Origin of the sequence: Sphingopyxis sp., from assembly GCF_041916015.1 — a bacterium.
GTDB lineage: Bacteria > Pseudomonadota > Alphaproteobacteria > Sphingomonadales > Sphingomonadaceae > Sphingopyxis.
The window spans coordinates 1-48,230 of sequence record NZ_JAYSAH010000084.1 but is presented as its reverse complement, the minus strand read 5'-3'; the positions used below and the strand labels follow the sequence as shown (position 1 = coordinate 48,230).

The window sequence follows — 48,230 nt, the reverse complement described above, 5'->3', positions numbered from 1 at the left end:
GGTGGTGTTGCGGTCGATCATGCGCGTGAACACGCCGCCCAGCGTCTCGATGCCGAGCGACAGCGGGGTCACGTCGAGCAGCAGCACGTCCTTGACGTCGCCCTGCAGCACGCCCGCCTGGATCGCGGCGCCGATCGCGACAACTTCGTCGGGGTTGACGCCGGTGTGCGGTTCCTTGCCGAAGAAGTCCTTCACGACCTCGCGGACGCGCGGCATGCGCGTCATGCCGCCGACGAGGACGACCTCGTCGATCTCGCTGGCGCTGACGCCCGCGTCCTTGATCGCCTTCTTGCACGGTTCGAGGGTGCGCTTGATCAGATCCTCGACCAGCTTTTCGAGGTCGGCGCGGGTGATCGTCTTGACGAGGTGCTTCGGCCCGTTCGCATCGGCGGTGATGAAGGGCAGGTTGACCTCGGTCGACTGCGCGGTCGACAGCTCGATCTTCGCCTTTTCGGCGGCTTCCTTGAGGCGCTGCAGCGCGAGCTTGTCGTTGCGGAGGTCGATGCCCTCGTCCTTCTTGAACGCGTCGGCGAGATATTCGACGATCTTCGCGTCGAAATCCTCGCCGCCGAGGAAGGTGTCGCCGTTGGTCGACTTCACCTCGAACACGCCGTCGCCGACCTCGAGGATCGAGATGTCGAAGGTGCCGCCGCCAAGGTCATAGACCGCGATCGTCTTGTTCTCGGTCTTGTCGAGGCCATAGGCGAGCGCGGCCGCGGTCGGCTCGTTGATGATGCGCAGCACTTCGAGGCCCGCGATCTTGCCGGCGTCCTTGGTCGCCTGGCGCTGGGCATCGTTGAAGTAGGCAGGAACGGTGATGACCGCCTGCTCGACCTTCTCGCCGAGATAGGCCTCGGCGGTTTCCTTCATCTTCTGGAGGATGAAGCCGCTGATCTGCGACGGCGAATAATCCTCGCCGCCCGCCTTGACCCACGCGTCGCCGTTGCTGCCCTTGACGATGGTATAGGGGACGAGCTCCATGTCCTTCTTGGTCATGGGGTCGTCGAAGCGGCGGCCGATCAGGCGCTTCACCGCGAAGATGGTGTTTTCGGGGTTGGTGACCGCCTGGCGCTTGGCCGGCTGCCCGATCAGGCGCTCGCCGTCCTTTGCGAAGGCGACGATCGACGGCGTCGTCCGCGTGCCTTCGACATTTTCGATAACCTTGGGCTTGCCGCCTTCCATCACCGCGACGCAGCTGTTCGTGGTGCCGAGGTCGATCCCGATCACTTTTGCCATGGGTATTACGTCCTTGTTGCTTGTCCGGCGCCCTAATCAGGCACGCCTTATGTTGATTTGATGCGGGCGATATAGGTGCGCTTTGGCTTGGCACAAGGGTTTCGACCGCTTATCTGGAATGCGAAAATTGCCGCATTTCGGGAGTCCTCAGCACATGAAGCCCATCGCACGCCGTACCCTCGCCCGAACCGCTCTCGCTGCCGCCCTTGCCGCCGCCGCGCCGACGCTGACCGCGTGCGGGGAGAATCTGGGCGCGGGGCCGCAGCTCAACGTCGTCAGCGGCTATATCCAGATGGGCGCGAGCCCCGACAGCCCTGCCGCGGGTTATTTCACCGTCACCGGCGGCCCGCGCGACGTGCAGCTGATGGCCGTGACCGCCGACCTCGCGCAGCGCGTCGAAATGCACGAGAGCGTGAAGGAAAATGGCGTCGTCACGATGAAGCCGCTGGCGAGCGCGCCGGTGCCCGCCAAAGGCAAGCTCGAATTCAAGCCCGGCGGCAAACATCTGATGATCTGGAACATCAACCCCGCCGCGGTGCGCGCGGGCAAGCTGCCGATGGCGTTCGTCTTCACCAACAACAATAACGAGCGCATCCTGTTCGATCTGGTGATCAAGCCGGCGCCTGTGGCGCCTGCGGGCGAAGCCACGATGGATCACAGCAAGATGGATCATGGCGCGATGGATATGGGCGGAGGTTCCCCGGCGGCGGACGCTGCGAAGAAATAAGCGCGTGATCGCCGCCTGCATCGTCATTGCGAGCGAAGCGAAGCAATCTCCAGCCATCGGCCGTTACGAGCGGCCTCTCGCTGGAGATTGCTTCGTCGCTACGCTCCTCGCAATGACGGGGCCTTGATGCCGCGCCCTTCGCGTCCTCTCACCGCAGGCGAGATCATGCTCGCGCGTAGCGTGTTCGGCGATGCGATCGACTATGCGCGCGTGCGGGTGCGCCACTATAAATGGATATTCTTCCAGCCGCGCCGGATCGTCATGGCGCCGATGGGCGACCTGCACTTCCACCCGAAGGGCGGCGTCTATTGCGACGATTTCTCCTGCCCGGCGGGCGAGCGCGAGGAGGAACTCAAGGCCAAGGGGCTGTTCCTCCACGAAATGACGCATGTCTGGCAGGCGCAGCGGCGCGGGCGCTGGTATCTGGTGCTGATGCGCCATCCCTTCGCGACCTATGACTACAGCCTGAAGCCCGGCTGGCCGCTGCATCGCTACGGGCTCGAACAGCAGGCCGAGATCGTGCGGCATTACTGGCTGCTGACGCAGGGCGTGACGATCGGTGGCGCACCGGGCGTCGAAGCCTATCGGGCCATCCTGCCCTTTGCGGGAAGCGGGGCGGGGTAACGGGTTCCGGCCGGAACGCGGCCCTCTGCATCTCATAAGGTCGTCATTCCCGCTTTCGCGGGAATGACGAAGAGGAGGATTCTCGGCTTCCCACTCCAAAGCCGCCTCATCCTGACCAAATAGCGACCAGGACCAATCGACATTCAGCCCTGGCGGCCTGCAAATGGCGGCCTTTCGTGCTTCCGGGCTCACGTGCCGCAAGCGCGCTGCGCTCCGGGTCCCGAAAACCCACCATTTTCGGCTCGCCATCTTCTGAATGTCGATTGGTCCTAGCCAAGCCTGCGCTGTTCGTCCTATGTTCCGATCATGGATACCCCCTTGTTGATCGTCGGCGTTATCGCTCTCCTTCTCGGAGGCCTGATCGGTTGGCTGCTCGCCGGGCGGCAGGCGGGAGCGCTCAAGGCCGAGCGTGACGGCTTGGCGGAGCGGTTCAAGGTGGCGGTCACCGACCTTGCGGCCGAGGCCGAGGCGCGCAAGGCCGCCGATCTGCAGCTTTCGGCGCTGCTTGCCGAGCAGAAGGCGCGCGACGCCGCGCACGACGCGCAGATCGCGCAGCTTCAGGGTGCGCAGGCGGCGCTGACCGCGCAATTCCGCGAGGTGGGGCAGGCGATGCTCGGCGAGGCGCAAAAGGCCTTCCTCGAGCGCGCCGACGCGCGCTTCCGCCAGAGCGAGGAAAGCGCGGGGCAGAATCTGACGGCGCTGCTGTACCCCGTCCACGAGCGGCTGCAGAAATATGAGGAGGCGGTCGGCAAGGTCGAGGCCGAGCGCCGCGACGCCTTCGGCCTGCTCCACGGCCAGATCGCCGCGATGCGTGAGGGGACCGAGCGGGTGTCGAGCGAGGCGGCGAAGCTCGTCAACGCGCTCCGCAACGCGCCCAAGGCGCGCGGGCGCTGGGGCGAGCAACAGCTTCGCAACGTCCTCGAAAGCTGCGGCCTTTCCGAACATGCCGATTTCCAGACCGAGGTCAGCGTCGCCGATGGCGAAGGCGGGCGGCTCCGCCCCGATGTCGTCGTCAAGGTGCCCGGCGGGCAGAGCCTGATCATCGACGCGAAGGTGTCGCTCAACGCCTATCAGGATGCGTTCGGCGCGGTCGACGAGGGCGAGAAGGCGGGGCACCTTGCCGCGCACGCCGCGGCGATGAAGGCGCATGTCAATCTGCTCGGCGCCAAATCCTATTGGAACCAGTTCGACGACACCCCCGATTTCGTCGTGATGTCCGTCCCCGGCGAGCATGTCCTCGCCGCGGCGCTCGATCAGGATCACGAGCTTTGGGATTATGCGTTCGAGCGCAAGGTGCTGCTCGCGACCCCCACCAACCTGATCGCGATCGCGCGCACCGTCGCGGCGGTGTGGCGGCAGGAAAAGCTCGCGGGACAGGCGCGCGAGATCGCGGCGCTGGGCAAGGAGCTTTATGCGCGCATGTCGGTGATGGGCGCGCATATTGCGCGCGTCGGCAAGAATCTCGACCAGGCGACGGGGGCGTACAACGCCTTCGTCGGCAGCTTCGAATCGCAGGTGCTGACGCAGGCGAAGCGCTTCGAGGCGCTCGACGTCGAAACCGGGGACAAGGAGATTCCGGTGCTGCCCGCCGCCGAGCAGACCGCGCGCCCGCTGGCGAAGCTGGCCGCGGCGCCCGCCGCGGTGAACGACGGGGAATAGCTGGCCTGTCCCTGAACTACGTTCGCCCTGAGCCTGTCGAAGCCTGTCCCGAGCGACGCCGCAGGCGGTGTCGAGGGGGTCGTTCTTTCTTGAAGAAAGAAGGACGGTGCTTCGACAAGCTCAGCACGAACGGATCAACGGGATGCGTGGCCCTGCGTTAGATGACCCGCTTTAGCACCGCGGACTTACCGTCCTTGCCGGTCAGCAGCATCGTGCCGTCCGACGGAAATTCGATCCTGACCGGCCCCTGCATCAGGTCGAGGAAGGCGCGTTCCTGCTCCATCGCCGGGCCGGGGCACGCCATCATCGTCGCGGCGAGCGGCCCGGCGGTGAGCAGACCGTCCTCGACCTTGTAGCCGCCGCCGAAGCGGTTGCACCCTGCGCTGCCGCTGAGCCGCGTGCCGTCGAACGCCAGCGAGGTCGGCCTGTCCGCCGCCACCGGGGTTCCTCCGATCGACACGAAGCTCCAGTTCGACCCCGCGAGCGTGTCGGGCGGCAGGATATTGCCGCCGCAGCCTTCGACGCGCTTGCCGTCGGCGATCACGCGCACCGTGTCGGCGTAGCGCCGGTCGCTCATCCCGTCGCTGCACGGCGCGTGCTTGATCACGACCGCGAGGCGCCCTGCGGCATAGGTTTCGCCGTTCATCGACGGCGTCGCGCCGGGGTTCGGCACGGCGATCTTCGTCTCGCCATAGTCACCGGCATAGTTCAGCCGCTCGGGCGTGATCTCGAGCGTCCAGCCGGGCTCGGTGCCGACCGCCATATAGGCTGCGGACGGTACGGGCTTTTCGCCGGGGGCCTGCGGGGCGCCCGACGCGGCGCAGCCGGCAAGGACCAGCGGCAGGGCGATGAGGGGGAGGAACTTCGACATCATGATCTCCTGAACGCTCGCTTCAACACTCAGCCGTTTGCCCTGAGCTTGTCGAAGGGCCACCCTCTCATAAAAGGACGGTGCTTCGACAAGCTCAGCACGAACGGCTTGGGGTATCGAATCGAGCCAAATTTGCTCGCATCGAGCGGAAAACGAAAAGCCCCTTAGGGAGAGCCTGCTGGGCCCAAGCTGAACGGCATGGCCAAGTGCCGTTCAGCTTCGCCGCTGGTTCAGCACCTCATAGGCCATCACCGCTGCGGCGACCGCGGCGTTGAGGCTGTCGGCCTTGCCCATCATCGGCATCTTCACGCGCACATCGGCGGCGGCGGCATAGCTCTCGGGCATTCCCTGCGACTCGTTGCCGATCAGGAGGAAGGTCGGTGCGGCGTAGCGCACCGCCTGATAATCCTTGCTGTCCTCGCCAAGCCAGGTCGCGACCAGTTCGCCGCGCCCGCTCCGCAGCCAGGGGAGAAACGCGTCCCATCGCGCCTGCACGAGAGTCTGGGTGAAGATCGCTCCCATGCTCGCGCGCACCGCCTCGACCGCATAGGGATCGGTGCTCTCGTCGAGCAGGATCAGCCCGCCCGCGCCGACCGCGTCGCCGGTCCGCAGCATCGTGCCGAGGTTGCCCGGATCGCGCAGCCGCTCGGCGACGAGCCAGATCGGTGCGGCATCGCGGTCGAGGTCGGCGAGGGCGGCCTTCGGCTCGGCGTAGATGCCGACGATCGTTTGCGGATTGTCCTTGCCCGACAGTTTGGAGAGGATCGCGGGGGTCGTGTCGATCACCTCGCCGCCGTTCGCGAGCGTCGCCTCGACGAGCGCTTTCGCGAGCGGATGCGCGGCGGCGTCCTCGTTGGCGAGGAACAGCCATTGCGGCAATATACCGGCCTCGCGCGCCTCGGTCGCGATGCGCAGCCCCTCGGCGAGGAACAGCCCTTCGGCGCGGCGATGCCGCTTTTCGCGCAGCAGGCGCATCCGCTTGATCAGCGGATTGGAGAGGCTTTCGATGCGGGCGCGGCGATGGGTCATATGTCCGCTTTCCCGTGCCCCTCTTGAAGGGAATCGTCATTGCGAGCGGCGAAGCCGCGCGGCAATCCAGAGCCTGCGTAAACCGCCCTGGATTGCTTCGCTGCGCTCGCAATGACGAAGTGTAACGAGTGCGGATTGAAAAGGAGAGGGCAGATGCCCCCCTGCCTTCGCAGGGGCACGGAGCGCGAGAAAAAGCCGCGCACCATCAATCCTCGCCGAAGCTGTCCTTGACCAGCCCGACCAGCTTGAGCAGTGCGGCGTCGGCGCCTTCGCCCTTGGTGTGGATCGTGATGCTGTCGCCCTTTGCGGCGCCGAGCATCATCAGCCCCATGATCGACGTGCCGTTGACGCGCGATCCGCCCTTCTCGACCTCGACGCTGACCGTTTCGGGCAGGCGGCTGACGAAGGTCACGAACTTGGCGCTCGCGCGCGCGTGCAGCCCGCGCTGGTTGGTGATCTCGACCGTCTCGCTATTCTCGCTCATGGTCCCACTCCCAGCATCTCCGATGCGACGGAGATATATTTCTGGCCCGCTTCCTTGGCCGCGATCACCGCGGCGCGCAGGTCCATCGCCTTGCGGGCGCTTTCCAGCCGGATCAGCATCGGCAAATTGACCCCCGCGATCACTTCGGTCCGCCCGCTTTCAAGCAGGCTGATCGCGAGGTTCGACGGGGTGCCGCCGAACAGGTCGGTCAGCATGATCACGCCGCGGCCTTCGTCGACCTTGCGGATCGCGTCGGCGATTTCCTTGCGTCGCATTTCCATATTGTCGTTGGGGCCGATGCAGACCGTCGCGACGGCGCGCTGAGGGCCGACGACATGCTCCATCGCGCGCACCATCTCTTCGGCGAGGCGGCCGTGGGTGACGAGAACCATTCCCAGCAGCGGCAGAGCTTTATCGACGGGCATGAACTCGCGAACCCTTATGATTGTCGGTCGCCGGCGGACGATGCCGGCGGGGGCTTGCCCTCAAGCCCATCTTGCGGGGCGGAGTCAAGGTTGCGGTGGGTGAGGGTCGGCGCGTGCCCCGCGGCGCGCAGCGTCTTCGCGACCCGGTCGGCGACATGGACCGAGCGGTGGCGGCCGCCGGTGCAGCCGAAGGCGATGGTGACATAGCTCTTGCCCTCGGCGCGGTAGCGCGGGAGCAGGGTGAGGATCAGCCGTTCGATCTGCGAGACGCTGTCCTCATAGGCGGGATCAGCCATGACATAGGCCGCGACCTCGCGGTCGAGCCCGGTGCCGGGCTTGAGCTTCGGGTCCCAGTGCGGATTGCGGAGGTAGCGCATGTCGAACACCAGATCGGCGTTGCGGGGCAGGCCGCGCGCGAAGCCGAAGCTCAATATGTTGAGCACCGGCTCGCCTTCCTCCGCATCGCCGAAGCGCTGGCGGATTTCCTGCTGCAGGTCGTTGCTCGAATAGTTGGTCGTGTCGATGACATGCTCGGCCCAGCGGCGGAGCGGCTCCATCAGTTCGCGCTCGCGCGCGATGCCGTCGGCGGCGGGGCGGTCCTCGGCGAGCGGGTGGCGGCGGCGCGTTTCGGAGAAGCGGCGTTCGAGTTCGGCGCCCGCGCAGTCGAGGAACAAGGTCTGGATGTCGCGCCCGCCATCCTCGCGCAGATCCTTGATCCGCTTGACGAGCCTGGCGGGCTTGAAGCCGCGGCTGCGGCTGTCGATCCCGACCGCGATCGGCCGGTTCGCCTCGCTGCGCTTCGCGGGCGCGTCGATCAGCGCCTCGAGCAGCGCGAGCGGCAGATTATCGACGACCTCCCAGCCCAGATCCTCGAGCACCTTGAGCACGGTCGACTTGCCCGCACCCGACAGGCCGGTGACGAGAAGCAGGCGCGGTTCGGCGGCCGTGCTGCTCATCGTTCGGGCGCCAGCCGTTCGAGCGCGAGCAGGATCTTGATCGGCGCCGAGGCCTCGAAAGCCGAGAGCAGCAGCGCGGGCAGCGGGTGGCCGGCGACCGTCTCGACCTGATTCACCGAAGGCATCCGGTCGTAACGGTCGGTCAGCCGCACCGCGAGCGCCAGCGGGACGGGGGCGGTCCACGGCTTGTCGACGATGCCGATCCCGCGCACCTCCAGCTTGCCCGCCAGAATTTCGGGCGGACGGCACCACAGCCGCTCGCGGTCGTACCAGATGTCGCAGCGGTCGTCGGCGACGAGCCGCGCGCCGCGGTCGATCAGGCGGAGCGCGAGGTCGGACTTGCCCTGCCCCGGATTGCCGAGAATGAGCACGCCGCCATTGCCCGCCGCGACGCAGCTCGCATGGATATTCTGGATCTCGGGCTTGGTCCGGCTCGGAAACATCGCGCAGGCTTACCGGCGATGCTGCGGTGTCGCAAGGCGACAAACCGATTTCGGGAGGGGCATTTGTCCCAGGGCGGGCGGTCAGCCGGCTTCGCCCGATCCTTCGCGTGCGGGCAGGGTGATCAGCAGGCTCGCGCCGGGCTTGCCGTCGTCGCGGTCGCGCGCCGAAATCGTCCCGCCATGCCCCTCGATGATCGTCCGCGCGATGGCGAGGCCGAGGCCGCTGTGGCGCCCGAAGGCCTCGCCGTCGGGCCGCTCGCTGTGGAAGCGGCGGAAGATCGCCTCGCGCTGCGCGGGGTCGATGCCGGGGCCGTCGTCGTCGACGCGGATATGCACCTCGTCGCCCAGCCGCGTCGCGGCGGTGCAGACGAGCCCGCCTTCGGGCGAAAAGCTGATCGCATTGTCGATCAGATTGTCGATGGCGCGTTCGAGCCGGTGCCCGTCGCCCATCACGGTCGTCGTCCCCTTGCGCGGCCGCGCGACGGCGATGCGCGGGAGCGGCTTGCCCGGATTCTTGCCGGCCGCCGCGCGCGCGGCGCGGCCCGCGAGCATCGATTCGATCATCAGCCCGATATCGACGGGCTCGAACAGGGTACGCGACAACTGCGCGTCGATCCGGCTCGCGTCGCTGATGTCGGTGACGAGCCGGTCGAGCCGCCGGACGTCCTCGTCGGCGATCGCGAGAAGCTGCGCGCGCTGCTCGTCGGTCTTGACGCGCCCCAGCCCCTCGATCGCCGAGCGGACCGAGGCGATCGGGTTCTTGAGCTCATGGGTCACGTCGGCGGCGAAATGTTCGCCGGCGTCGATGCGCTCGCGCAGGGCCTGCGTCATGTCGCTGAGGGCGCGGGCGAGGGTGCCGATCTCGTCGCGGCGGCTCGGCAGGCGCGGCACGACGACCTCGCGCGCGCGGCCGAGGCGGACGCGCACCGCGGCGCGCGCGAGCTTGCGCAAGGGGCGGACGATCGTGCGCGCGAGGAACAGCGACAGCAGCACCGATGCGACCAGCACCATCGCGACGACCACCGCGAGGCGGAAACGCTCGGCGCGCACCGTCTTGGTGATGTCGCGCGCATTGAGCGTCATCAGCATCGCCTCGGGCGTGTCGAGATCGACGATCCGCGTCGCGCTGAGCAAAGGCGTGCGTTCGGGGGCATAGCGGAACCGGCTCGCCGCCTTGCCCGTCTCCAGCGTCGCTGCAACCTCCGGCCACGCATCGCCGCGATCGACCTTCGGTTCTTCGAATGCGGGATAGGACGGGGCGCCGACGATCCAGTCGATGCCGCGGTCCATCGCACGCGCAGCGTCGCGCTGCCAGGCCTGCAAATCCGGGTCGCGCAGCGTGTAGGTCGGCGGGGCGTGTGCGAAGCTGTCGTCGATCTTGCGCCCGCTCGCGTCGTAGAAGCGCAGCCGCGATTCGGTCGCGCGGGTGAATTCGGCGATCAGATGCTGGCGCTGGTCGGGCCGTGCCGCCTCGAGCGCCTCGTCGAGGATCGCGAGCTGGTCGCCCATCACGTCCATCCGCGTGTCGATCAGCCGGCTGCGATAGGTGTCGAGGTAAAAGAAGCCGCCGCCGAACAGCACGATCGCGAGGATATTGACGGCGAGGATGCGCGTCGTCAGCGACCAGCGCGCCGACCAGACGAGCGGCGCTTCCTCCTGCTCGCCGATGCTCGCGTCGGCACCGGCTCTGGCGCCGCCCCTAGCCATCGTCGGAAAAGCGGTAGCCCGCCCCATAGAGGGTGGCGATCGCGTCGAATTCGGGATCGGCCTCGCGGAACTTGCGGCGCAGGCGCTTGATATGGCTGTCGATCGTGCGGTCGTCGATATAGACATCGTCCTGATAGGCGGCGTCCATCAGCTGGTTGCGGCTGCGCACGATGCCGGGGCGCGAAGCGAGCGTTTCGAGGATCAGGAATTCGGTGACCGTCAGCGTCACATCCTTGCCGTCCCAGCTCACCTTGTGGCGTGCGGGGTCCATCTGCAGCCGCCCGCGCGTGATCGGTTCGGCGACGGGCTCGTCCTCTTCGCTCGGCGGGGCGCGGTTGAGTTCGACGCGGCGGAGGATCGCGCGGATGCGCGCGATCACCAGCCGCTGCGAGAAGGGCTTGGCGATATAATCGTCGGCGCCCATCGCAAGGCCGAGTGCTTCGTCGATCTCGTCGTCCTTGCTGGTCAGGAAGATGACCGGAAGCTGGCTCTTTTCGCGCAGCCTGCGGAGCAGTTCGAGCCCGTCCATCCGCGGCATCTTGACGTCGAAGACCGCGAGGTCGGGCGGATTGTCGATCAGCGGCTTCAGCGCTGCCTCGCCGTCCGAATAGACGCGCGTGACGAACCCCTCGGCCTGCAGCGCGATCGACAGGGATTGCAGGATGTTGCGGTCGTCGTCGACCAGCGCGATGGTTGCCGTCATGCTCTTTCCATTGGGCGGACCCGGCGGTCCAACTAGCCGATCTGCCGCCCAGCGACAACCGCGCACGGCCCGCCCGCGATTCACCCTTTAATCTTTTGACCTCTCCCCGCATCCCCGCTAACGCGGCCGGGATTTCGGAATCGGCGCTCACGTCGGCACCCATGCGAATGCGGGCCTGTCCATTAGCACGCTAAGCATTGCATAGGTATGCAACGATGTCGCCAGGCAATGGAGAGGCGAAGCCAATGACCAAGGTTGTGATCGGGACCGACACCGTCGAGACGAAGGCGGACGTCGCCGAAAACTGGGGCACCGCCCAGCTTGTCGAGGATGCGATCCGCCACGGCGAAGGCCTGCTCGCCAAGGACGGCCCGATCGTTGTCGCGACCGGCAAGCACACCGGGCGCAGCGCCAAGGACAAGTTCATCGTCCAGGACGGCGAGACGCAGGACACCATCTGGTGGGGCAAGACCAACGTGCCGATGACGCCCGCGAATTTCGCGGCGCTCAAGGCCGACTTTCTCGCCCATCTTGCGGGCCGCGAGCGCGTCTATCGCCAGCAGCTGTTCGGCGGCTCGCAGCCCGAACATCGTGTCGCGGTGCAGGTCGTCACCGAATATGCGTGGCACAGCCAGTTCATTCGCACCTTGCTCTGCCGTCCGACCGACGCCGAGCTCGCGGCGTTCGCGGCCGAATATTCGATCATCGACCTGCCGAGCTTCCGCGCCGACCCGGCGAAGCACGGGACGCGTACCGAAACCGTCGTCGCGGTCAATTTTACCGAGAAGCTGATCCTGATCGGCGGCACCGCCTATGCCGGCGAGATGAAGAAGTCGGTGTTCGGCATCCTCAACTATCTGCTCCCCGTGAAGGGCGTGATGCCGATGCATTGCTCGGCGAACATCGGGCCGAAGGGCGACACGGCGGTCTTCTTCGGCCTGTCGGGCACCGGCAAGACCACCTTGTCGGCCGACGCCTCGCGCACGCTGATCGGCGACGACGAGCATGGCTGGTCGGACACCGCGGTCTTCAACTTCGAGGGTGGCTGCTACGCCAAGATGATCCGCCTCTCCGCCGAGGCGGAGCCCGAGATTTTCGCGACGACCAAGCGCTTCGGCACGGTGCTCGAAAATGTCGTGATCGATCCCGCGACGCGCGAGCTCGATTTCGACGATGCGAGCCTCGCCGAGAACAGCCGCGGCAGCTACCCGATCGACTTCATCCCGAACGCATCGGAAGCGAATATGGGGCCGGTGCCGCAGACGGTGATCATGCTCACCGCCGACGCTTATGGCGTGCTGCCCCCGATCGCGAAGCTGACCCCCGACCAGGCGATGTACCACTTCCTCTCGGGCTATACCGCGCGCGTCGCGGGGACCGAGATCGGCGTGACCGAGCCCGAGGCGACCTTCTCGACCTGCTTCGGCGCGCCCTTCATGCCGCGCCATCCGTCGGTTTATGGCAATCTGCTGAAAGAGCGCATCGCGAAGGGTGGGGTGCAGTGCTGGCTGGTCAACACCGGCTGGACCGGCGGCATGGCGACGATGGACGGGATCAGCCGGATGCCGATCAAGGCGACCCGCGCGCTGCTCAATGCCGCGCTCGACGGCAGCCTGAACGATGCCGAATTCCGCAAGGACCCGAACTTCGGCTTCGAATATCCGGTCGCGGTGCCGGGGGTCGACAGCGCGATCCTCGATCCGCGCGCGGCGTGGGCCGACAAGACGGCCTATGACCGCACCGCGCAAACGCTCGTCCAGCAATTCATCGACAATTTCGCGCAATTTGCGGATCACGTCGACGAAGGCGTCCGCCAGGCCGCACCGCAGGCGGCCGTCGCAGCCTGATTGACCCGGTCCTTCCGGGTGATCCATCACCCGGAAGGACCGGATTCATGACCACCGACTATAGCCCGCGCCTGTTCGAGCGCGACGAAGATGTAAGCGCGATCGGCACCGGCCTGCTCGCCTGCACCTTGCCGCGCGAGGCGTGGACGCACGAGGCGCATCTCGGCGCGTGCCTCTGGCTGCTCAGCGAGCGCCCCGACATCGACGTCGATGCCGAGATCGCAGGCATCATTCGCCGCTTCAACGAAAGCGTCGGCGGGGTGAACGACGACCGCCAAGGCTATCACGACAGCATCACCCGCGCCTATGTCGCGGGGGTGCGGCTGTTCCTGTCGGAGACGATGGAGACGGGTCTCGCGGCTCGCGCCAACGCGCTGTTGCTGTCGGACAAGGGCCGCCGCGACTGGCCGCTGCGCTTCTATAGCCGCGAGTTGCTCTTTTCGGTCGCGGCGCGGCAGGGGTTTGTGAAGCCGGATCTGGCGGCCTTGCCATAGGTCGTCATTGCGAGCGGAGCGAAGCAATCCAGAGCGGTTTACGCCATTCTGGATTGCCGCGTCGCTACGCTCCTCGCAATGACGAAGGGACTTACCCCTTCGCCCCCGCGATATATTCGTCGACATTCTTCGCCAGCACATCGAGCGGGACGTTGCCGCCCCTGACCACCGTGTCGTCGAAATCGCGCAGGTCGTATTTTCCGCCCAGCGCTGCCTGCGCCAGCCCGCGCTGGCGGACGATCTCGCTGTGCCCGACCTTGTAGCCGCAGGCCTGCCCGACCCAGCTGCAATAGCGATCGACCTCGCTCGCGACCTCGAGCGGGTTCGATCCGTTCTGCTTGACGAAGAAATCGACCCCCTGTTCGCGCGTCCAGCGCTTCGCATGGATGCCGGTATCGACGACGAGCCGGCAGGCGCGAAAGGCGAGCGACTGGAGATAGCCGAGCCGTCCGACCGCGAAATCGTCATAAAGGCCGAGCTCGTCGGCCAACTGCTCGGCATAGAGCGCCCAGCCTTCCGAATAGGCGTTGAACGCCAGCATCGTGCGGATCAGCGGCATCCTGTTCGCATATTCGCCCTGCCAGGCATGGCCGGGAATCGCCTCGTGCATCGCGAGGTCGGGGAGTGAATATTTGCTGTGAAGCTCGGTCGTGCGGAGGTTGATCCAGAAACGGCCGGGGGTGCTGCCGTCGATCGACCCGGCGCCGCCATAGGCGGCGGGCGCGCCGGGCTCCTCGGCGAGCGGGAGGCGTTTCACCTCGACATTGCCCTTCACCAGCGTGCGGAAGGCGCGTGGTAATTGCGCCCGGATCTTGCCGAGCCAGGTCTGGATATAGGCGACGATTTCGGCGCGTCCGGCATCGTTATCGGGGAATTTGAAGCGCGGGTCCTTCGCCAGCTCGTTCATCCGGTCGCCGACCGAGCCATTGGTGTAGCCGAGCTTTTTCAGGATCGGGTCCATCCGTCCGTGGAGGTCCGCAAGCTGCTCGCGGCCCATCGCATGGACCTCGTCGGGGGTCATGCGCGTCGTCGTCGAGGCGCGCAGCGCCCAGGCGTAGAATTCGTCGCCGTGCGGGCGCGCCCACATGCCGGCGTCCATCGTCGCCTTCGGGCGCTGCGCCTTGAGCTCTGCAAGCTGGCGTTCGAGCGCTGCCGCGACCGGCCCCTGCACGATCTTCGCCGACCGCGCTGACCAGTCGCCTGCGATTTTCGCCTCGCCGGTGCGGCGGACGAGGCTTTCGACCATCGATCCGCCCGCCTTTGCGTCGGCGATCGTCGCTTCCATCTGTTTGACCGCCTTGTCGATCAGGAAGGCGGGGGCGATCAGGCCCTGGCCGCCCGCGGCCTTCAGCCGGTCGGTCTCGCCGTCGAGCACGCCGGGGAAGGCATTGAGCCGCGAGAGATAGGCTTCGGCGTCGGCGGCATTCTTCACCGGATGATCGCTGTCGAGGAACTTCGGCACGTCGAGATAGGCGCCGACATTCTGGATCACGACATAGGGGGTGTTGCGCCAGCCGCCGACCGCGACGTCGCCATAGGGCTGTGCGAAGCCGTCGAGCGCGACGCTATAGGCGCTGTCGACGACCGCGAGGCTGGTGCGCGTGGCATGGTCGAGGCCGTCGGTCCGGACCGCGCGGACGCGCGCGAGATCGGCCTTCAGCGTGTCGGCCACCGCTTTCATGCCCGCGGCCGAGCGGTCGCCGAGCTTGCCGCGCATCGCGGCACGGTCGCCGGTGTCGATCCCGAGCGAAGTCGCGCCTTCGGGCGACAGCGCAAGGAGATTGCCGGCGATCGAGTCGAGCAGCGCGTCTGCCTCGCTCTTCGGCGCGGCCTGCAGCGCGGACGCCGGACTGATGAGCGCGGCGCCTGCGACGCCGGCGCCGAGCGTGGCGAGCGTCTGGCGGCGGCTGACGGGCCTGAAAAGCAGATTGGACACGGACGGGCTCCCTCGCGACTTTGTTTCTGTTGAAACCTGTCTAGGCGGAGAAGCGCGGCGGTCAACGAAAAGGGGCCGGGAGAGCCTGTGCCCGCCCGACCCCCGTCGAAAATATCCGCTGTCTATCAGTCGGTCAGGTCGGCGGGCACCTTGCCGCCGTTTGCTGCAAGCTCGCGCATCACCGCCTTGTGCAGCCAGATGTTCATGTCGGCGCTGCCGTCGAGCGCGCCGGTATAGCCGAGCTCCTGTGCGAGCGACTTGCGATTGTCGAGGCTCGAATCGATGCCGAGCAGCTTCATCAGGTCGACGATCGAGGTGCGCCAGTTGAGCGGCTGACCGGCGTTCGCCGCCTCGGCGGTCAGGATCGCATCGACATCGACCTCGGCGGCCGGTGCGGCAGCCGCGGCGGTCGCCATCGCGCTGGTCGCGGCGTCGAGTGCCGAACCGATCGGGCTGGGTGCCGCCGGGGCGGGTTCCGCCGCCTGCGCCTTGCCGAAGATGGCGTCCTTTATCTTGCCGAAAATGCTCATATTCTAACTCCCACTATAGGCGCGGCCCCGCCCGGACGCCGGTTGGATACGAGGCGAGTCGCAGGGCCGCAGGATGAACCTAGGCATCTGAGAATGACAGCGAAATGAATGCCTCCTCCTCGGCCCGCGGACTGCTATAACGGGCGGGCATCGGGCCGGTTCCATCCGCGCCCGCAGTGGGAGAATGACGCATGAATCTGTCCGATATCCTGACGCAGGCCGGCGGCATCGAATCGATGGCGAACCAGCTCGGCGTGTCGCCCGCGGTCGCCGCGCAGGGCGCCGAAGCGCTGCTGCCCGCGATCCTCGGCGGCTTCAAGACGCAGGCGCAGAACGCCGGCGGGATCGAGGGACTCGGCGGCCTGCTCGGCCAGCTCGGGGGCGGCGGCCTGCTCGACGCGGTGCTCGGGTCGCAGGCGACGCCGGTGCAGGCGGGCAACGACGTCCTCGGCCAGATCTTCGGGTCGAAGGACGTCAGCCGCACCGTCGCCGATCATGCCGCGGGGCAGACCGGGCTCGATTCGGGACTGCTCAAGCAGATGCTGCCGATCCTCGCGATGATGGTTGCGGGCTATCTGGCCAAGCAGGGCGGGCAGGGCCAGCAAGGCGGCGGTGGCGGCCTTGGCGACCTGATCGGCGGCGCGCTCGGCGGCGGCGGATCGGGCAGTCTCGGCGGAATGCTCGGCAGCGTTCTCGGCGGGGGCGCGAGCGCCGGTGGACTTGGCGGTCTCGGCAAGATGCTCGACATGGACGGCGACGGCAATCCGCTCGACGACATCATCGGCATGGCGGGGAAACTCAGGGGGTAGGCAACCTCCAAACATCTATCGCGTGTCCCCGCGAAGGCGGGGACCCATCTCCCGCCGGTTCGCCATAGCGCCGACCGAAGATGGACCAGTATCGGGTTGACCTTGCCCCGCATGGTCAAGGATCGTCCAGGGGGACGATCCGACCCGATGCTCCTTCGCGGGGGAACACGTTTTTTCAAATCGTGGCTGCTGCGACCTACGCTGCCATCAGGCGAATATCCTCGCGAAAGTCCGCGTCGCTGTCGATGCGGCCGCGCATGGGGGTGACGGCATTGTTGCCGTCACCATCGCCTTCCTCGAACAGCGCGCACGCCGCCTTGCCGCCGCGCGCGACGCTGTAGCGCTGCGTCACCTTGCCCGTCGGGCGGAACCCCAGCTTGCGGAGCACCGCGCCCGATGCGGGATTGTCGATGAAATGGCCGGCGCCGAGCTTCGGCAGGTTCATCGCGCGCGCGATGCGGACGAGCTGGCGCCCGGCCTCGGTCGCGAAGCCGAGACCCCAATAGGGGCGCGCGATCCAGTAACCCAGTTCGAGCGATCCCTCGGGGGCCGGCGCGATGCCACACCCGCCGACGAGACGTGGCGCGCCGCCGGTGCGCGCGAAGATCAGAAAGCGCGGCTGGTCCGGGTCGATCGGCAGGCTCAGGAATTTCTGCGCTTCCTCCTCGCCATAGGGCCAGGGCGCGCGCGACAGGTTCCGCACGACCGCTTCCTCGCCGATCGCACGCGCGAGAGCGGGGGCATCTTCCAGCCAGCCGGGCCGCAGCAACAGTCTTTCGGTACGCGCAAACATTTTCGTCACTCCCATTTGCCTGTCGCCGTGGCGCCAGATGGTGACGCTTTGACGACAGTCGATATGCGAGGGAGATGGATGGCCCTGTTTTCGCGCCAGAAATTCAAAGGGACCGATGGGGGTCCGGATTCCGGGCAAGAAAAAAGGGAGACCGGGGGCGACCCGTCTCCCTCTTTTCGAACTTTGTTTCCGCCTGGGCGGAAAGGACAGTTCCGGGTCGTCCCTTGGTGGACGACCCTGGAAGATCGTCCTTATTCGGCGGCTTCCGCCATGGCGTCGACCGACACATATTTGCGGCCAAGCTTGCCATCGTGGAATCGGACGCGGCCGTCGCTGGTGGCGAACAGGGTGTGATCCTTGCCCATGCCGACGTTGACGCCCGGGTACACCTTGGTCCCGCGCTGACGCACGATAATGTTGCCGCCGATCACTTCCTGACCGCCGAACTTCTTGACGCCAAGGCGCTTGGCTTGCGAGTCGCGACCGTTGCGCGACGAACCGCCTGCTTTCTTATGTGCCATGACCTAAACTCCTTGCTTCGCTTGAGGGGCCGAGCCGCGTTGCCGCGCTCAGGCTTCCTTCTTGGGGGCCGCCTTCTTGGCAGCGGGCTTCTTTTCGGCGGCTTCGGCCTTGGGGGCAGCGGCCTTGGGGGCAGCGGCCTTCTTCGGCGCAGCAGTCTTCTTTTCGGCGGCGGGCGCAGCAGCTTCAGCGGCCGGAGCGGTCTCGGTCCCCGCGACTTTGCTCGGGGCAGGCTGCGCGGCTTCCTTCTTCGGTGCGGCCTTCTTGGCATCGCCGACGGCGAGGATGCGCAGCAGCGTCAGCGACTGGCGGTGGCCGTTGCGGCGACGGTAGTTGTGCCGGCGGCGCTTCTTGAAGACGATGACCTTTTCGCCGCGAGTCTGGGCGATGATCTCGGCCGAAACGGTCAGACCCTTCGCATCCTTCACCTCGCCGCCGTCACCGGCCAGCAGGACGTCGCCCAGCGACACGGTGTCGCCGGCTTCACCTTCGATCTTCTCGACGGCGATCTTGTCTCCGGCGGCAACGCGATACTGCTTTCCGCCCGTGCGCACGATTGCGAACATGGTCTTCCATCCAATCAGAAACTAGAACACCCGCGCTGCCGGTCACCCGCCAAGGCAGGCGAATTTTCCAGCAAGCGGGAAAGACCGCGCCACTAGCGTTCAATCGCCAAGCTGTCAACCGCATATTTCCGTGCTTTTCGCGGAAAATCAGTGCGGAGGGGTCCTTGGTATCCGGCCCGCCGATTCGGCACTTGCTGCGATGCTCCCGCGCCCATATCAGGGAGTGTGATGACGCGCGCGCCTCTTTTCCTGTCCGTAGTCGCCACCCTGTCGCTTTCGGCCTGTGCCGGCGCGATCGGGAATGGCGAGCCCGCACCCTCGCTCGCGCATCGTCCGGTCGAGGGACGGTTCAACGTCGCCCCGCCCACCGTTGCGGTCACGCCGCCGGGGCCGCTGCCCGCCGATCTCGCCGGCCGGCTCGCGCGCTGGGAATCGGATGCGACGGCGGCGCAGCAGGCGTTCGCCGCCGAACGCGGCAATGCCGCCTCGCTCGTGTCCGCCGCCGCCGGTGCGCCGGTGGCGAGCGAGCGCTGGGTGGTGGCACAGCAGGCGATCTCGCGCCTCATCGCCGCGCGTGCGCCGCTGACCGGCGCGCTGGCCGACATCGACCGGCTCTATCTCGACCGCAGCATCGACGAGGCGGTCGATGGGCTCCCCGACATCTATGCGCTCCGCGATCGGCTGGCCGATACCGCGTCGGCGCAGGATGCGATCGTCGAGGCATTGAGCCGGCAACTGCCGGGGGAATAGACGCCACCTTCCCTTCGTCACCCCGGACTTGATCGGGGGTCCATTCGACGGTCGTGGTTATGGATGCCGGATCAGGTCCGGCATGACGATATTGGGGAAGCTGGCGTTACTGATTCAGTCCATGCTTCTTCAGCGCGTGGCGAATCTGATCGTAGCTCAGCCCCAAAGCCTCGGCCGCGACCTTCTGATTATAGCGGCAGCGCGCCATCGTGTCGGCGAGAATCTGTTTTTCATAGCCGTCGACCGCCGCGCGCAGGTCGCTGACCGGGCCCGAAGGCGGCGCGGACGGAGCCGCCGCTTCGTTTGCGGGAGCAGGGGCTGCGGGCGCGGGCGCTGCGGCGGGCTTGCTCGCCACCGGCTGCCAGGGACTCGCAAAGGGATCGAAGGTCAGCGCATCGACCGGCCGCGACGGGTCGGCCCAGCGGTAGATCGCGCGTTCGATCACGTTCCTCAGCTCGCGGACGTTGCCGGGCCAGTCGTGCCCTTCCATCGCGGCGAGCGCGCGCGGGCCGAAGCCCGGCCACTCGTCCCAGCCGAGCACCGCCGCCATGCGCTGGCCGAAGTAAGTGGCGAGCACCTCGATATCGCCCTCGCGCGCGCGCAGGGGCGGCAGGGTGATGACCTCGAACGACAGCCGGTCGAGCAGGTCGGCGCGAAACTTATTCGCCGCGACCAGTGCGGGCAGATGCTCGTTGGTCGCGGCGACGATGCGGACATCGACGCGCACGGGGCGCGACGCGCCGACGCGGGTGATCTCGCCATATTCGACCGCGCGCAGCAGCCGTTCCTGCGCGCCGCTCGACATCGTCGCAAGCTCGTCGAGAAACAATGTGCCGCCGTCGGCTTCCTCGAAACGCCCCGCGCGGCTGCGCGTCGCGCCGGTGAAGGCGCCCGCCTCGTGCCCGAAGAGCTCGGCCTCGATCAGCGTCTCGGGCATCGCGGCGCAGTTCAGGATGACATAGGGCTTGTCCCAGCGCGCCGACAGGCGGTGGAGGCGCTCGGCGATCAGCTCCTTGCCGGTGCCGCGCTCGCCGATGACGAGCACCGGCCGGTCGAGCGTCGCCGCCTGGCTCGCGCGTTCGACCGCGTCCTGGAAGGCTGCCGACTGGCCGATGAACTGCGTTTCGCGTTCCATTCCCAATCATTGGCAAAATTTCCCGCTGATTGGCAAGTCAAATCCGCGTCGAGGTCGATTTGCGAGTGAAGTTGGGCGCTTTTCCGCCGGTTTCGTCAATTGGCACGGCTTCTGCAAAGTATTGGATGAACCGGCGCAAAAAGCTCCGGTGCAGCGAAAAACAGGAAGGTTGACCCATGAAGACGATGTTTGCCCAGGCTACCACCTTCGCGCTTACCGCGGTCGGCGCGCTTGCCATCTTCGTCGGCGTGATCGACCAGCCCAAGCTCGTTTACGACGCCGCTGCAGCCACCCCGGCGGTCAGCCATCTGGCCTGACCGAACACTGGTGCCGGGGCTCTCTCCCCCCTTGCCCCGCCCCGGCACCAGCCATTTTACAGGACCAAATTTCGACAGGAGTTTCCCAATGGGTATTTTCTCACGCACCCGCGACATCATCGCCGCCAACGTCACCGACCTGCTCGACCGTGCCGAGGACCCCGAAAAGATGATCCGCCAGATCATCTTCGAGATGAACGAGACGCTCGTCGAGGTGCGCGCCTCGGCCGCCCGCACGATCGCGGACCAGAAGGAGATGCGCCGCCACATCGCCAAGCTCGAAAGCCTGCAGGACAGCTGGAAGGAAAAGGCCGAACTCGCGCTGTCGAAGGACCGCGAGGACCTCGCCACCGCCGCGCTCGTCGAGAAGCAGAAGGCCGGCGACATGGCCGACAAGCTGAAGGCCGAGATCGCCGTCCTCGACGATGCGCTCCAGGGCTATGAAGCCGACATCGCCAAGCTGCAGAAGAAATTGAGCGAAGCGCGCGCGCGCCAGTCGAGCGTCGTCAACCGCCTCGAGAGCGCCGAGAATCGCTACAAGCTGCGCGAGATGACCAACGGCGACCGCGTCGAGGATGCCTTCTCGCGCTTCGAGATCCTCGAACGCCGCGTCGACGAGGCCGAAGGCCGCGCCGATGCGCTGGGCCTCGGCTACAAGAAGTCGCTCGACGAGGAGATCGCCGAGCTGCAGGCCGCCGACAAGGTCGCCGACGAGCTCGCCGCGCTGAAGGCCGCGCAGGGCAAGAAGTAAGGAGCCGGACCGATGGAAGAGATCATCATCGTCCCGATCGTCATCGGAACCCTCTTCCTCGGTCTGCCCTGGCTGATCCTCCACTACATCACCAAGTGGAAACAGGCCAAGACGCTGACCGGAGAGGACGAGCAACTGCTCGACGAACTGTATGACACGGCGCGCCGGCTCGAAAACCGCCTGCACACCGTCGAACGCATCATCAGCGCCGACCATCCCGATTTCCGCCCTGCGGTTCGGAGCGATGAAGAGCTGGCGCAGCTTGAAAACATAAACCGGAGGAACTGAGATGTCTGCCAGCCGCACGAAATTCTATCTCGACAAGCAGAACGCCAAATGGAGCGGCGTGTGCGCGGGGATCGCGGATTATAGCGGGATCGACGCGCTCTGGGTCCGGGTCGGCGCGGTGCTGCTGACCCTGATGGGCGGCTTTCCCTGGACGCTGATCGCCTATTGGCTGGTCGCCTGGATGGGCACGCCCAAGCCCTTCGCGCTTTACGGTTCGCAGGAGGAAGCGAAGTTCTGGCAGGGCGTGCGCTCGAACCCCAGCGCCTCGACCCGTGACATCCGCTCGCGCTTCCGCGACATCGATCGCCGGCTTGCCGACATCGAGCTTTACTACACCAGCCACAACTGCCGGCTCGCCGACGAGATCGACGCTCTCCGGTAATCGGGCCGACCGGAAGCAACAGGGAGAAAGAACATGAATTTCGGTGGCCCCCTCTTCGTCCTCGCCATCATCGCCCTGTCGATCGGCGGCTGGATGTTCACCACCTGGATCAGGGCCAAGCACGGCTATCCCGTTGAGAATGAATGGGGCGGTACGGTTCATCGAACCGATGTCGACGCTGATCGAAAAATCGCGCTGCTCTCGGACGAGAATGCCAGGCTCGTCGGCCAGATCGGCCGGCTCGAGGAACGCATCTCGGTGCTCGAACGCATTGCGACCGAAAATCACGGCCAGGCCGCGCAGCTCGCCGACCAGATCGACCGTCTGCGCTGATAGGAATAGTCATGGACAATATGGATCTGATTAAAGTCATAGCGCCGATCGCCACGATCCTGGGGATTCTCGCGATTGGCGGCTGGGTCTTCACCACCTGGCTGCGCGTCAAGAACGGCTATCCGCTCGAGAATAGCTGGGGCAAGGCGGTCTATCCCAGGACCAGCGACGAGGCGATGGAGCGCGTCAAGCTGGCCGCCCAAGAAAATGCCCAGCTGCGTGCCGAACTCGGTTCGGTGAAGGATCGCCTCGCGGTGGTCGAACGCATCGTCACCGACGAAGGCCACCGGCTGAGCCACGAGATCGAGGCGCTGCGGCGCCCGTCGAACTGAGGAAAATGACATGGAAGACATGGTCTATGCCCTGATCCCGCTTGCCCCGTTCATCGTCGGCGGCCTGTTTATCTGGACCAAGCATCAGCAGAAGATGATCGAGAAGCAGTCCGAGATGACCGCCGAAAAAGCGGCGCAATATGCGGCGCAGACCGAACGTCTCGAAGCCCGCGTCCGCGTCCTCGAACGCATCGTCACCGACAAGGGCATCGATGTCGCGGACGAGATCGAAAAGCTGCGCGACGCGCCGCTCAACTGAACCCTTTTACCGACCAACGACAAGATAATCGGAAGGAGCCTCCCATGAACCCGTTTGAAATGGTCATCGGCATCGTCCTGATCGTGACCATCGGCAGTATCGTCCGCGCCAAATACGGCGTGCGCCGCGACCGCCGCGGCAATGAATATTTCGTCGGCAATGCCGGAAACGATGCCGAGACCAAGGCACTGCAGGCCGAGATTCGTGCCCTTAAGGACCGCATCCAGGTCCTCGAACGCATCGCCACCGACGGCAACCGTGCCGCGAGCCTCGACGAGGAAATCGAGCGCCTGCGCGACCGGTCGCTTCCTTAAGCCTATGAGACGAAGAAGGAGCCGGACATGGGCACCATCACTTCCGACCTCGCCACGAACCTGATCACCGCCGCGATCGCGTTGAGCGCACTGACCATCGTCAGCCTCGTCGCATTGCGCGGCTGGCGCGACTGGATCCAGCTGAAGCGCGAGGAACTCGCTGCGGGCCACGCCCCCGCGGCGCAGGATGCCGCGGTGCCGCACGCCGGCTCGCGGATCGAGATCGCCGACCTCAAGGAGCGCCTCCGCAAGCTCGAGGCGATCGCGGCGGGGGTCGATCTCTAAAACGTCCAACCATATCCGCGTCATTGCGAACGGAGTGAAGCAATCCAGAGTGATGTGTACGGCTCTGGATTGCTTCGCTCCGCTCGCAATGACGATATGGGGATGATGAAGCGGTCATCCTCTTTCCCTTCCGTGCAGTTTCTGCCACGGCCGTGCCATGCGCAGCCTTGACGACATCTTCGAAGAATATGATTTTCTCGACGGCGACGATCGCTATCGTCTGCTGATCGAGCTCGGCCGCGAACTGGAGCCGATGCCCGATGCGCTCAAGACCGACGCGACGCTTGTGCGCGGCTGCTCGGCGAGCGTCTGGGTCTATCCGGTGCCGCGGGACGACGGCCGGCTCCACTTCCTCGCCGACAGCAATGCTGCGATCACCAAGGGGATCGTCGCGCTCGTCCTCGCTGCGGTGCAGGATCGGCCCGCCGTCGAGGTGGCGGACATGGACGTCGCCGCCGCGCTCGCGCCCTTCGACCTGACGCGCCAGCTCTCATCGAACCGGACGCAGGGCGTCCCCAACATGATCGCGCTGGTCCGGGACACGGCGCGGCGGATTGCGGCGGACTGACGTCCGCGCCGTACCGGCACAATCGATGTTCGATCGGCCATGAAAAAGGGCGCGGGAGTTTCCTCCCGCGCCCGATTTCGTGATCGTGCGTGCAGCTTAGAAGCCGACGACGAGCGAGCCGATGAAGGTCCGCGGCGAACCGATCTGGACGAACGGCGGCGACGTCGTGCTGAACGTCGTGCCGTTGTAGCTCCGGATCTGGCCGAGGGCACCGTCGAAGCCGCCGACATAGACCTTGTCGAACACGTTCAGGACGTTGAACTGCAGATAGGTCTTGTCGTTCAGACCCGCCCATTCGAGGCTGACCCGCGCGTCGAGGTCGACGAGCGTATAGGCCGGAGCCTTGGCGCCATAGACCTGCGTCGCATTGGCGCCCGTCGCCGAGCTCACCGTGAAGATCGGGAGGTTGGTGTCGTAGACATAGCGCGGGCCGGTGCGCTTGGCCTGGACGCCCAGCTCGACCGGACCGATGCGGCCGTTCACGCGTCCGCCGAAGGTGTAGACCGGCGAACCCGATTCTCGCTTTCCGGCAGTCGGCGCGAAGATCGGGGTGTTGGCGGCCGTCTGGGCAGCGGTGCAGCCCAGCGCGATGCTCGTGTTCGCCGCCGTCGCGGTGGAGCAGATGCCGACCTGGACGTCGTCCTTGATCTTCGACTTCAGATACGAACCGAAGAGGTAGAGCGACACTTCGGAGATCGGGCTGTAGGCGATGCTGCCGTCGATGCCGTATTTGGTCACCTTGCCGAGGTTCCGATAGACGTTGCGGTCGGTTTCGGGATCGTAGGACGAGGCAAGACGGTTGGTGTAGTTCGTATACCAGCCCGAAAGCTGCGCCTGGATCTTGCCCGAACGATAGCGGACGCCGAGGTCGAAATTGTCGGTCGTTTCGGGCTTCGGGTTGGCCTGTTCGCTGGTCGGGTCGAAGAAGAAGGAGTTGTACAGATTGTCCGTACCCGGAACCTGAATGCCCTTCGAATAGTTGGCGAACACGCTGGCCTGCGGCGTGATGTCATAGACAAGGCCGAGGTTCGGCAGGATGCGGTCATATTTCAGAACGCGGCGCTGCGGACCCTGAACGGTCGGATTGGCGGTTGCATAGGCGGCTGCCGCGGTGGTGTTCGTGCCGAAGCAGTTGAGAACGCCCGACGCATCCTTGGTGAAGCAATAATTGTTGAGGTCGCGCTTGAAGAAGGGAGCGCGGACGCCCGCCGACACGGTAAGTGCGCCAAATTCGCCGCGATATTCACCCGAAACCTGATTCAGGATCGCGAGCGATTTGCGATCGCGCTTCTGCAGGATATTTCCGACACCATCGGTGATCGGATCGTTGATCGGGAAAACGTCGAACGGACGGCCGTCCAACTGCAGGAAGCCGGCGGGGCCGGTCTGGCGGTGGCGCGCGCGATCGAGGCTGTATGCGACACGAACGGTGTGGAAGTCGTTGATGTCGTAACGCAGCGACGCGATCACGCCGTAGCGGTTGGTCTGCGTCTGGCTGGGAGCGAGAACGCGAACGAGGTCGAGCGTGTCACCGTCGCCGTTGAGGTCGCGACCGGCATAAAACTGCGTCGCCGACGAAGAGGAGGCGCCGATATAACCGGTGCGCGGCTGGCCGCCGATCGTCGTGAAGCCTTCCGATGCGATCAGTGTGCCGCCGCCATTCGCCTTGGTGTACTGATAGCTCGGATCGACCGTCAGGACGAGGCCGTCCGACAGGGTGAAGCGCGAATTGACGCGGATATTGCCGGTGTTCGACGGGTTGTAACGTTCGTCGAACGAGCTGCCGCACGAATTGGTGCTATCGGCGACGCCAGCGCGCGCGGCGGGAATCTGGCAGCGCGCGATCACATAATCGCGGTCGTCACGGGTCAGCGGGAAGCCGCTGGGCGCGGCGCGGTCGTTACGCAGCGCGACCGAGCCGAAGAAATTGTTGCGGTTCTGGTTATAGTGGCCCGAAACCGAGACGAAGTCGCCATTGTCGCCGATCGGCTGATACAGCTTTGCATTATACTGCTGCTTGCTGATCTTGCCCTTGTGCGCAAGGACCCCGCCAATGTCCTCCGACCCGAAAACGGTGCGGTTCGTGGCCGAGCTGGCCGACACGAACAGGCGGGTGCCCCACGGGGTGAAATTGCCGGTATCGACCATGCCGAAGACGCGGAAGAAGTTGAAATCGCCGGCGGAGCCGACCAGCTTCACGCCGAAATCTTCGCTGGGATTGCGGGTGCGATAGTTGACGGTCGAACCCGATGCGGCGGCCGTGGGGCTGTCGACGTCGGTCGAGCCGAGATTGACATTGACCTGCTCGATCAGTTCGGGGTCAAGCTGCTGGTTCGAATAGAGCGCATAGTTGCCCGAATCGTTCAGCGGAATACCGTCGAAGGTCTGGCTGATGCGGGTGTTGTCGAAGCCGCGGATCGACATTTTGCCGCCGGCCGAGCCGAACGGGTCGTTGTTCTGGAAGCTGACGCCCGGAACCAGATTGATGATGTCGTTGACGGTTTGACCCGGTGCCTGGCGACCGATGATTTCCTGGCCCAGGACCGATTTGGCCTTCGACGTGTCGGGCGACTGAATCCCGGCGACGTCGGTCGCGCGCGATCCCGTGACGACGATGTCGTTCTCGAAATCGACCGAGCCCGTCGACTGGGCGAAGGCGGGGGTGGAAAGCAGCGCGACCGGAATCAGCGCAGCGCTGGCGGCAAGCGTATGACGGAATTTCATGTCAGGATGTCCCCTTGGGTGGTACAATCGGCTGGCGCACGACAAAGGGCGCGCTTGACCTGCGAGCGCCCCTGAAGCCCGCATGTGGCACGATTGTGACAGCAATTGTGACAGTGCAAGCCGCGCTTGGGCGCGGAAGCGGAAGGGGGCCGAAAAAGCGCGAATTTGCGTTGATAGGCTGAAATTATCCACAGAAGCGGTTGCGTTTTTCTCGGCAACTGTTGCTGCAATGCAACAAAAAGGGGCGCCGCGCATTCCGCGCGGCGCCCCTTTTCAATCGGATAGGCGGCGGCGACTCAGCCGCCGGCTGAAATCAGGCGGCGTCGCCGGCTTCCTTCGCCTTGTCGGCATAGACGCGCACCGGGTCCTTGCGGCCTTCGACGACATCCTTGTCGACGACGATCTCGACCACGTCGGTGAGGTCGGGCAGGTCGAACATCGTGTCGAGCAGGATCGCCTCGACGATCGAGCGCAGCCCGCGCGCGCCGGTCTTGCGTTCAATCGCCTTTTTGGCGACCGCGACCAGCGCGTCGTCGGTGAAGGTCAGCGCGACCTCCTCCAGATCGAACAGCTTCTTATACTGCTTGACCAGCGCGTTCTTGGGTTCGCCGAGAATCTTCACCAGCGCGTCGATGTCGAGATCCTCGAGTGTCGCGATCACCGGCAGGCGGCCGACGAATTCGGGGATCAGGCCGAACTTCAAGAGATCCTCGGGCTCGATATTCTTGAGCACTTCGCCCGCGCGGCGCTCGTCGGGGCCGGCGACATGCGCGCCGAAGCCGATCGACTTGCCCTGCAGGCGGTCGCCGATGATCTTTTCGAGGCCGGCGAAGGCGCCGCCCGCGATGAAGAGGATGTTCGTCGTATCGACCTGCAGGAATTCCTGCTGCGGATGCTTGCGCCCGCCCTGCGGCGGAACGCTCGCGGTCGTGCCTTCCATCAGCTTGAGCAGCGCCTGCTGCACGCCTTCGCCCGACACGTCGCGGGTGATCGACGGATTCTCGGCCTTGCGGCTGATCTTGTCGATCTCGTCGATATAGACGATGCCGCGCTGCGCCTTTTCGACGTTGTAGTCCGACGCCTGCAGCAGCTTGAGGATGATATTCTCGACATCCTCGCCGACATAGCCCGCCTCGGTCAGCGTCGTCGCGTCGGCCATAGTGAAGGGCACGTCGAGGAAGCGCGCGAGCGTCTGCGCGAGCAAAGTCTTGCCGCTGCCGGTCGGGCCGACGAGCAGGATGTTCGATTTGGCGAGCTCGACGTCTTCGCCGCGACCGCTGTTCGCGAGGCGCTTGTAGTGATTGTGAACCGCGACCGAGAGGACGCGCTTCGCCTTGTTCTGTCCGATCACATAGGCGTCGAGATGCTGGCAGATTTCCAGCGGCGTCGGCACCGCGCCGTCCTTGCGCGCGGCGATCCCGCCCTTGATCTCTTCGCGGATGATGTCGTTGCAAAGCTCGACGCATTCGTCGCAAATGAACACGGTCGGACCCGCGATCAGCTTGCGGACTTCGTGCTGCGACTTGCCGCAGAAGGAGCAGTAAAGAGTGCTCTTGCTGTCCGAGCCGCTCAATTTGGTCATAAATCTTCCTCTGGCGAGCGTGAAAGGCGCGCCGCCGTCCTTATCCTAGCCCCCGGCCACCCAATTACAATATGGCAATTGGGTGACATGGCTTCAATGGTCCGCCTAGCGCCAACGCGTCAGGCGGGCGTGAACAAAAGCGGTTACCGGGCGTCTTCGTCTGCGAACGGTGCCGGCCCGCTCCCCCTCCCGGCCTCCCATAAGATATGATGTCGGGAGGCTGGGAGGAGGAGCGGGCCGGCACCGTTCGAATCGAGCTATCAGGGCGTCGGGCCTTCGCTGATTTCCTTTGGCGTCTCGTCGCCGGGCAGGCCGGGGCGGCGGTCGTAGACATGATCGACGATGCCGAACGCCTTCGCTTCGTCGGCCTCGAGGAAGGTGTCGCGGTCCATCGCCTTTTCGATCTCCTTCAGCGACTTGCCGGTATATTTGACATAGAGGTCGTTCATCCGCTTGCGGATACGCAGGATTTCCTTGGCCTGGATCTCGATGTCCGACGCCATGCCGCGCGCACCGCCCGAGGGCTGGTGCACCATGACGCGTGCGTTGGTGAGCGCGACGCGCATCCCGGGCTCGCCCGCCGCGAGCAGGAAGCTGCCCATCGACGCCGCCTGGCCGATGCAGACGGTGCCGACGCGCGGGCGGATATATTGCATCGTGTCGTGGATCGCCATGCCCGCCGTGACGACGCCGCCCGGCGAGTTGATGTACATATAGATGTCCTTCTTCGGATTTTCCGATTCGAGGAACAGGAGCTGGGCGACGATCAGCGAGGCCATATTATCCTCGACCTCGCCGGTGACGAAGACGATCCGTTCGCGCAGCAGGCGCGAGAAAATGTCGAAGCTGCGTTCGCCGCGGCTCGTCTGCTCGACGACGACGGGAACAAGGGCGGCCAGCGGATCGATCATGCGAATTATGTCCTTACTTATTCCGGGTCGCCGCGCCGAGGACCGGCCGGCTGCCCCACCGCGTTCTACATCGGCGGCAAGGCGAAGGGTTTCAAGGGGGCAAAATTGTTCCGGGGCAGGAAGCGGATCGCCATGCCTGTTTTGGGGTGAAGCTCCCCCGTCATGTCGAAGGGGAATTGTCCGCGGTCGGCGCTTAAGGCGACAAAAGATACCGATGTGCAGGCCGAAACTGTCTCCTTTGTCGCTTTAGGAGCGGTTCGCAAAAGCCGGTGATGTCAAAGAGCGGCGTCGAGGCTGGCATGGCGCGATAAAGTAGGACAGCGATTTTTTCCGGGGCGGTCGGTGGCAGCTTCGGGGTGGTAAGCGGACGCTGCCCTTACTTTACTTCGTCATCCCCGCGAAAGCGGGGACCCAGAGCGTCCGTCAGCCTACCCATCCCTGGGTTCCCGCTTTCGCGGGAATGACGAAGGGAGAGAGTGCTGCAACTCCCGGTCGTAAGCCGTCGCTCCTTGCCGCTCTCACCGCGCCTCGACCGCCTGGCTGAACCGCGCCAGCCGTGCGGTTGCCGCTGCGGCGTGAGGGCCAATCCAGCGGTCGTGGATGTCCTGGATCGGCAGGGCGTTGAGATGGTTCCAGCGCTCGCGCCCGCGGCGCTCGGCGATCACCAGCCCGGCCTCCTCCAGCACCTTCAGATGCTGCATCACCGTGCAGCGGTCGATGTCGGCGAAATGGCCGCAGAGCGTTCCGGTGGTCAGCGGCTGGTCCTTCAGATCGTCGAGAATCTGACGCCGGACCGGCGAGGCGAGCGCCTTGAAGGTCGCGTCGAACGGGTCGTGAATTGACATGTTATAGAATTATAACATAAAAGAGCGCGACTCAAGCGGAGAGTGGACATGGATCTCAAATTCAGGGTCGCGGCGCGGATCGCGAAGCCGGTGCACGAGGTGTTCGAGGCGGTCGCGGACCCCGCGCAGCTGTCGCACTATTTCACGACGGGCGGCGCGCAGGGCCGGCTCGAGACCGGCGCGACGGTGACGTGGGATTTCCACGATTTTCCCGGCGCTTTCCCTGTCTATGTCATCGAGGTGGTGCCCGACGAGAAGATCGTGCTGGAATGGCAGGCGAACGAAGGCGAGGCGCCGAATGTGGAGGGCGGCGGGCTCAAGGACGTCGATTATCGCACCCGCGTGACGATGAGCTTCAAGGGGCTGGAAGACGGAAGGACGCTTGTCGAGATCGCCGAGGAGGGGTGGCGCGAGAATCAGGGCGCGCTCGGCGCGTCCTACGGCAATTGCCAGGGCTGGTCGCAGATGCTCTGCGCGCTCAAGATGTGGCTCGAGCACGGCATCAATTTGCGCGAGGGGATGTATGTCTGATCGCGGTTGCGGGTGAGCTGCCTTCCTTCGTCACCCCGGTGCTCGATCCGGGGGGCATGTCCGCAGCGGTGGAAGAATGGAACCCGGATCAAGTCCGGGATGACGAAATATCGGCAGGACGCCGATCGCGCTCGTGTAAAGCGGGGGCGGGTGAAGACCCGCCCCGCGCCATCTTAAATTCCGTCGACAGCCTTGCTGACGAGGATGTTCACCGCGACGCGGCGGTTCTGCGCCATGCCTTCGGGAGTGGTGTTGTCCGCCGCCGGGTCGGCCTCGGCCATGCCGGTCGGGGTCAGCATGCGGTAGGGCTTCCAGCCGCACGCCTGCTGCAGATAATTGACCACGCCGCTGGCGCGCTTCTCGCTCAGCGCCTGGTTCAGTTCCTGGCTGCCGCGCGAATCGGTGTAGCCGACGACGAGCAGCAGGGCGTTGTCCATCCCTTCGGCCTGCGTCGCCGCATTGCAGAGATCGGCCTTCGCTTGCGCCGACAGCACGGCCTTGCCGGTGTCGAAGTTCACGTTCGTCGTGCTCTTGATATTATACTGGTCGATGTCGCCGACGCGGCCGCGCAGCGCCTCGGTCGCCGCGGTCTGCTCGGCAAAGCGCTGGTCGGTGCCGGTACGGATCATGTTCGCGGTGCGGAGATCCTTAGTCTTGAGCGCGACTTCGCTCGCGACGAGGCCGCCGCCCCATTGCAGGGTCTCGACGCTGACCGGCAGGCCGTTGAGCAGCGAATTCGCCGCCAGCTTGTTGCTGCTGAGGCCCAGGAACCCGCCGCTGCCCTTGATCTTGGTGGTATCGACGATCGCGATCGAGGTGTTGGTGCCGTCGGCGGTCGTGACCTGCATGCTGCCGTCGCTGCGCGCCGAGATGATGCCTTCGACCTTCGGTCCCTTGGTCATTTCAGAGGGGTCGGGAATGCGCTCGCCATTGACGATGACGCCGCTCTCGGGCGCATCCTGCTGCTCCTGCGCAGCGAGGCTGACCGTCGCCGTCCCGGCAAGCATGGCCGCCAGCAACAAAATTCTCGGACCCTTGGAAACCGCACCCATACGCTACTCCTTCGCTTGGAGCCGCGCGATGACATGGCCCCTTCTGGCACAGGAATACTCGCGGCAACGTCCCGAGTTGCGCAGGTTATCGGCCGCTTTGCACGGTTCACCCGATTGCGCGGAGGATAGGAAAATGCGCGATTCAGGGGGTTTTTGGCAATTAAATTCGTAAAATTCAGGCGTTACGAGCCATGAGGCCGCCATCGACGGGAATGACCGCGCCGGTGATATAGCTCGCCGCGGGCAGTACGAGACTGAGCGTCATGTGCGCGACTTCCCCGGGTTCTCCATAGCGGCGGAGCGCGGTGCGGCGGCGCGCGAAGACCGCCTTGTCCTCCTCGGACACCTTGTCGGTCATGCCGGTGCGGATCGGGCCGGGGCAGATGCAATTGACGGTGATGCCGTCCTTGCCGAGGTCGACCGCGAGACCCCGGGTCAGCCCGGTGACGCCGGTCTTGGCCGCGACATAGGGGGTGTCGCCGGGCGTCGCGCCGAGCCCTTCGGTCGAGGCGATGTTGACGATGCGCGCGGCGTTGCTTTGCCGGAGCCAGGGCAGGGCGGCGCGGACCATGCGCTGGTGCGCGGTCAGCATCACCGCGAGCGCGCGGTGCCAGATCGCCTCATATTCGTCCCCGGCGTCGAGCGGGGCGAAGCTGGAGACGCCGGCATTGTTGATCAGGATGTCGATGCCGCCGAAGGCTGCGGCGATCTCGGCGACGGTGCGCTTGATCGCCTCGCCGTCGGCGACGTCGAGCGCGAAGGCCTTGGCGTCAGGGCCGGCCTCGGCGGCGACGGCTTCGCAGGCGGCAAGATCGAGATCGGTGACCGCGACCTTCGCGCCTTCGCGGGCGAGCAGCAGGGCGGTCGCGCGGCCCATGCCGCTCGCCGCGCCAGTGACGATCGCGACGCGGCCGGCGACCGAGCGCGAGAGGATGGGGGGTGCGTTCGTCATGGCTTGTCCTATATCGTCGCCCCCGCGAAGGCGGGGGCCGCTGGAGGCTTACGCCGTGCCGCCGGTCCAGGCCGACGGCGGTCCCCGCCTTCGCGGGGGCGACGAACTTAGCGGAACGGCGGCTCGTTGAACGCGCGGAGTTTGCGGCTGTGGAGCTTGGCGCCCTCGTCGCGCATCGTCTCGCAGGCGCGGATGCCGATCTGGAGGTGCGCGGCGATCGCTTCTTCGTAGAAGCGGTTCGCCTGTCCGGGCAGTTTGAGCTCGCCGTGGAGCGGCTTGTCGCTGACGCAGAGCAGGGTGCCGTAGGGGACGCGGAAACGATAGCCCTGCGCCGCGATCGTCGCCGACTCCATGTCGATCCCGATGGCGCGCGACTGCGAGAAGCGCAGCGCGCTGTCGGTGTAGCGCAGCTCCCAGTTGCGGTCGTCGGTGGTGACGACGGTGCCGGTGCGCATCCGCTTCTTGAGGTCGGCGCCGCTGGTGCCCGACACGGCCTCGGCGGCGGTCGCGAGCGCGACCTGCACTTCGGCGATCGGCGGGATCGGGATTTCGACCGGCAGCACCGCGTCGAGGATATGATCGTCGCGAAGATAGGCGTGGGCGAGGACATAGTCGCCGATGCGCTGGCTGGGGCGCAGCCCGCCGCAGTGGCCGATCATCAGCCATGCTTCGGGGCGCAGCACCGCGAGATGGTCGCAGATCGTCTTGGCGTTCGACGGGCCGACGCCGATGTTGACCAGCGTGATGCCGCCGCCGTCGGGCGCGATCAGATGATAGGCGGGCATCTGGTGCCGCCGCCACGCGCTGTCGGCGACGAGCGCGCTGGCGTTGACGCCGGGCTGATCGACATAGAGACCCGCGGCACCCGCGAGCGCGGTATAGCGGCCTTGCCCGACCTGCGACCCCGCCCAGGCGACGAATTCATCGACATAGCGGTGATAGTTGGTGAACAGGATATAGCGCTGAAAATGCTCGGGCGCGGTGCCGGTATAGTGGCGGAGGCGCGCGAGGCTGAAGTCGGTGCGCAGCGCGTCGAACAGCGCGAGCGGCTGCGCTTCGGCGGGATCGAGCCCGAACAGACCGTCGGCAAGCTCGTCGCCGATGTCGGCAAGCTCGGTGGTCGGGAAGTGGCGCGCAAGTTCGAGCGGGGTGACGCCGCCCATGTCCGATCCGTCGCTGGCGTCGAGCACATAGGGGAACGGAATCTGCTGCCCGGTGCGCGTGACCTCGAGCGTGATGTCATAGTGGCGCGCGAGCAAGGTGAGCTGGTCGCGCAGATAATCGGCGAAGAGATCGGGGCGCGTGACCGTGGTGACGAACTCGCCCGCGCGCTCGAAGCGCCCGAAGGAGAGATTATGCCCCTTTTGCCCCTCGCGCTGCTCGCCGGTGGTGGTCAGGCGGATCGCCGGATAGTCGAACAGGCCTGTCGCCGCGGCATCGGCGGGCGGCAGCGTGCGGTCGTGGACATAGGCGGCGATCGCCGCTTTGAGGTTGGAAACCGACGCGCGGAACTTGTCCTGAAGTTCGGCGATGATGCCCTCTACGAGAGCGGTGGGGTCGGTGCTGTTCTGATCGTTCGATGAGCGTGATGTCATCGCGCCGCTGTTGCACGAAATTGTGACAAAAGGGAAGGGGCGGGAACAGAAAGCCCCTCCCCTTCAGGGGAGGGGTTGGGGGTGGGGGCAACGGCCTTGCGCGGTCGTCGATGCCCACCCCGCTGCGCGTAGCGGGCAAGCCCGCAACTCTCGCTGCCCCTCCCCTGAAAAGGAGGGGTTGCAGGCTGGCTTACAGCTGCTCGAGCATATGGTCGGCGCTCGACACCTTGAATTCGCCGGGCGCTTCGACGTTCAGCTGTTCGACGACGCCGTCGTTGACGATCATCGAGAAGCGCTGGCCGCGCTTGCCCATGCCGAAGGCGGTGCCGTCCATCGTCAGGCCGACCGCGTCGGCGAAGGCGCCGTTGCCGTCGGCGAGCATGGTGACGCTGGCGCCCGCATTGGCGCTCTTGCCCCACGCGCCCATCACGAAGGCGTCGTTGACCGCGGTGCAGACGATCTCGTCGACGCCCTTCGCCTTGAGCTCGTCGGCCTTGTCGACGAAGCCCGGCAGATGCCTGGCCGAGCAGGTCGGGGTGAAGGCACCGGGAACCGAGAAGAGCGCGACCTTGCGGCCCTTGAAATAATCGGCGGCGGTGACCTGTTCGGGACCGTTTTCGGTCACTTTCACGAAGGTCGCGTCGGGCAGCTTGTCGCCGGTCTGGATCGTCATGGAGGCATCCTTTCGTTGAGGGGATATTCGGTCGGCGTGACATCGGAGCGCGGCGGGCCGGAGTCAAGGCGCGGTCACGCGATTCCTCATCGTGGTCCGGTCCCGAAGGGCCAAGCAATATGGCGCTGGACCCTTTTCGCCGCACCGGGCATTGTATCGCCATGGAGACCACGCCGACCTTCTTCACCGGCCAGCTGTTGCTCGCACTGCCGGGCATCGGCGATCCCCGCTTCGAACATGCGGTGATCGCGATGATCAGCCACGACGAGGATGGTGCGATGGGGATCGGCATTGCCGACCCGATCGACGGGATGACGGTCGGCGCGGTGCTCGACCAGCTCGAGATCGATCATGACACGCCGCTCGACCAGCCGGTGTTCCTCGGCGGGCCGGTCGAACAGACGCGCGGCTTCGTGATCCACAGCCGCGACTGGGGCGGGGCCGAGGCGGTGCAGGTCGCCGACCGCTGGATGGTGTCGAGCTCGCACGACATCTTGCGCGCGATCGGCGAGGGGCGCGGTCCGTCGCGCTGGATGGTCGCGCTGGGCTATGCCGGCTGGTCGCCGGGGCAACTCGAAGATGAAATGGTCCGCCACGGCTGGCATGTGACGCCGGGCAGCGATGCGGTGATCTTCGAAACGCCGCCCGCCAGGCGCTGGCAGGCGGCGTTCGCCGAAGCGGGAGTGGACGCCCGCTTGCTCACCACCGAAGGCGGCGAGGCATAATTTTCGTTTCAGCCATGCTGAAACGAGCGGCACCCGCCCGCTCCCCCACCCGGCCTCCCACAGGCTACTATCGTATGGGAGGCCGGGTGGGGGAGCGGGCCGGTGCCGCGTTCCACGTCAGTGGAACATTCTAATTCTCAACGCGCCAGCGCGAGGAGCGGCTTGCCCTGATCGAGGTTGGCGAGTGCGGTGCGCGCGGCCCAGCGCGAATCCATATAGGTGCCGCCGGCAAGCTCGACGTCGTAGCGGATCGAACTGGTGATCGCGGCCTCATAGGCGGCGCGCGCATCGTCCCTCTGGCCGAGGCGGGCATAAGCGGTGCCGAGGTTGATCAGCCGCGAGGGATCGCCGTGTTCCAGGCTGCTGTGGGTCAGCTTGTCGACCGCCGCCTGATTCTGTCCGGCCTTGAGCTCCTCATAGGCGACCGAAACGGGCGCGAGCCCATCCTCGTCCGAACCCGTCACGACGATCGATTGCGCCGCGGCAGGGGCCGCGAAAGCGAGCGCGACAAGCGGCAGCAGAATTTTTTTCATTCTCTCTATCTCCCCGAAAACTTTGGCCGATTTTCTCGCTCGGGCGAAGAAAAGTCAATATTTCCGGGTTGTTGTAACACTGGTGTCACAAACAGAAATTAGGCTTATCGCCAAGACGCATTATAAGTCAGGATTTCCATGATCTTGGCGCTCGCGAGTCCCTGTCACATCAGGAGGGGCGCGGCTGTCACATTTGCGCCCGCTGAAAATATATTTTCGGGAGCGTGCCGATTTTCGGCCGTTGAGTCGTGCGCGAAGCGGGCTGGCGCGCGCCCCCGCTCTTGAAGATATAAAGAAAACTTTATATTTGATCGGCGGCGTGCTTTCGGCTAGGGCGCGCACGATAATTGCTCGTCAATTCGTGGCCGCTCGCCTGCGGTCGATCTCGCCAATATGGAGACCTCCCCCGTGGCTACTCTCGCCGCCGACACCCGTGACTATGTGATCGCCGACATCGGCCTTGCCGACTTCGGCCGCAAGGAAATCGCGATCGCCGAAACCGAAATGCCCGGCCTGATGGCGCTGCGCGCCGAATATGGCGCCGCGCAGCCGCTGAAGGGCGCGCGCATCACCGGCTCGCTGCACATGACGATCCAGACCGCGGTGCTGATCGAGACGCTGATCGCGCTCGGCGCCGAAGTGCGCTGGGCGACCTGCAACATCTTCTCGACCCAGGACCATGCCGCCGCCGCGATCGCCGCGGGCGGGACGCCGGTCTTCGCGGTGAAGGGCGAAAGCCTCGCCGATTACTGGGACTATGTCGGCCGCATCTTCGACTGGGGCGACACGACCGCCAACATCATCCTCGACGACGGCGGCGACGCCACCATGTTCGCGCTGTGGGGCGCGAAGCTCGAGGCCGGCGCCACGCTGCCCGCGCCCGAGAATGAGGAAGAAGTCGAGTTCCAGCGCGCGCTGAAGGCGTTCGTCGCCGCGAACCCCGGCTACCTGACCAAGACCGTCAAGGCGCTGAAGGGCGTGTCGGAAGAGACGACGACCGGCGTCCACCGCCTGTACGAGATCGCAAAGAAGGGCGAGCTGCCCTTCCCGGCGATCAACGTCAACGACAGCGTCACCAAGTCGAAGTTCGACAATCTTTATGGCTGCAAGGAGTCGCTGGTCGATGCGATCCGCCGCGCCACCGACGTGATGCTTGCCGGCAAGGTTGCCGCCGTTGCCGGTTTCGGCGACGTCGGCAAGGGCTCGGCCGCCTCGCTCCGCAACGGCGGCGCGCGCGTGCTCGTGACCGAAATCGACCCGATCTGCGCGCTGCAGGCGGCGATGGAAGGCTATGAGGTCGTGACGATGGACGAGGCCGTCCAGCGCGCCGACATCTTCTGCACCGCGACCGGCAATGCCGACGTCATCACCGCCGAGCATATGGCGGCGATGAAGCCGATGGCGATCGTCTGCAACATCGGTCACTTCGACAGCGAGATTCAGATCGCGGCGCTCGCCAATTACAAGTGGACCGAAGTCAAGCCGGGCACCGACCTCGTCCAGTTCCCCGACGGCAAGGAAATCATCGTCCTTGCGAAGGGCCGCCTCGTGAACCTCGGCTGCGCCACCGGCCACCCGTCGTTCGTGATGTCGTCGAGCTTCACCAACCAGGTGCTGGCGCAGATCGAGCTGTTCACCAAGGGCGAGCAGTATGGCAACGACGTCTATGTCCTGCCGAAGCACCTCGACGAGAAGGTCGCGGCGCTGCACCTCGAGAAGCTGGGCGTGAAGCTCAGCAAGCTCACGCAGAAGCAGGCCGACTATATCGGCGTGCCGGTCGAGGGGCCGTTCAAGCCGGACCATTATCGTTACTGAGTGCGTCCCAATGAGGGCGTGGCTTTGCTGCAACACATGGCCTTCACATGTGGCATCTTGGTGAGATTTTAATAGAATTCTGAAAAGCCCCCCCTAAGGTCTGCCTTATGGGGGGCTTTGCCTCTCCCTTGAAAGCCGGAGAATTACAAGATGAAGCTGTTTGCGAAGGCCGCGCTTGGCGCGTGCGTTTCCTTTGTTGCGTTGTCTGTTTCGGGCATTGCGTTCGCGCAGGAGCAGTCAGCCGACGAAGATGTCCAGGCAACGTCGAGCGACAGTTCCAGTCAGGGAGATGCCATCGTCGTTACGGGCTCGCGAATCGCGCGCCCGCGCGATTTCACCTCTCCCGCGCCGCTCGTAACGATCGGTGCGGACAGGCTGCAGCAATCCGGATCGACCAATCTTACGGATATTCTTACGGGTTATCCTGCTCTCGTGGGTTCGACCACGTCGGGCGATACATCCGGCGATGACGCGTCGATCGGTGAGGCAGGCCTCAACCTGCTGAATCTTCGTAACCTCGGAACGCAGCGTACGCTTGTTCTCGTCGATGGAAGGCGCCACGTTTCCGGGTCCCCCGGCAGTCAGTCGGTCGACATCAACACCATCCCCAGCGACCTTGTCGAACGCGTCGAGATCGTAACTGGCGGCGCGTCGGCGCTTTATGGCGCTGATGCGGTCACCGGGGTCGTCAACTTCATTCTCAAGCGCGATTTTGAAGGGCTCAACGCGCGAGCGCAGGCGGGCATCTCGCAGCGCGGCGATAGCGGCCAGCGGTTGATCAGCGTGACGGCCGGCAAAAACTTCCTGGATGGACGCGCCAATCTGACGCTCGCCTATGAATATGGCGAGGATGACCGTCTTCTCAGCCAGCAGCGCAGCTATCTTTCCGGTACGCGCTATCAGGGCTTCTTCCCGAATCCCGCCGATACGGAGACTGGCACGCAAACGAACGATGGTATCCCCGACAGGATATTGTTCAATGATTTGCGCTATTTCGATACGACGCCGGATGGTGCGATCGATGTCGATTTTGATGGCGCGCCGGATTTCTATGGAGCGGCCGGGCTTCCGTTCGTTCACGGCCAGTATCTGGGGAGCGGGATCGATAGCGGAGGGTCGGGCACGCCGCTGTCGCGCTATGCGAACGATCTGCGGCCCGATATCACGCGCCATGTCGTGAATCTTTTTGGGCGCTTTGAAGTTTCGCCGGCTCTCGAGATTTATGCCGAGGGCAAATATGCGCGGAGCAAGACCTTCACGCTGGCGCAGCCGACGTTCGACTATTATCTCTTTGTTCCAGAGGACAATCCGTTCATTCCGGACACTGTTCGTTCGAACATCATCCCGGGAATCGGAGAGGCGGTTTTTGGCCCCGGGGCTCCGGACGGCGTGCTGGTCACGCGCGACAATTTCGATTTCGGACAGCGCGGGCAGGACAATTTGCGCGAAACATGGCGCGGCGTGATCGGCGCGCGCGGCGACATCACTTCGAATCTTCGCTATGACCTGTCCTATGTCTATGGACGCAGCACGCAGCGCGCCCATTTCGTCAACGACATCTATGACGATCGCTTCTTTGCCGCGCTCGATGTCGTCAACGATCCGGTGACCGGGAATCCGACGTGCCGCGTCAACGTCGATCCGAACTGGACGCCGTTTCAACCGTTCCAGGACCCGGATGGCGCCCGCGGCGGCGGGTTGAACGGGCCGGTGACTTTTAAGCCCGGCGAATGCGTTCCGATCAATCTCTTCGGCGAGGGGCAGTCGCAAGAAGCGCTCGATTTCATTCGCGCCGATACCCTGGATCGGTCGAAGATCGAGCAGCATGTCGTTTCGGCGATCGTTAACGGTACGTTCGGCAACAGCTTCAAACTTCCCGGCGGCGAAATCGGCTTTGCCGTGGGTGCCGAATATCGCCAGGAAAAAAGCGATTTCACGAGCGATCCCATCGCGCGGCAGGGGCTGACCTTCACCAACTCCATCCAGCCCACGCGCGGCAAGTTCAGCGTGAAAGAGGTATTTGGCGAGATTAGCCTGCCCATCCTTGCGAACCTGCCTTTTGCCGAGCGCCTGACTCTTGGCGGCGCTGCACGCTATTCCGATTACAGCACGATTGGCTCGACGACGACCTGGCAGATCAATGGCGAATATGCGCCGATCCGTGACATCACGTTCAAGGGCACCTATTCGCGCGCCATTCGCGCACCGAACATTGATGAATTATTCGGTGGGCAGGCACAGACATTTTTGTTCATTACGGATCCTTGCCAAGCCGACCAGATTCAGAACGCAATCGACCCCGATCTGCGGCGCAGAAATTGCGAGACCTTGTTGAGCGCGAACGGGGTGGCGGATCCTGCCACGTTCGAGGATACGCGCAGTACCAATATTGCCGGCTTCGTGGGCGGCAACCGCAATCTGGCCGAAGAGCGGGCGACGATCTGGACAGCTGGCGTTGCGCTTCAGCCGCGTTTCATTCCGGGTCTCAACGTGACGCTGGACTGGTATGATGTGAAGCTGAAGAACGCCATCAATACGGTCACCGCCAACCAGCTTGCAGCGTTGTGTGTCGATCAACCGACGTTGGACAATGTTTATTGCGACGGGATCGACCGGCAGAATGGCGTTCCGAGTTCGGGTACGGCAGAGCCGGGATATATTGTCGGTTTCCGGCTTGGGCCGCAGAATGTCGCGGCTTTCACGACGTCGGGTCTCGACGTGAACGTGAGCTATCGCTTGCAGACCGAAAAAGCGGGGACATTCAGCCTTCGCCTCATCGGAAATTATCTGGAGAGCCTCAAGACGGTTGCGACCCCGGGAGCCAATCCCATTGAAAATGCGGGCACCTCGTTCACGCCCAAATATCAGGCGAACGCCGATCTGACCTGGAGCAAGGGGCCGTTCACGATCAACTATGGGCTGTCGTGGTTCGACAAGACGTCCCGATATGCGCTGGGGACGATCGCCAGCAACCCCGATATCGTCGAAAAGAAATATCTCTACTACAAGGAGCGTTGGGTGCACGACATCTACGCTTCCGTTGACGTCGGGGATAGGTTCCAGCTTTTTGGCGGTGTGAACAATTTCACCGACAACAAGCCGGGCGTCGCCGCAGACGATTACCCGGTTTCGGCCATCGGACGATATTTCTTCGTTGGCGCAAAAATGAACCTCGGCGGGAAATTGCGCTGAAGTAAAACCCTTTGACGCAAGGAAGCATCGATCGACCGACGTCGAGGAAGAGCCCGCCCTATGGGCGGGCTCTTTCACTTGCTTGGGATTGGGTCCGAACCAGAAGGCGTTGCGCAAGCAGCGACGCCAGTTCCGTCGCGATAGTATGCGCAACTCGCCGTCCGGCGATTGTCTCTGCCTTATACAATCGATAGGGGCAGCATGATGCTGTCCGGTGATTGTCCCACTCTGCCTGCCCGATCGGCGTTACGGCCATGATGCAATCATCGGGGCCCCTCTTCGCGCTCGGCCTGTTTGCCGCGCTCTGGCTGCTCGCCGGGCTGTGGGCAACCTTGCGCGGGATCGCGATGCAGCGGCGTTCGGCGTTCGTCGCCGGGCAGACCGAGCGGCTCGCGAGCCTGCTCGAAGCCTCGCCGCAGCTTCCCGTCGTCGTCCGTCCCGACTGGCGGATCGAGGCGAGCGAGCGGCTCGGGCGCTGGCTGGGGCTCGAGCAGGGACCGCGCAATTTCGACGAGCTGCGCGGGATCGCGGCGGGGCTTGACCAGCCGGGGCACGAACAGCTTCGCCAGGCGATCCTCGGCGCGCAGCGCGGCGCCAAGCCCTTCACCCTCAGTCTGCGGCCCGCGGGCAGCAGCCGCACGATCGTCTTTCACGGCGCCGCCGCGCCGCCGGCGGTCGCGGGCGCGGGCAGCGTGCTCTTATGGATCAGCGATGCGACCGAAGGACAGCAGTCGCTGGCCGATGCGCGGCGCGAGCGCGACGAGGCGATGGCGGCGTTCGAGGCGCTGTCGGGGCTGATCGAGGCGGCGCCCTTTCCGATGTGGTTCCGCGAACCCGACCTGCGTCTCGCGCTCGTCAACAGCGCTTATGTCCGTGCGGTCGAAGCGAAAAGCGCGGCGGCGGTGATCGACGAAGGCACCGAGCTTTGCGAGCCCGTTGCGGGCATCAGCGCGACCGACGCCGCCGAAGCCGCGCGCGCGGCGGGCGCGGCGCAGCAGCGCACCGTGCCGGTGACGATCGAGGGCGAACGGCGGATCATGCGCGTCGTCGACGTGCCGCTCGCGACCGGGGGCGGGCGGGCGATCGGCATTGCGGGCTATGCGATCGACGTCCAGGAATTGGAGAGCGAGCGCGGCGCACACCGGCGCTTCGTCGATACGCAGCGCGAACTGCTCGACCGGCTGTCGGCGGCGGTCGCGCAATTCGGTCCCGATCAGGGGCTCGTCTTCGCGAACCAGCCGTTCCGCCGGCTCTTTGCGCTCGATGCCAGCGAGGTGGCCGAGATGCCGCCCTTCGCGCGATTGCTCGACGCCTGGCGCGAGGGCGGGCGAACCCCCGAGGTGCGCGACTATCCCGAGTGGCGGCAGGCGCATGTCGACTGGTTCGCGCGTGCTGAAGCGAGCGAGGAGGACTGGCTGCTCCGCGACGGCACCCACCTGCATGTCGTCGCGCAGCCGACCCCCGACGGCGGGCTGCTGCTGATCGCCGAGGACAAGACCGAGCAGGTGCAGCTCGCGGGTGCGCGCGACACGCTGCTCCGCGTCCGCACCGCGACCTTCGACAATCTGTTCGAGGCGATCGCGGTCTTCGCGCCCGACGGCCGCCTGCATCTGTGGAATCAGCGCTTCCGCCGCTTGTGGAATATCGAGGAGCACAAGCTCGCGGCGCATCCGCGCGTCGATGTGCTGATGGGCGGGCTCGCCGACCGGCTCGCCAAGCCCAACCAGATCAGCATCGTGCAGGAAGTGATCCGCGCCGCGACACTGGAACGGACGCAGCGCGTCGGCGAGGTGCGCTTCGCCGACGGGCGCCATTTCGATTTCGCGTCGATCCCGCTGCCCGACGGCAATGCGCTGCTCATCATGCTCGACATCACCGCGAGCCGGAAGATGGAGGGAGCGCTGCGCGAGCGCAACGAGGCGCTGGAGGCGGCCGACAAGGTCAAGACCGCCTTCCTGTCGCGGATGAGCTATGAACTGCGCACGCCGCTGACCTCGATCGGCGGTTTCGGCGAGATGCTGCAGGCGGGCTATGCCGGCGAGCTTCCCGTGCCTGCCAAGACTTATATCGATGCGATCATGGATTCGGTCGGAGTGCTCGGACGGCAGATCGACAATGTCCTCGACCTCGCGCAGGGCGAGGCGGGGACGCTCGCGGTCGAGCGCGCGCCGGTCGATGTCCGCGCGCTGCTCGACGCTGCGCTCGCCGAGGCGAAGCCATTCGCCAAGGCCGAGAAGATTGAGCTCGCGGGCCAGTTCGCCGAAAGCCTCGGAACGGTTGAGGGCGATGCCCAGCGGCTGTCGCGGCTGGTCGCAGGGCTGCTCGACAATGCGATCCGCTTCACCGCGCCCGCAAAGCGCAGCGGCGGCCGTGTGCTGCTCCATGCCGCGGGCGACGCGACGGGCGTCGAGATCGTCGTTTCGGACAATGGCCCCGGGATGCCGGAGGCGGTTGCCGCGGTGACAAGGGGCACCCAGGCGGGAACGCAAAGCGGCGGCATCGGCCTTGCCCTCGCGCGCCAGCTTGTCGCCGCGCACGGCGGGACGATGGAGGTGATGAGCGAGAAGGGGCAGGGGACGCTGGTGCGCGTGAGCCTGCCGCGGAGTGCGTGATGGTCTGCTCCGATGCTCCGTGTGTCCCCGCGCAGGCGGGGACCCATCTCCCGCCGGTTCTGTTTTGCGCCGCCCGGAGATGGGCCCCCGCCTTCGCGGGGGAACAGCGCTTGTTTTAAACCGATGACTTTCAGCCACCCCTATAACCTCGACGAAGCCGGCCGCATCGGCGCCGCGATCGGTGCGGCGCTGGCGCCCGGCGATGTCGTGCTGCTCTCCGGCGATCTCGGTGCGGGCAAGACGACGCTGGCCCGCGCGATGCTGAAGGCGCGGGGGCTCGCGGGCGAGGCGCCGAGCCCGACCTTTGCGATCGTTCAGCCCTATGCGCCGCCCGAGGTCGATCTGCCCATCGCGCACGTCGATCTCTACCGCATCGAGGAGGAGGGCGAACTGATCGAGCTTGGGCTCGACGACTATCTCTATGACGGCGCGCTGTTGATCGAATGGCCCGAGCGGCTGGGGGCGCAGGGGTGGCCGGAGGCCTTGGTACTGACGATTTCGGGCAGCGGCGACGCGCGCGTCTTGACAGCCGGGGTACCGGCGGCTTGGGAGGCGCGATGGCCGCTCCGATGATTCCGCCCGCCCACGCCCCGGCCTTTCTGGCCGCGCACGGCTGGGGCGATGCCCAGATTTTGCCGCTCGCCGGCGATGCCTCCTTCCGCCGCTATTTCCGGGTGGTCGATGGCGACCGGCAGGCGGTGCTGATGGATGCGCCGCCGCCGCACGAGGACCCGCGGCCCTTCATCGCGGTCGCCGAATATCTCTGCGCGCTCGGCCTCAACGCGCCGACGATCCTCGCGCGCGACCTGGAGCGGGGGCTGCTCCTCATCGAGGATTTCGGCGATGTGCGCCTGCGCGAAACGGTCGACGAGCAGCTCCACAGGGAGCAGGACTATTATGCGGGGGTGACCGACCTGCTCGTCCATCTCCACGCGCGGCCGGCGATGGATGGGTTGCCGGTGCACGGGCTCGAGCAATGGCTGGGCGAGGTGGAGCTGTTCACCGACTGGTATTGCCCGGCGCTCGATCTGGAGGTCGATCGCGACGGCTTCCGTGCCGCATGGCAAGCGACGCTGGCGCCGGTCGAGGCCGACGGCTTGCCGCGCGTCACCGTGCTGCGCGATTTCCACGCCGAAAATATCATGCTGGTGCCGGGACGGGACGGCGTCGCGCATTACGGCCTGCTCGATTTCCAGGACGCACTCGTCGGGCATCCGGCCTATGATCTCGCCTCGGTGCTCGAGGACGCGCGGCGCGACGTGACGCCTGCCGTCGAGGCGGCGATGCTCGATCGCTATGTCGCGGCAACGGGGCAGGGCGAGGCATTCCGCACGGCCTATTGGGCGCTCGCGGCGCAGCGCAACACGCGCATCCTCGGCGTTTTCGTCCGGCTGTGGAAGCGCGACGGCAAGGAGGGTTATCGCAAGTTCCAGCCGCGCATGTGGGGGCTGCTCGAACGCGATCTCGCGCATCCGGCGCTTGCCCCCGTTCGAACATGGTTCGACGCCAACGTCCCGCCCTCGAAGCGGGCGGAGGCCTGGAAATGACAACGAAGATCGAAAGCGCGATGGTGATGGCGGCGGGGATCGGCAAGCGGATGCGCCCGCTCACCGCGACGCGGCCGAAGCCGCTGGTGCGCGTCGCGGGCAAGGCGCTGATCGACCACAGTCTCGACCGGATCGAGGCGGCGGGGATCGGCCATGTCGTCGTCAACGTCCATTATCTGGCCGACGCGCTCGAAGCGCATCTCGCGGCGCAGAAGCGGAATTTCACGATCGCGGTCTCCGACGAGCGCGGCCAGCTGCTCGAAACCGGCGGCGGAATGGTCAAGGCGCTGCCCCTGCTCACCGGCGACCCGATCCTGATCGTCAACAGCGACAATATCTGGACCGACGGGCCGCAGGACAGCATCCGGCATCTCGCGCGCCACTGGGACGCGGCGAAGATGGACGCGCTCCTTCTCGTTATCCGGCAGGCGAGCGCGACCGGGCATGGCGGGCGCGGCGATTTCCACATGGACCCGGCGGGCAGGCTGTCGCGGCGCAAGCCGGGGCACGTCGCGCCCTTCGTCTACACCGGCATCCAGCTCGTCTCGCGCCGCCTGCTGGACGGCGCCCCCGACGGGGCCTTTTCGACCAACATCCTGTGGGATCGCGCGATCGCGGCGGGACGGCTCTATGGCTTGTCGCACATGGGGCAATGGTTCGACGTCGGCACGCCCGCGAGCATCGCACCGACCGAAGCCGCGCTGGACGAGGTTTGATTCTTCTCCATCGTCATTGCGAGCGGCGAAGCCGCGCGGCAATCCAGAGCTTGCGTAAACCGCTCTGGATTGCTTCGCTGCGCTCGCAATGACGCGCGTTGAAATATACTCCATCCCGGTTCACCGGGCCTTTGCCGACGCGCTCGCCGCCGGAATCATCGCGCAATACGCCGATGGCGCGCTCGGCCTCGCCGAAGGGCTGATCCTGCTCCCCAGCAACCGCGCGCGGAGCGCAGTGCAGGCGGCGTTCGTGCGGGCGGGCGGGCAGGGGCTGCTGATGCCGCGGCTCGCAGTGATCGGCGATGCCGACCTCGACGAGTCAGTGGCACTGGCGCTCGATGCGATCGACGACGATCCGCTGCCGCCGGCGATCGACCCGCTGCGCCGCCGCCTGCTGCTCGCCGAGTTGATCGAGCGACATACGCCGGCGGGCGAGGAGCGCATTGCGGGCGCCGCCGCTTTCGAGCTTGCCGACGGGCTCGCGCGGGTGATCGACCAGCTCCATTATGAAGAGGTGCCGGTCGCAGCGCTCGTCGATCTCGATCTCGGCGCCTTCGCCGAACATTGGCAGGCCTCGCTCGGGCGGCTGCGGCTGCTCGTCGATCATTGGCCCGCGATGCTCGCGAAGACCGGGAGTATCGACCGCGCCGAGCGCCGCAACCGGCTGCTGGGCCGCGTGACCGCAGCCTGGCGCGCCGCGCCGCCGGCGCGCTTCGTCGTCGCGGCGGGGATCACCACCGCCGCGCCCGCGATTGCGCGGCTGATGCGCGCGGTTGCCGGCAGGGAGCGCGGCATGGTCGTGCTGCCGGGGCTCGACCGCGTGATGACTGCGGAGGAGTGGGAGGCGCTTGGTCCGACGCGGCCCGACCCCGACAATCCGGGGCGGCCGCTGGAGACGCATCCGCAATATCATCTGAAGCTGCTGCTCGACCGCATGGGGGTCAGCCGCGACGAGGTGATCGAATGGGAGGCGGTGTCCGGTTTCGACGGCCCGGTGGCGCGCACGCCCTTCGTATCGCTGCTCTTCGCGCCCGCCGATTACACGGCGCAGTGGCAGGCGGCGGGCGATCTGTCGGCGGCGACCGCAGGGATTTCGGGCGCGGTGTTCGCCGACGACGGACAGGAGGCGCAGGGGATTGCGCTGCTGATGCGCGAGGCGATCGAGACGCCGGGGCGGACCGCGGCGCTCGTCACCCCCGATCGCGGGCTCGCCGAGCGCGTCGCGGCGGCGCTCGCGCGCTGGGGGATCAAGGTCGATGACAGCGCGGGGCAGCCGCTGTCGCGGACGCCGCCGGGGGCCTTGCTGTTGCTGCTCGCCGAGCTGGCGGCGGCGTTCGATCCGGTCGCGCTGATGGCGCTGCTCGGGCATCCGCTGGTGCGCAAGGGCGAGGGGCGGACGGCGTGGCTCGACCAGGTGCGGCGGCTCGACCTGATTTTGCGCGAGCCGGGGCTGGCGCCCGGATGGGGCGGCGTCGGCGCGCGGATCGCCGAACGCGCCGCCGATCCCAAGGCACGCGGACATGGGCTGGCGGCGCAGTTGCAGCCGTGGTGGGACGAGCTTTCGACAGGGCTGGGCGCCGCGCTGGCACCGTTCGGATCGGGGCCGACACCACCCGCGGCGCTGCTCGCGGCCTTGCAGACGGGGCTCGAAGGCCTGACCGGCGAGGCGGTCTGGGCCGGCCCGGCGGGGCGGATGCTCGCCGAGCTGTTCGATCAGTGGGCGCTCGCGCGAGGGGACGGGCCGGCGCTCGTCGATCCCGCCGATTTTCCCGCCATGCTGGGGCAATTGCTTGGCGCAGCGAGCGTGCGGCCGCCCTATGGCGGTCATCCGCGATTGTTCATCTGGGGTCTGCTCGAGGCGCGGCTGCAGCGCGCCGACCTGATGATCCTCGGCGGACTGGACGAGGGACGCTGGCCCGCGGCGACGCAGCCCGATCCCTGGCTCGCGCCCGGCATTCGCCGGCTGCTCGGCCTGCCCGCGCCCGAGCGGCAGCAGGGGATGGCGGCGCATGATTTCGCGGGTGCGCTCGGCGCGGGCGAGATCGTCGTGACGCGCGCCGGACGGAGCGGCGGCGACCCGGCCGTCGCGTCGCGCTTTTGGCTGCGGCTCGCGGCGCTCGCGGGGGATTTGCCCGAACCGGCACCGGGCGGGG

The 48,230-nt window shown here is 65.8% G+C and carries 50 protein-coding genes; 26 read left to right on the top strand and 24 right to left on the bottom strand.

Annotated elements, in window-relative coordinates; translation table 11 throughout:
- On the bottom strand, positions 1-1,236 hold a 1,236-nt coding region (gene dnaK / locus ACE3SL_RS12855; RefSeq protein ID WP_374526135.1), incomplete at its 3' end, for a molecular chaperone DnaK.
- Between the two features lie 154 nt (positions 1,237-1,390).
- On the opposite strand from dnaK, the gene ACE3SL_RS12850 reads away from it, so the two are divergent.
- The 3 genes from ACE3SL_RS12850 to ACE3SL_RS12840 all read left to right on the top strand — a co-directional run bounded on the left by ACE3SL_RS12850 (position 1,391) and on the right by ACE3SL_RS12840 (position 4,246).
- Positions 1,391-1,963, top strand: a complete 573-nt coding sequence (locus ACE3SL_RS12850; protein WP_374526134.1) for a copper chaperone PCu(A)C — start codon at positions 1,391-1,393, stop codon at positions 1,961-1,963.
- 126 nt (positions 1,964-2,089) lie between these two features.
- Entirely contained in the window at positions 2,090-2,587 is a 498-nt protein-coding gene (locus ACE3SL_RS12845; RefSeq protein ID WP_374526133.1) for a vgr related protein, read from the top strand.
- Between the two features lie 306 nt (positions 2,588-2,893).
- Complete coding sequence (locus ACE3SL_RS12840; RefSeq protein WP_374526132.1) at positions 2,894-4,246, top strand: DNA recombination protein RmuC; 1,353 nt, start codon at positions 2,894-2,896, stop codon at positions 4,244-4,246.
- A gap of 157 nt (positions 4,247-4,403) precedes the next feature.
- Here the strand turns inward: ACE3SL_RS12840 and ACE3SL_RS12835 are convergent, their stop codons facing one another.
- The 8 genes from ACE3SL_RS12835 to ACE3SL_RS12800 all read right to left on the bottom strand — a co-directional run bounded on the left by ACE3SL_RS12835 (position 4,404) and on the right by ACE3SL_RS12800 (position 10,864).
- Positions 4,404-5,120, bottom strand: coding sequence for an META domain-containing protein (locus tag ACE3SL_RS12835; RefSeq protein ID WP_374526131.1), 717 nt, complete (start codon positions 5,118-5,120; stop codon positions 4,404-4,406).
- 210 nt (positions 5,121-5,330) lie between these two features.
- Positions 5,331-6,146: a TrmH family RNA methyltransferase gene (locus ACE3SL_RS12830; RefSeq protein ID WP_374526130.1), complete on the bottom strand. Its 816-nt coding sequence runs from the start codon at positions 6,144-6,146 to the stop codon at positions 5,331-5,333.
- A gap of 205 nt (positions 6,147-6,351) precedes the next feature.
- Positions 6,352-6,630, bottom strand: a complete 279-nt coding sequence (locus tag ACE3SL_RS12825; RefSeq protein WP_257547584.1) for an HPr family phosphocarrier protein — start codon at positions 6,628-6,630, stop codon at positions 6,352-6,354.
- Positions 6,627-7,031, bottom strand: a complete 405-nt coding sequence (locus ACE3SL_RS12820; RefSeq protein ID WP_374526137.1) for a PTS sugar transporter subunit IIA — start codon at positions 7,029-7,031, stop codon at positions 6,627-6,629. The genes ACE3SL_RS12825 and ACE3SL_RS12820 overlap by 4 nt, the downstream gene beginning before the upstream one ends.
- A 38-nt stretch (positions 7,032-7,069) precedes the next feature.
- Positions 7,070-8,011: an RNase adapter RapZ gene (rapZ, locus tag ACE3SL_RS12815; RefSeq protein ID WP_374526129.1), complete on the bottom strand. Its 942-nt coding sequence runs from the start codon at positions 8,009-8,011 to the stop codon at positions 7,070-7,072.
- Positions 8,008-8,454, bottom strand: a complete 447-nt coding sequence (locus ACE3SL_RS12810; RefSeq protein ID WP_374526128.1) for an HPr kinase/phosphorylase — start codon at positions 8,452-8,454, stop codon at positions 8,008-8,010. The genes rapZ and ACE3SL_RS12810 overlap by 4 nt, the downstream gene beginning before the upstream one ends.
- A gap of 81 nt (positions 8,455-8,535) precedes the next feature.
- Positions 8,536-10,161 (bottom strand): ATP-binding protein, encoded by a 1,626-nt coding sequence (locus tag ACE3SL_RS12805; protein ID WP_374526127.1) that lies wholly within the window; start codon positions 10,159-10,161, stop codon positions 8,536-8,538.
- A complete protein-coding gene (locus ACE3SL_RS12800; RefSeq protein WP_374526126.1) occupies positions 10,154-10,864 on the bottom strand; it encodes a response regulator in 711 nt (236 codons plus the stop codon). The genes ACE3SL_RS12805 and ACE3SL_RS12800 overlap by 8 nt, the downstream gene beginning before the upstream one ends.
- Before the next feature lie 245 nt (positions 10,865-11,109).
- On the opposite strand from ACE3SL_RS12800, the gene ACE3SL_RS12795 reads away from it, so the two are divergent.
- The gene (locus ACE3SL_RS12795; protein ID WP_374526125.1) at positions 11,110-12,711 is read left to right on the top strand and encodes a phosphoenolpyruvate carboxykinase; all 1,602 of its coding nucleotides are present in this window, start codon (positions 11,110-11,112) and stop codon (positions 12,709-12,711) included.
- Positions 12,712-12,758: 47 nt separating this feature from the next.
- A complete protein-coding gene (locus ACE3SL_RS12790; RefSeq protein ID WP_374526124.1) occupies positions 12,759-13,205 on the top strand; it encodes a hypothetical protein in 447 nt (148 codons plus the stop codon).
- Positions 13,206-13,296: 91 nt separating this feature from the next.
- On the opposite strand, the gene ACE3SL_RS12785 is transcribed toward ACE3SL_RS12790, so the two are convergent.
- Positions 13,297-15,141: a DUF885 family protein gene (locus ACE3SL_RS12785; RefSeq protein ID WP_374526123.1), complete on the bottom strand. Its 1,845-nt coding sequence runs from the start codon at positions 15,139-15,141 to the stop codon at positions 13,297-13,299.
- A gap of 125 nt (positions 15,142-15,266) precedes the next feature.
- A complete protein-coding gene (locus ACE3SL_RS12780; protein WP_374526122.1) occupies positions 15,267-15,671 on the bottom strand; it encodes a DUF3597 domain-containing protein in 405 nt (134 codons plus the stop codon).
- Between the two features lie 191 nt (positions 15,672-15,862).
- Here ACE3SL_RS12780 and ACE3SL_RS12775 point away from each other — a divergent pair, with 191 nt between their 5' ends.
- The gene (locus tag ACE3SL_RS12775) at positions 15,863-16,480 is read left to right on the top strand and encodes a DUF937 domain-containing protein (RefSeq protein ID WP_374526121.1); all 618 of its coding nucleotides are present in this window, start codon (positions 15,863-15,865) and stop codon (positions 16,478-16,480) included.
- Positions 16,481-16,676: 196 nt separating this feature from the next.
- Here ACE3SL_RS12775 and ACE3SL_RS12770 read toward each other — a convergent pair whose 3' ends face one another.
- From ACE3SL_RS12770 to rplU, 3 genes are all read right to left on the bottom strand, one after another.
- Positions 16,677-17,273 (bottom strand): GNAT family N-acetyltransferase, encoded by a 597-nt coding sequence (locus ACE3SL_RS12770; RefSeq protein WP_374526120.1) that lies wholly within the window; start codon positions 17,271-17,273, stop codon positions 16,677-16,679.
- Positions 17,274-17,524: 251 nt separating this feature from the next.
- Positions 17,525-17,794 carry a 50S ribosomal protein L27 gene (rpmA, locus tag ACE3SL_RS12765; protein ID WP_297664499.1) on the bottom strand — a complete coding sequence of 90 codons (270 nt, stop codon included), beginning with the start codon at positions 17,792-17,794 and terminating at the stop codon, positions 17,525-17,527.
- A gap of 48 nt (positions 17,795-17,842) precedes the next feature.
- Positions 17,843-18,358 (bottom strand): 50S ribosomal protein L21, encoded by a 516-nt coding sequence (gene rplU / locus ACE3SL_RS12760; protein WP_374526119.1) that lies wholly within the window; start codon positions 18,356-18,358, stop codon positions 17,843-17,845.
- A gap of 228 nt (positions 18,359-18,586) precedes the next feature.
- On the opposite strand from rplU, the gene ACE3SL_RS12755 reads away from it, so the two are divergent.
- Positions 18,587-19,108: a hypothetical protein gene (locus ACE3SL_RS12755; protein WP_374526118.1), complete on the top strand. Its 522-nt coding sequence runs from the start codon at positions 18,587-18,589 to the stop codon at positions 19,106-19,108.
- A 106-nt stretch (positions 19,109-19,214) separates the two neighbouring features.
- Here ACE3SL_RS12755 and pspF read toward each other — a convergent pair whose 3' ends face one another.
- A complete protein-coding gene (pspF, locus tag ACE3SL_RS12750) occupies positions 19,215-20,243 on the bottom strand; it encodes a phage shock protein operon transcriptional activator (protein WP_374526117.1) in 1,029 nt (342 codons plus the stop codon).
- A gap of 176 nt (positions 20,244-20,419) precedes the next feature.
- Between pspF and ACE3SL_RS12745 the strand changes: the two genes are divergently transcribed.
- The 10 genes from ACE3SL_RS12745 to ACE3SL_RS12700 all read left to right on the top strand — a co-directional run bounded on the left by ACE3SL_RS12745 (position 20,420) and on the right by ACE3SL_RS12700 (position 24,072).
- Positions 20,420-20,560: a hypothetical protein gene (locus ACE3SL_RS12745; RefSeq protein WP_374526116.1), complete on the top strand. Its 141-nt coding sequence runs from the start codon at positions 20,420-20,422 to the stop codon at positions 20,558-20,560.
- Between the two features lie 88 nt (positions 20,561-20,648).
- A complete protein-coding gene (gene pspA / locus ACE3SL_RS12740) occupies positions 20,649-21,311 on the top strand; it encodes a phage shock protein PspA (RefSeq protein WP_374526115.1) in 663 nt (220 codons plus the stop codon).
- Positions 21,312-21,323: 12 nt separating this feature from the next.
- On the top strand, positions 21,324-21,599 hold the full coding sequence (gene pspB / locus ACE3SL_RS12735) for an envelope stress response membrane protein PspB (RefSeq protein WP_350030630.1): 276 nt from the start codon (positions 21,324-21,326) through the stop codon (positions 21,597-21,599).
- A 1-nt stretch (position 21,600) separates the two neighbouring features.
- Positions 21,601-21,981, top strand: coding sequence for an envelope stress response membrane protein PspC (gene pspC, locus ACE3SL_RS12730; RefSeq protein WP_374526114.1), 381 nt, complete (start codon positions 21,601-21,603; stop codon positions 21,979-21,981).
- A gap of 33 nt (positions 21,982-22,014) precedes the next feature.
- The gene (locus ACE3SL_RS12725; RefSeq protein ID WP_374526113.1) at positions 22,015-22,314 is read left to right on the top strand and encodes a hypothetical protein; all 300 of its coding nucleotides are present in this window, start codon (positions 22,015-22,017) and stop codon (positions 22,312-22,314) included.
- An 11-nt stretch (positions 22,315-22,325) separates the two neighbouring features.
- Complete coding sequence (locus ACE3SL_RS12720; RefSeq protein WP_374526112.1) at positions 22,326-22,646, top strand: hypothetical protein; 321 nt, start codon at positions 22,326-22,328, stop codon at positions 22,644-22,646.
- A 10-nt stretch (positions 22,647-22,656) separates the two neighbouring features.
- A complete protein-coding gene (locus ACE3SL_RS12715) occupies positions 22,657-22,905 on the top strand; it encodes a hypothetical protein (protein WP_374526111.1) in 249 nt (82 codons plus the stop codon).
- A gap of 44 nt (positions 22,906-22,949) precedes the next feature.
- Complete coding sequence (locus ACE3SL_RS12710; RefSeq protein ID WP_374526110.1) at positions 22,950-23,219, top strand: hypothetical protein; 270 nt, start codon at positions 22,950-22,952, stop codon at positions 23,217-23,219.
- Positions 23,220-23,246: 27 nt separating this feature from the next.
- Positions 23,247-23,504: a hypothetical protein gene (locus ACE3SL_RS12705; protein WP_374526109.1), complete on the top strand. Its 258-nt coding sequence runs from the start codon at positions 23,247-23,249 to the stop codon at positions 23,502-23,504.
- 157 nt (positions 23,505-23,661) lie between these two features.
- Positions 23,662-24,072, top strand: coding sequence for a SufE family protein (locus ACE3SL_RS12700; RefSeq protein WP_374526108.1), 411 nt, complete (start codon positions 23,662-23,664; stop codon positions 24,070-24,072).
- Between the two features lie 96 nt (positions 24,073-24,168).
- Here ACE3SL_RS12700 and ACE3SL_RS12695 read toward each other — a convergent pair whose 3' ends face one another.
- The 4 genes from ACE3SL_RS12695 to ACE3SL_RS12680 form a co-directional block, all read right to left on the bottom strand.
- Positions 24,169-26,796, bottom strand: a complete 2,628-nt coding sequence (locus ACE3SL_RS12695; RefSeq protein WP_374526107.1) for a TonB-dependent receptor — start codon at positions 26,794-26,796, stop codon at positions 24,169-24,171.
- A 313-nt stretch (positions 26,797-27,109) separates the two neighbouring features.
- Positions 27,110-28,378: an ATP-dependent Clp protease ATP-binding subunit ClpX gene (gene clpX, locus ACE3SL_RS12690; protein ID WP_374526106.1), complete on the bottom strand. Its 1,269-nt coding sequence runs from the start codon at positions 28,376-28,378 to the stop codon at positions 27,110-27,112.
- Positions 28,379-28,638: 260 nt separating this feature from the next.
- Positions 28,639-29,289: an ATP-dependent Clp protease proteolytic subunit gene (locus ACE3SL_RS12685; RefSeq protein ID WP_374526105.1), complete on the bottom strand. Its 651-nt coding sequence runs from the start codon at positions 29,287-29,289 to the stop codon at positions 28,639-28,641.
- A 518-nt stretch (positions 29,290-29,807) separates the two neighbouring features.
- Positions 29,808-30,134, bottom strand: coding sequence for an ArsR/SmtB family transcription factor (locus tag ACE3SL_RS12680; protein WP_374526104.1), 327 nt, complete (start codon positions 30,132-30,134; stop codon positions 29,808-29,810).
- A gap of 48 nt (positions 30,135-30,182) precedes the next feature.
- Between ACE3SL_RS12680 and ACE3SL_RS12675 the strand changes: the two genes are divergently transcribed.
- A complete protein-coding gene (locus ACE3SL_RS12675) occupies positions 30,183-30,665 on the top strand; it encodes an SRPBCC family protein (protein ID WP_374526103.1) in 483 nt (160 codons plus the stop codon).
- A gap of 173 nt (positions 30,666-30,838) precedes the next feature.
- Here the strand turns inward: ACE3SL_RS12675 and ACE3SL_RS12670 are convergent, their stop codons facing one another.
- From ACE3SL_RS12670 to ACE3SL_RS12655, 4 genes are all read right to left on the bottom strand, one after another.
- Positions 30,839-31,717, bottom strand: coding sequence for an OmpA family protein (locus ACE3SL_RS12670; protein WP_374526102.1), 879 nt, complete (start codon positions 31,715-31,717; stop codon positions 30,839-30,841).
- Positions 31,718-31,892: 175 nt separating this feature from the next.
- Positions 31,893-32,669 carry an SDR family NAD(P)-dependent oxidoreductase gene (locus ACE3SL_RS12665; RefSeq protein WP_374526101.1) on the bottom strand — a complete coding sequence of 259 codons (777 nt, stop codon included), beginning with the start codon at positions 32,667-32,669 and terminating at the stop codon, positions 31,893-31,895.
- Positions 32,670-32,776: 107 nt separating this feature from the next.
- Entirely contained in the window at positions 32,777-34,264 is a 1,488-nt protein-coding gene (locus ACE3SL_RS12660; RefSeq protein WP_374526100.1) for an AMP nucleosidase, read from the bottom strand.
- A 190-nt stretch (positions 34,265-34,454) separates the two neighbouring features.
- Positions 34,455-34,937 (bottom strand): peroxiredoxin, encoded by a 483-nt coding sequence (locus tag ACE3SL_RS12655; protein ID WP_374526099.1) that lies wholly within the window; start codon positions 34,935-34,937, stop codon positions 34,455-34,457.
- Between the two features lie 161 nt (positions 34,938-35,098).
- Here ACE3SL_RS12655 and ACE3SL_RS12650 point away from each other — a divergent pair, with 161 nt between their 5' ends.
- Complete coding sequence (locus tag ACE3SL_RS12650) at positions 35,099-35,662, top strand: YqgE/AlgH family protein (protein ID WP_374526098.1); 564 nt, start codon at positions 35,099-35,101, stop codon at positions 35,660-35,662.
- A 137-nt stretch (positions 35,663-35,799) separates the two neighbouring features.
- On the opposite strand, the gene ACE3SL_RS12645 is transcribed toward ACE3SL_RS12650, so the two are convergent.
- Positions 35,800-36,195: a hypothetical protein gene (locus ACE3SL_RS12645; protein ID WP_374526097.1), complete on the bottom strand. Its 396-nt coding sequence runs from the start codon at positions 36,193-36,195 to the stop codon at positions 35,800-35,802.
- Between the two features lie 408 nt (positions 36,196-36,603).
- Between ACE3SL_RS12645 and ahcY the strand changes: the two genes are divergently transcribed.
- The 7 genes from ahcY to addB form a co-directional block, all read left to right on the top strand.
- A complete protein-coding gene (gene ahcY, locus ACE3SL_RS12640; RefSeq protein ID WP_374526096.1) occupies positions 36,604-38,010 on the top strand; it encodes an adenosylhomocysteinase in 1,407 nt (468 codons plus the stop codon).
- A 150-nt stretch (positions 38,011-38,160) separates the two neighbouring features.
- A complete protein-coding gene (locus ACE3SL_RS12635; protein WP_374526095.1) occupies positions 38,161-41,202 on the top strand; it encodes a TonB-dependent receptor plug domain-containing protein in 3,042 nt (1,013 codons plus the stop codon).
- 257 nt (positions 41,203-41,459) lie between these two features.
- The gene (locus tag ACE3SL_RS12630) at positions 41,460-43,814 is read left to right on the top strand and encodes a PAS-domain containing protein (protein WP_374526136.1); all 2,355 of its coding nucleotides are present in this window, start codon (positions 41,460-41,462) and stop codon (positions 43,812-43,814) included.
- A 123-nt stretch (positions 43,815-43,937) separates the two neighbouring features.
- Positions 43,938-44,387, top strand: a complete 450-nt coding sequence (tsaE, locus tag ACE3SL_RS12625; protein WP_374526094.1) for a tRNA (adenosine(37)-N6)-threonylcarbamoyltransferase complex ATPase subunit type 1 TsaE — start codon at positions 43,938-43,940, stop codon at positions 44,385-44,387.
- Positions 44,372-45,361 (top strand): aminoglycoside phosphotransferase family protein, encoded by a 990-nt coding sequence (locus tag ACE3SL_RS12620; protein ID WP_374526093.1) that lies wholly within the window; start codon positions 44,372-44,374, stop codon positions 45,359-45,361. Before tsaE ends, ACE3SL_RS12620 begins: the two co-directional genes overlap by 16 nt.
- The gene (locus ACE3SL_RS12615; protein ID WP_374526092.1) at positions 45,358-46,077 is read left to right on the top strand and encodes a nucleotidyltransferase family protein; all 720 of its coding nucleotides are present in this window, start codon (positions 45,358-45,360) and stop codon (positions 46,075-46,077) included. The genes ACE3SL_RS12620 and ACE3SL_RS12615 overlap by 4 nt, the downstream gene beginning before the upstream one ends.
- Before the next feature lie 88 nt (positions 46,078-46,165).
- On the top strand, positions 46,166-48,230 hold a 2,065-nt coding region (addB, locus tag ACE3SL_RS12610; RefSeq protein ID WP_374526091.1), incomplete at its 3' end, for a double-strand break repair protein AddB.

Excerpts from the sequence above, each read along its gene's own strand:
- ACE3SL_RS12850 (WP_374526134.1), top strand. The coding sequence starts at position 1,391 with ATGAAGCCCATCGCACGCCGTACCCTCGCCCGAACCGCTCTCGCTGCC.
- ACE3SL_RS12845 (WP_374526133.1), top strand. The coding sequence starts at position 2,090 with ATGCCGCGCCCTTCGCGTCCTCTCACCGCAGGCGAGATCATGCTCGCG.
- ACE3SL_RS12840 (WP_374526132.1), top strand. The coding sequence starts at position 2,894 with ATGGATACCCCCTTGTTGATCGTCGGCGTTATCGCTCTCCTTCTCGGA.
- ACE3SL_RS12835 (WP_374526131.1), bottom strand. The coding sequence starts at position 5,120 with ATGATGTCGAAGTTCCTCCCCCTCATCGCCCTGCCGCTGGTCCTTGCC.
- ACE3SL_RS12830 (WP_374526130.1), bottom strand. The coding sequence starts at position 6,146 with ATGACCCATCGCCGCGCCCGCATCGAAAGCCTCTCCAATCCGCTGATC.
- ACE3SL_RS12825 (WP_257547584.1), bottom strand. The coding sequence starts at position 6,630 with ATGAGCGAGAATAGCGAGACGGTCGAGATCACCAACCAGCGCGGGCTG.
- rapZ (WP_374526129.1), bottom strand. The coding sequence starts at position 8,011 with ATGAGCAGCACGGCCGCCGAACCGCGCCTGCTTCTCGTCACCGGCCTG.
- ACE3SL_RS12810 (WP_374526128.1), bottom strand. The coding sequence starts at position 8,454 with ATGTTTCCGAGCCGGACCAAGCCCGAGATCCAGAATATCCATGCGAGC.
- ACE3SL_RS12805 (WP_374526127.1), bottom strand. The coding sequence starts at position 10,161 with ATGGCTAGGGGCGGCGCCAGAGCCGGTGCCGACGCGAGCATCGGCGAG.
- ACE3SL_RS12800 (WP_374526126.1), bottom strand. The coding sequence starts at position 10,864 with ATGACGGCAACCATCGCGCTGGTCGACGACGACCGCAACATCCTGCAA.
- ACE3SL_RS12795 (WP_374526125.1), top strand. The coding sequence starts at position 11,110 with ATGACCAAGGTTGTGATCGGGACCGACACCGTCGAGACGAAGGCGGAC.
- ACE3SL_RS12790 (WP_374526124.1), top strand. The coding sequence starts at position 12,759 with ATGACCACCGACTATAGCCCGCGCCTGTTCGAGCGCGACGAAGATGTA.
- ACE3SL_RS12780 (WP_374526122.1), bottom strand. The coding sequence starts at position 15,671 with ATGAGCATTTTCGGCAAGATAAAGGACGCCATCTTCGGCAAGGCGCAG.
- ACE3SL_RS12775 (WP_374526121.1), top strand. The coding sequence starts at position 15,863 with ATGAATCTGTCCGATATCCTGACGCAGGCCGGCGGCATCGAATCGATG.
- ACE3SL_RS12770 (WP_374526120.1), bottom strand. The coding sequence starts at position 17,273 with ATGTTTGCGCGTACCGAAAGACTGTTGCTGCGGCCCGGCTGGCTGGAA.
- rpmA (WP_297664499.1), bottom strand. The coding sequence starts at position 17,794 with ATGGCACATAAGAAAGCAGGCGGTTCGTCGCGCAACGGTCGCGACTCG.
- rplU (WP_374526119.1), bottom strand. The coding sequence starts at position 18,358 with ATGTTCGCAATCGTGCGCACGGGCGGAAAGCAGTATCGCGTTGCCGCC.
- ACE3SL_RS12755 (WP_374526118.1), top strand. The coding sequence starts at position 18,587 with ATGACGCGCGCGCCTCTTTTCCTGTCCGTAGTCGCCACCCTGTCGCTT.
- pspF (WP_374526117.1), bottom strand. The coding sequence starts at position 20,243 with ATGGAACGCGAAACGCAGTTCATCGGCCAGTCGGCAGCCTTCCAGGAC.
- ACE3SL_RS12745 (WP_374526116.1), top strand. The coding sequence starts at position 20,420 with ATGAAGACGATGTTTGCCCAGGCTACCACCTTCGCGCTTACCGCGGTC.
- pspA (WP_374526115.1), top strand. The coding sequence starts at position 20,649 with ATGGGTATTTTCTCACGCACCCGCGACATCATCGCCGCCAACGTCACC.
- pspB (WP_350030630.1), top strand. The coding sequence starts at position 21,324 with ATGGAAGAGATCATCATCGTCCCGATCGTCATCGGAACCCTCTTCCTC.
- pspC (WP_374526114.1), top strand. The coding sequence starts at position 21,601 with ATGTCTGCCAGCCGCACGAAATTCTATCTCGACAAGCAGAACGCCAAA.
- ACE3SL_RS12725 (WP_374526113.1), top strand. The coding sequence starts at position 22,015 with ATGAATTTCGGTGGCCCCCTCTTCGTCCTCGCCATCATCGCCCTGTCG.
- ACE3SL_RS12720 (WP_374526112.1), top strand. The coding sequence starts at position 22,326 with ATGGACAATATGGATCTGATTAAAGTCATAGCGCCGATCGCCACGATC.
- ACE3SL_RS12715 (WP_374526111.1), top strand. The coding sequence starts at position 22,657 with ATGGAAGACATGGTCTATGCCCTGATCCCGCTTGCCCCGTTCATCGTC.
- ACE3SL_RS12710 (WP_374526110.1), top strand. The coding sequence starts at position 22,950 with ATGAACCCGTTTGAAATGGTCATCGGCATCGTCCTGATCGTGACCATC.
- ACE3SL_RS12705 (WP_374526109.1), top strand. The coding sequence starts at position 23,247 with ATGGGCACCATCACTTCCGACCTCGCCACGAACCTGATCACCGCCGCG.
- ACE3SL_RS12700 (WP_374526108.1), top strand. The coding sequence starts at position 23,662 with ATGCGCAGCCTTGACGACATCTTCGAAGAATATGATTTTCTCGACGGC.
- ACE3SL_RS12695 (WP_374526107.1), bottom strand. The coding sequence starts at position 26,796 with ATGAAATTCCGTCATACGCTTGCCGCCAGCGCTGCGCTGATTCCGGTC.
- clpX (WP_374526106.1), bottom strand. The coding sequence starts at position 28,378 with ATGACCAAATTGAGCGGCTCGGACAGCAAGAGCACTCTTTACTGCTCC.
- ACE3SL_RS12685 (WP_374526105.1), bottom strand. The coding sequence starts at position 29,289 with ATGATCGATCCGCTGGCCGCCCTTGTTCCCGTCGTCGTCGAGCAGACG.
- ACE3SL_RS12680 (WP_374526104.1), bottom strand. The coding sequence starts at position 30,134 with ATGTCAATTCACGACCCGTTCGACGCGACCTTCAAGGCGCTCGCCTCG.
- ACE3SL_RS12675 (WP_374526103.1), top strand. The coding sequence starts at position 30,183 with ATGGATCTCAAATTCAGGGTCGCGGCGCGGATCGCGAAGCCGGTGCAC.
- ACE3SL_RS12670 (WP_374526102.1), bottom strand. The coding sequence starts at position 31,717 with ATGGGTGCGGTTTCCAAGGGTCCGAGAATTTTGTTGCTGGCGGCCATG.
- ACE3SL_RS12665 (WP_374526101.1), bottom strand. The coding sequence starts at position 32,669 with ATGACGAACGCACCCCCCATCCTCTCGCGCTCGGTCGCCGGCCGCGTC.
- ACE3SL_RS12660 (WP_374526100.1), bottom strand. The coding sequence starts at position 34,264 with ATGACATCACGCTCATCGAACGATCAGAACAGCACCGACCCCACCGCT.
- ACE3SL_RS12655 (WP_374526099.1), bottom strand. The coding sequence starts at position 34,937 with ATGACGATCCAGACCGGCGACAAGCTGCCCGACGCGACCTTCGTGAAA.
- ACE3SL_RS12650 (WP_374526098.1), top strand. The coding sequence starts at position 35,099 with ATGGAGACCACGCCGACCTTCTTCACCGGCCAGCTGTTGCTCGCACTG.
- ACE3SL_RS12645 (WP_374526097.1), bottom strand. The coding sequence starts at position 36,195 with ATGAAAAAAATTCTGCTGCCGCTTGTCGCGCTCGCTTTCGCGGCCCCT.
- ACE3SL_RS12635 (WP_374526095.1), top strand. The coding sequence starts at position 38,161 with ATGAAGCTGTTTGCGAAGGCCGCGCTTGGCGCGTGCGTTTCCTTTGTT.
- ACE3SL_RS12630 (WP_374526136.1), top strand. The coding sequence starts at position 41,460 with ATGCAATCATCGGGGCCCCTCTTCGCGCTCGGCCTGTTTGCCGCGCTC.
- tsaE (WP_374526094.1), top strand. The coding sequence starts at position 43,938 with ATGACTTTCAGCCACCCCTATAACCTCGACGAAGCCGGCCGCATCGGC.
- ACE3SL_RS12620 (WP_374526093.1), top strand. The coding sequence starts at position 44,372 with ATGGCCGCTCCGATGATTCCGCCCGCCCACGCCCCGGCCTTTCTGGCC.
- ACE3SL_RS12615 (WP_374526092.1), top strand. The coding sequence starts at position 45,358 with ATGACAACGAAGATCGAAAGCGCGATGGTGATGGCGGCGGGGATCGGC.